Genomic DNA, 57671 nt, shown 5'->3' with positions numbered 1-57671 from the left:
CCCGCGGCATGGTGCGTTTGGTGATATCTTCGACTTCGAGATTCGCGGCTTTCAGGCTGTCGACATCGATTTTGAATCCGTGCTTGTTGCAAGAGAAGATAATCTCTCCGCCAGTCGATAAGATTTTCCCGAGTTTGATGAGAAGATCCGCATGATCGCGTACCACATCCCATGTGTCATCCATACGCTTCGAGTTGGAAAAAGTCGGGGGGTCGCAAAAAATCATATCGAACGTTCGCCCGGTATCGATCGCCTCATCGACCCACGTCGTCACATCCGCCTGTTCGAACGCTTCGTTGTCCGTCAGTAGATTATTGCGCTGCATGTTGCGTCGCGCGGCATCGAGATAGGTTTTCGACATGTCGACCGTCGTAGTGTTGTGTGCACCGCCGGCCGCGGCGAACACCGAGACCACGCCCGTATAGGCGAACAAGTTGAGAAATGTCTTGCCCTTCACCGAGGCGCGAATCATCGCCCGGACATCTCTGTGATCGAGGAAAATTCCCGTATCGAGATACTCGGTCAAATTCACTTCGAAGGTCAGCCCGCCTTCCTCGACGAACCCGACGATTTGACCTTGCTCGGTACGCTCGTACTGACTCGAACCCCTTTGGCGCTTGCGCTGCTTTACAATGAGATCGCCTTGCGCGGCATCGAACACCTCGGAGCAGACCTCTCGAACTATTTCCATGCGAGCCGCCGCAAGGCGCGGATCGACGTCTGCCGGTGGGGCATACTCGGCCACATGGACCCACGCGCGCCCTTCACTGATACCAACACCGCGATAGATGTCGATGGCACAGTTGAAATCGGGCAGGTCGGCATCGTATATGCGATAGCACGAAATGCCGGCTTTGCGCGCCCACTTCTCATAATGCTTCTTCATTTTTTCGAGGCGGTTTTTGAAAGGTTCGGGATCTATATCGAATTTCGGCGCGATGGTCTTTTCGCCCTTGCCTCCGAATGCGAGCGGATGCTTGAGATCCTCCTGGAACCCGTGCGACTCCGGGGCTGCGACCTCTTGCGCCTCACCGATGCGGTACACGCTCACCGGAGACAAAATCCTTCCGTTGTAGAATTCTTTGACGCGCGTGGGGTTTAACGCAAGCGTTGCGGAAAGTCGACTGTCCGGTGAGATGATCGCCAAAGTCCACCCGTCGAAACGAAGACGGGCGATTTCTGCGATATTGAGATAGATTTCGACCACTTCATCGGTGGAGGCCAAACGCTCTCCGTACGGCGGGTTGAGCGTCACGAGACCGGGATGGGCGAATCCGAGCGGTGGTTGAGCCGCGCGCAAGTCCATGCGGGCGAGAGAAATTTTCGTGTCGAGTCGTGCGCGGCGAATGACGCGCCGTGCGATCTCGATCGAACGTGCATCGTAATCGCTTCCTACAATCGGCGGAATTTTGTCCGCACCTTGTGCGCGACGATTGTTCGCCTCATCGAGCAGGACATCCCACGCCTCCTCGTCATGTTTCAGCCATTTGGAAAAACCCCAGCGGCGGCGCAACAGCCCCGGTGCGATATCGCCGGCAATCATCGCTCCTTCGACGAGAAGCGTTCCCGAGCCGCACATGAAGTCGACGAGAGGACCGCCTTCTGCGGCGATTTCAGGCCAGCCGGCAGTGAGAAGCATCGCGGCGGCAAGCGTTTCCTTCATGGGGGCGACGACCTGGACTCCGTCTTGACGATAGCCTCTTTTGTGCAGCGGCTCGCCCGCCAAGTCGATTGAAATCTTGGCGCGGTTCTGCATGATGAGCACGTTGATGGTCAGTTCAGGAGTGAGCGGATCGACGTTGGGACGCACGTTGAACATTTCGCGGAATCTATCGGCGACGGCGTCTTTCACTTTCACATTGGTGAACTGTGTATTGCGCAAACTTTCGTTGACACCGGTCGATTGCACCACGAGCGTACCGGTGGCGCGCATGTGCTCCTCCCACGGCATCGCTTTAACTCCCGCGTAAAGCGTTTCGGCGGAAGTCGCATCCACCTCGCCCAAAGAAAGCAGCACGCGCGAGGCAAGCCGCGACCACAGACAGATGCGATAGGCGTCTTTGATGGTTCCGGTGAAAAGGACACCGCCGTGTTGCGGACGTACACTGTGAGTCCGCATGGCGCGCATTTCGTCGGCGAGCAACGGCTCGAGGCCGGTCGCACACGTGACGAAGAACGGATAACTGGTAAAAGGTGCGGGCATTAGTTTTCGCCTAAGTACATCAGCATTATCGCCTGCGTGCCGAGAATCTTGCCGTCGTGGTCTTCCGCGAGTTTGACGTAGAGCTCTTTCGCAAGCCGAGTCGCGGGCAGATCGACTCCCATTTCGCTCGCTTGTTCGAGTGCGATTTTCAAATCTTTGATGAAATGCTTCACGTAAAATCCGGCCGCGTAGTCGCCTTTGAGCACACGCGGTCCGTAATTGGAAAGCGACCACGTCTGCGACGACCCGCCGGAAAGCGTCTCGATGACACGCATCGGATCAAGACCGGCCGCCTTGGCGTAGGCAAGTGATTCGGCCATCCCGAGCATGGTGGCGGCGATATTGATTTGGTTCGCCATCTTGCAGTGTTGCCCGCTGCCGGGACCGCCGTGAAGCGCGAAAGACGTTCCCATGACTCTGAAAAGAGGAAGCGCACGGTCGAAGTTTTCTTGCGTTCCGCCGACCATGATGGTCAACGTCGCATTCTTCGCACCCGTATCGCCGCCCGAAACCGGCGCATCGAGCATACCGAGATTGCGCGCCGCAGCCCTATCGGCCAATTTTTCGGCGAGCGACGGAGAGGATGTCGTCATGTCGATAAGGAGTGTACCCTCTCGCGCACTTTCGATAATCCCGTCTTTTCCCGTATAGATTTCCTCGACATCACTCGGATAACCGACCATGGAAATCACCACGTCGGCCTCGGCACTTGCGGAAGCGGGAGAACTCGCCCACGTGGCCCCTCGGGCGATGAGATTATCCGTGCGAGATTTCGTGCGATTGTACACGACAACCTCGTAGCCTGCATCAAGCAGATGCCCTGCCATCGCATTTCCCATGACACCGCATCCGATGAATCCTATTCTTTCCATAACGTCACACACGCCCTAACTTCTCAAGGAGCCATGCCGTATTCTCTCCGAGCTTGCGCATGGTTTCCATGCCCTCCTCGTCGTTTTCTTTCACAGCGCCGATCGGTGCACCGAGACCGACGTTCCAATAGGAGGAACCGACGGTGACCATCTCGCTGATAGTAAAAAGATGATTGATGGTGTCGAACGTGTGAATCGCACCGCCGCGTCGTGCGGTGACCACGGCCGCTCCGACTTTGCGGCGGAGAAGCCCTCCGTTCGCCATCGCGACATATCCGATGCGATCGATGAATGCTTTCATCTCAGTGGACACATCGCCGAAATAGGTCGGCGATCCGAGAAACAAAACATCCGCCTCCCAGACTTTCCCCATGATTTCAGCGATGAAATCCTTGCGCCCGTGGCAGGCACGGTCCCTCTTCTCCTTGCATTTGCCGCAGGCCGTACAACCGCGCACATCCTCGGCTGCAAGTGACACCATCTCACACTCGTGCCCGACCGCCTCCAGCGGAGCGAGAGCGGCGACAAGCATATCGTGGGTGTTGCCCTTTTTCCGAGCCGAACCGTTGATCGCCAGTATTTTCATCTTTTTACCTCACTGCTCTTTATCGTTTTTGCTCCCGCGGCACGCATCTGTGCGATGGCACGTTTGCCATCGCCCTCCTCCGCATTCACCGCACGGGTTGCATCCTCTATCAGCGTAACATCGAAACCGAGGTGCAGAGCGTCGAGCACGCTGAACTTCACACAATAATCGAGAGCCAAACCACACACGAAAATCTTCGAAATGCCGCAGTCACGCAAATATTCAGCCAGTCCGGTGTCGTTTTGCCCGTTGTTATCGAAAAATGCGGAATACGAATCGACGAGTGGGTCCATCCCTTTGCATACGAATTTCGTGAGGGGGCCGTTGCGCAATTCCTCGGCCAACTCGGCGCCGACCGAATTCTGCACGCAATGATCGGGCCACAACATTTGGGCGACACCGTCGACTTCGACGACATCCCCGAGAGCACGTCCTTCATGCGAAGAAGCGAATGAGACATGCCCTTTCGGGTGGTAATCGATGGTGGCGATGACCGAATCGAATTCATCCATGAGACCGTTGATCACCGGGAGCACCTCATCCCCTCGCGGAACGGCGAGCGCGCCTCCGGCTAGAAAATCATTTTGGACATCGACTACCAAAAGCGCCTCATCACTCATATGAGCCTCCGTTTCCTCTGCTGCGTGCTTCTTCGAGGAGACGGTTGCGCACATCATACAGCGATTGTTCGAGCCCGACTGGATAGGTGTGCGGATTCAGAAAACGTAGCTGCGTCTCATGCAGATGACGTATGCCTTCATGAGCTCGCGCCTGGACTTGGCGAATGGTCGGCAACTCATACACGAGCCTTCCGGACTCAAACATCGGAATCAACAGTTCCCAGTAGACCGCTTCGGTCTCGAAGCGCTTTCTCCTCATTGAGTCGAAGGGGTCCACCATAACCGCAGCCGCGGATTTCGGAGCATTCTGCAGATCGTACACCATATCTCCGGCATAGCTTCCGTCTTCTCGCACATACCGACGAACTCCGTGAATTCCCGGAGTCGTGATTTTGTTCGCTTGTGAGGATACTTTGATGCGCGGCGACCATGTTTCATCGCCCTGTTTACGGATGGCCGTCAATTTATAAACTCCCCCGAGTGCAGGCTGGTCGAATGCGGTGGCCATCTTCGTGCCGACTCCCCACACGTCTATGGGCGCGCCCTGATCTTTCAGCGAGGAGATCGTGTATTCGTCAAGTTCATTGGAGGCGAAAATCTTCGCATGCGTTAGCCCCGCATCATCAAGCATTTTCCGCGCCTCTTTCGAGAGCCATGCAAGGTCGCCCGAGTCGATACGGATTCCCACAAAATGCTCCCCGCGCGCCTCCATCGCACGTCCCGACTCGATGGCGTACTTCACCCCGCGCAGCGTGTCATAGGTGTCGACGAGGAGCACCACGTTATTCGGCGATGTTTCGACATAGGCGTCAAACGACTCTTTCTCAGAATCAAACGCCATAATCCACGAGTGGGCGTGCGTACCGGCGACCGGTATATCGTAGACTTGCCCGGCGAGAGTGTTCGAAGTGGCGGCACAACCTCCGATGAACGAGGCACGACTCGCCATGAGACCGCCGTCGGGACCTTGCGCACGCCGCAACCCGAATTCCAAAATCGCGTCCCCTTTCGCGGCGATATTGCACCTTGCGGCCTTCGTCGCGACAAGCGTTGAAAAGTTGATTATGTTCAAGAGCGTCGTTTCGACGATTTGGCACTGTTCAATGGGACCCGATACTTTGAAAATCGGCTCGCGCGCAAAAATAACCGTTCCTTCTTCGACGGCTTCGACGTTGCACGCGAATTTCATCTCTTTGAGATGCTTGAGGAAGACATCGACGAAAAGGTGTGTTCCGTCGCCGGCTTCGAGCGTCGCGAGATAAGCGATATCGTCATCCGTAAAACCGAAGTTATCCAAGAATTCGATTGCGGGCTCGATTCCCCCCGCAATGGCGAAGCCACCCGAAAAGGGATTTTCACGGAAAAATATCGTGAAGTTCGCCTCGAGATACTCTTTTCCTGAAAGAAAATAACCTTGCGCCATCGTCAGTTGATAAAGATCAGTGAGCATGGGGTCGACAATCGGTTTTTGTTTCATCATTTGCTCCGAATACTGTTCTCTTATGAAGAATTACTGCGAATAACCTGCGAACGCCTACCCCTGTAGCTTGCGCCTCAATACCTCGTTGATGACTTTCGGGTTGCCTTGTCCCTGCATTTCGCGCATGACTTGGCCGACGAAAAAGCCGATGAGTCCTTGCTTTCCCCCACGATATTCCTCCACCTTGTCGAGATTGGCGGCCATGATCTTATCGACGACATCTTCGATGGCACCTGAATCCGATACCTGTTTCATACCTTTTTCTTCAACGATGAGCGCAGGCATTTTGCCGGACTCGACCATGGCGAGAAAGACATCCTTCGCCTGTTTGGAAGAAATCGTTCCGTCATCCACCAACGTGACGAGTTGACCGATGTGAGCCGGCGTGACCTTGTTCTCGAGAACACCGAGCCCACTCGCATTCAAGTAAGCCGAATAGTCGTTGAGCACCAGATTGCTGACTGCTTTGGCGAGTTTCGGTGAACAGGCGGCGACCGCCTGTTCGTAGAACGTGGCCATATCGAGATCGGACGTCAAAACGAAGGCATCGAAATTCGGCAGACCGTACTCTTTGATGAAGCGGGCTTTGCGCGCATCGGGCAGTTCGGGGAGGCGTGTCTTGACGGTCTCGACGAATTCTTCAGAAAACTCGAACGGAACCATATCCGGCTCGGGAAAATAGCGATAATCGTGCGCTTCTTCTTTACTGCGCAAAGTGCTCGTGACCTTCGCCGCGTTATCATAGTGGCGCGTTTCTTGAATGATGGTTCCTCCGGCGTCGAGAATATCGGCCTGACGAACTATCTCATAGGCGAGCCCGTCATGCAGCGTTTTGAATGAATTTATATTTTTGAGTTCCGCCTTTGTTCCGAGTTCGGTTTCTCCGCGCTTACGAACGGAAATGTTGGCATCGACGCGAAGGGAACCTTCTTCCATGCTGCAGTCGCTGACACCCAGCGAAAGCCAAGTGAGGCGGAGCTTTTGGGCAAAACGGCGCGCCTCCTCCGGTGTACGCAAATCGGGTTCGGAGACAAGTTCCATGAGTGGCGTTCCCGCACGGTTGAAGTCCACCAGCGACTTGGTCGCACCAGCGATTCTCCCTTCGGAGCCGCCGACATGGATCATTTTCGCCGTATCCTCTTCGAGATGGATACGCGTGATGCCTATTTTGGCCGTGTAGCCGTCCGAAGTGACCTCGACATTTTCTGCCGTGTCCCTATCGAGACGCTCCGCGACACCCTCTTCATCCACATCGATGAACACTTGTCCATCGACACAGAAAGGAAGGTCGTATTGCGAAATCTGATAGTCCTTCGGCATATCGGGATAAAAATAGTTTTTACGATGGAACATGCTGCGCCGTGCAATCGAACAATTCGTCGCAAGACCGGCCAGCACCGTCCACTCGACTGCCGCTTTGTTCGGAACCGGGAGTGCTCCGGGAAGTCCGAGGCAAACGGGGCAGACCCGTGAGTTCGGTCCTCCTCCGAAAGCTACCTCGCATCCGCAAAACATCTTCGTTTTAGTCGCAGTGATCTCGGTATGGATCTCAAGCCCGATAACCGCCTCGTAACGCTCGAGTACTTCGAATAAACGATCCTTTGCCATAACGACTACTTTCCTTTCACAGGGTACTTATCGTGCACCGTTCACGGGTGCATAAAGCAAAACGGACATGCCTAATCTATATGAGCTTCGACCGGCGGGAAACTGTTGCACCACCGTATTATTGCCGTTGTTCGAACTGTCGGCCGCCACCACGACAGGTACGAGACCGATGCTCGTGAGTTCTTGCTGTGCTTGGGACACGGATTCTCTCAAGACATCGGGGACTATGACCGTCGAAGAAGGCCCGACCGACATGAGGAGCCCCACCGAATCGCCTTTTTGAAGGATTGTATTTTTAGAAATCGGCATCTGCGCGATAACGTTTCCCGCAGGCACGTCACGGTCGGTCGCATAGACGGTCTGAACGCTCAAACCCGCCGAAATTATTATTTTTTGCGCATCGGCGGACGTAAGACCGACAACATCGGGCACGCTCGTTTGTGCAACCGAGCTCGGTTTTGACACGAGCAGTTGGACGACGGTGCGGGGAGACACCGCACTTTGAGACGAAGGCGTTTGCACGACGACTTCATTCGCATTGCCGAAACTCGTGGAGGCGTAATATATCGTCGGGTTCAGACCCTTGCTCCGCAAAACACTCCCGGCCTCGTCGGCGCCCAGTCCGAGAACGCGTGGCACCGCTATCGTATCCGAATATCGACCGGAGGAAATCAATACCGTGACGCTCGTTGTGGCAGCGACCGCCGTCTCCGATACCGGCAACTGTCCGACGACGTGCCCTTTCGAAATCGTATCGCTGTAAGTACTCACATTCACCATTGAAAGTCGGCTGTCGGTGAGCGCCGTCTGAGCCTCTTTCTCGGTCATACCGGTGAGGCTGGGAACGCTTGTCATATCGCCGGCTTTGGCGATGACGAGCGAGACTTTCGTACCCTTTACCACCCGGATATCGACTCGTGGATCCTGATTCACCACCGTACCCTCTTCGACGCCGGTCACCTCCCGTTCGGTCATATCACCGAGTGCAAGACCTTGTGCATTCAGCGTGTGGATGGCTTCAACGGACGATTTGCCCACAAGATCGGGCACGGAAACGGACGGAGCTATGACGAACTTATAGAGCAGAATACCGGCGACAATCAAAACGATGAGCCCGCCGACGACGAATCCGCGATAAAGACCGGTCCGATCGGGCTGATTGTCCGGATCGTAATCCACCCCTTTGCCGAAAATTCCACCGGGGAGTTTGAAAAGATGGGAATCAAGATCGGGCATCGGATTGGGGTCGGCATCAAGTATCTCTTCTTGCACGGGAAGAACGACATCGATCTCATGGCGGAGTCCGACGAGAGCGCCTTCGATGACCCTGTCGTCGTCTTGCGAGATCGAGACGACGGGAAAAGTGCCATTCGTCGATTCCTCATCGGGGACCTCCCCGAGCACGGTCGACGTGGTCAAAGGTTGCGGCAACGGGTCTACGACCTCTTCGAGAAGTTCGGCGGAACGTTCGTTCCTCGGCTCTATGACGCTCTGTATTTTTTCCCAAAACTTCACTGTCGTTATTCCCTTTTAGCCGAGCCGAGCAGGAACTGAGTCGAACTTGAATAGTTCTTCAAGCGTGCTCGCAACCGTGAGCACCTTCGACTCCTCGAAGTAGTTTCCGATGAGTTGAAGTCCCATGGGCATGCCGTCTTTTTTCGAACATCCCATGGGTATCGAAAGCCCCACATTGCCCGCGAGATTGACGGGAATGGTGAAGACATCCGAGAGATACATGGAGAGCGGATCGGCTGTTTTCTCGCCGAGCTTAAAAGCGGTGGTCGGAGTGGTCGGCATCAAAATGACATCATAATCGGCGAATGCCTTGTCGAAATCCTGTTTAATGACGGTGCGTGCTTTTTGAGCTTGACCGTAGTAGGCATCGTAGTAGCCTGCTGAAAGAGCATAGGTGCCGATCATGATGCGGCGGATGGTTTCGGGTCCGAAGCCCAGAGAGCGCGAGCGCATATACAAATCGAGCACATCGGTCGCATCATCAACGCGAAGACCGTAGCGAATACCATCGAGGCGGGCGAGGTTGCTCGAAGCTTCGGCAGGTCCCACGATATAGTACGCGCTGAGCCCGTATTCGGCGTTCGGCAAGGTGACTTCGCCGACATGGGCGCCGGCTGCCGCGAGTTGCTCGGCGGCGTTAAGGACACCTTCTTTTATCTCGGGGTCGAGCCCGGCGATATCAAGCATATCGGTTGCAACGGCGATTTTCATACCTTTGACATCTTTTTTCAGAGCCCGCGTGAAATCCTCGGGTTCGCGAACGACGCTCGTCGCATCGAAACTGTCTTTTCCTGAAATCGCATTGAGCACAAGCGCACAATCTTCAACCGTTTTGGAAAACGGACCGATTTGGTCCAGCGATGAGGCAAAGGCGACACATCCGTAGCGAGAAACGCGACCGTAGGTCGGCTTGAGCGCAACGGTTCCGGTGAATGCACCCGGTTGCCGAATCGATCCGCCCGTATCGGAACCAAGCGTGGCAGAAACCATGCCTGAGGCGACCGCGGCCGCCGATCCGCCGGAAGACCCGCCCGGAACCCTGTCTGTGTCCCACGGATTCTTGGTGGGACCGAAGGCGGAGTTTTCCGTGGATGAGCCGAAAGCGAATTCATCCATATTGAGTTTTCCGAGAGGAAGCGTATTCACGTCGAGAAGCTTGCGAACCGCGGTGCAATCATACATCGACTCATACTTCTCCAGCATGCGGGAAGAACAGGTCGTACGCGTACCGAGTAGGTTCATGTTGTCTTTAAAGGCAACCGGCGCGCCCGCCAAAGGTCCGAGCTCATCGACGGTTGCCCCTGTAGCGATTTTCGCATCGAGCTCATCGGCAGCTTTATAAGCAAGCTCAGGCGTCACCTGGTTGAATGCATGCAGACTCTCATCGAGTTGCTCTATGCGGTCGAGAGCGCTTTGCGCGACCTCTCGGGCCGAAACCGTTTTCGAAGTGACGAGTGCGGAAATTTGGGCCGCGCTCAAGGCGGCTATATCGACGCGCGACATTACTCGCCACCTCCCGGACCGACGATACGGGGTATGAGGAAAGCGTCTCCCTCGCGAGCCGGGGCGTTCATCAGCGCAGTCTCGACGGAGAAACCGGGGACGATTTCATCTTCTCGCATGGAGTTGACCATGGGCACCGGATGGGTCATCAGTTCAACCCCTTCGAGGTCGAGCTTCGAAATCTGCTCGATATGCCCGAGAATCGAATTCAATTCGCCCTCGAGCTTCTCAATCTGGTCGTCACTTAACCCGAGACGCGCCAGTAATGCAACATGGCGCACCTCTTCATTCGAAAGCGACATCCGGCAAACACCTTCCTTAAAAAATTATGTCAGTGGCACGGTAATTTTTATGAGCATAGTAATTTTCCATGATACCGTACCTCAAACTCAGTGGGGCGATTTCGCACTGAATTCGCACTATAAAATATCTGATTGTGGAGAGACTCGAGCCGGCTGATCACAGATGTGTTTTCGAAGCGACATAAAAGGCCGCGGCTACCAGTGTCGCGTTATAAAACGCATGGAGCACGATTGCGGGCCAAAGCGTAGTACACTTGCGAGCCAAATATCCGGTTGCCATTCCGAGAACGAGGTTGAGCGAAAAAGCCCACCATGACAGGTGATACAGCGAAAACGCGAGACTGCTCAAAAGTACGGCCGCCCACCCGGGCATGGCAGATGAAAACCATTCAAGCAAAACACCCCTGAAAATCAGTTCTTCAACGAAAGGCGCGAGCAAAACGATGCTGACGACCGCAAGAATCAGGCCGAATCCCGAGTTTCCGAACAATTCGACCAAGCCGTTTGTTTGAGGAGGATGCCATCCGATATTTTGCGTGAGAAGAGCCCACCCTATACCGAGCGCACGAAGAGCGATGAGAAAACCGGCTATCAATGCCGCACTTGAAGCGATACCGGCGATTTTCGATGAATCGGCATCGGACGCGTCCACGTCGGGCTCGTGCCTCAAACGGTATTTGACGGTGAACTTGGCCCTGTGGCGATACGCGATATAAGAAAGCGCGATGATCTCGACACCGTAAAACAGCACTGTCAAGCCCGTGCGAATACCTGTCTGCCCCGCACGCGGCATGAGGGTGACCAATTGATTTCGCAAGAGACCCGCCGAAATAAGCATGGAGAACATGAGGAGCACGCCCAACAGCAGCGCATCACTTCCGCTACGGGCGGACTTCTCAGGCGGAGCAACCACGCGAGAGCGCTGTACCGGCGAAGAGCGGTCGAGATTTTGCTTACTCATCGGCAACACCGGGTTCTTGTTCGTCAACAGCTTTTCCGAGGAGTTCCTCGAGACCGTCTTCATCAAGCACCGTCACACCCAATGCAAGCGCTTTATCGTATTTCGAGCCGGGTGCCTCGCCGGCAACCACATACGACGTTTTCGCCGAAACGCTCCCCGATACCTTGCCCCCCCGTGCCTTCAGCTCTTCGCCGGCTTGCGTTCGAGAAAACTTGGTCAGCGTACCGGTGAGGACGAATGTTTTACCCGCGAGGGTTTGCGGGAGTTTTTCCGCCGGCACGCCGGACAGATCGACACCGACACGGATGAGATCGGCGAGTACTTTTCGATTGGAATCCAGCGAAAAAAAGTCGCAAACCGCTTCGGCGATTTTAGGACCGATGCTCGGAATGGCGCTTAACTCTTCGGGTGTCGCCGCCGATATTTCCGAAATGCCGCCCAGTTCCTCGACGAGCAATTCGGCCACCGTCGCCCCGACGTGACGTACACCGAGGCCGAAAAGCAACTTTGACACAGCCCTGTGCTTTGAGCCTTCGATGTTGTCGAGAACCTTCTGCGCCATAACCGTTCCGAACGCAGCCGGAGTCCCGTCCTGTTTGATGCGACCGAGATCGAGATCGGCCAGCTGATCGAGCGTGAGCGCATAAAAGTCGCTCACCTTGCACACAAGCCCCGACTCGATGAGTTTTGCAATCGTCTCGGTACCGAGTCCCTCGATGTCGGAGGCCCCTCTGCTCACCCAATGGCTGAGACGTTCCTGGAGCTGCGCCGGACACGCACTGTTTTCACAACGGAGCGCGGCTTCGTCTTTATCTCGGTGAACGGGAGAACCGCAACTGGGACACACGGTCGGCATCACGAACGGGTACTCCTCGCCGGTGCGCAGACCCTCGATCGGACTCTCGACTTCGGGAATCACATCGCCGGCCTTATGAACGACGATGGTATCGCCTATTAAAATACCCTTACGGACGATTTCATCCTCATTGTGCAACGTCGCACGGGAAATCGTCGAACCGGCAACCGACACCGGGTCGAATTCGGCAACGGGGGTGAGCACACCGGTACGCCCCACCTGAATGCGTATTTCTCGAAGAACCGTCGTTTTTTCCTCGGGAGGAAACTTATAGGCAATCGCCCACCGCGGCGCGCGAGCGGTGAACCCGAGCTCCTCTTGAATGGCGAACGAGTCGACCTTCACGACGACTCCGTCAATCTCATAAGGTAGATCGAAGCGAGTCTCCAGAGCTTTTTTACAAAACTCGCGTACCTCCGCGGCGCTCCGGCAGACTTTGACATCGGGATTGACGTGAAAATGCGAATCGGAAAGAAGTTGCAAGAACTCCGACTGCGTCGCCGTGAGAAGACCTTCGTCGCCGCGCGCATACATGAACGTCGCCAAATCCCGCGAGGCCGAAATACGCGGATCCTTTTGGCGCAACGAACCTGCCGCCGCATTGCGCGGATTAGCAAATGTCTGATGGCCTTTTTCTTCCTGCGCCTTATTGATGGCGTCGAAGCTCTTCTTGGGGAGGTACACCTCGCCACGCAATTCCACCGATGCCAAATCCGCAAGCTTGCCCTCGGCGAGTCGCAGAGGGATATCTTTTATGGTGCGCACGTTGGCGGTGACATCTTCGCCCCGGGTACCGTCTCCGCGTGTCGCCGCGCGAACCAGTATCCCGTTTTCATAGGTCAAAGCGATGGAGGAACCATCAATTTTCAGCTCGGCTATGAACTCGACGCCTTCCTTGGAGCCGTCGAGGGCCTCAAGTGTTCGAGTGAGCCAAGCGTCGAGCTCGTCGAAGTCCATCGCGTTGCCCAGCGAATACATCCTGGTCGCATGATGCACGGATGCAAACGACTCGACAGGTGCGGCGCCGATGCGCTGCGTCGGTGAATCGGGCGTGATGAGATGGGGATATTTCGCCTCGAGTTCGGTCAACTCACGAAGCAGTGAATCATACGTCGCATCCGAAATCGAGGGCGCATCTTTCGCATAGTAGAGATAGGAATGTCGATCGAGTTCACGGCGCAACTCTTCGATGCGAAGTTCGACATTCGAAGGAGGATTCGCACCCTGCTGCGCGCTTATTGATGAATCATTATGTAGGGAGAACAAATCGCTCATGAGAGTTTGGACGCCGTTACAAGTGCAGCGGCTTTCACGACCTCGCTTAACGTGGGATGGGCGAACACATTGGATCCGAGCTGCCCGACGGTCACGCCCGCACACATTGCGTTCGACACCTCGGTGATGAGCTCCACGGCCTCAGCTCCGACGATTTGAGCGCCAAGTATTCGTCCACTCGACTTTTCAGCAACGATTTGTGCGAAGCCGTCTTTTTCTCCGGCGGAAAGCGCCTTGCCGTTGCCGGCGTACTTGGCGACTCCGGTCACGGCTTCGACGCCTTGCGCTTTCGCCTTATCGGCGGTCATTCCGACGACGCCGACTTCGGGGAACGTATACACACAGCCCGGGACCACATTGAGATCGACGAGTTCTTCGGGCGCCCGATTCTCGAGTGCATTCAAAGCGTTGCGTGCGGCAGCGATTCCTTCGGCCTCTGCAACGTGAGCGAGCATCATGCCGGCGATCGCGTCGCCGACAGCGTATATATTGGGCTTGTTCGTCTGAAAAAATTCGTTCACTTTCACGGCACGACGATCGAATTCGATACCGACCTCCGCGAAACCGAAACCTTGTGTGTTCGGGATGCGGCCGACGGCGCTCATCAAGACATTTGCATCAAGCGTTTCGCCGTTTGACAACGTCGCACGAACACGATCGGGAGCGATTTCTTCGACCTTATCGACCGAGGTTTTCAAATACAAGTCGATTCCCTGCTCTTTGAGGGCACCGGCCAGCGTGCGCGTGACGCGCTTATCATTGCCGGGAAGCAAGGACTCGGAAAGCTCGACGACGCTGACTTTGCAACCGAACGATGCATACGCGCAGGCGAATTCGACACCGATGACGCCGCCGCCGATGATGATGATTTCTGCGGGAATCTCTTTAAGTGCCACCGCATCGTCGCTCGTCCACACATTTTTGAGCGTATGGTCGATTCCGGGAAGTCTGAGAGGAACCGATCCGGTTGCAAGGATAATCGCATCGGCGACAAACGTTTTCGTCGACGAGCCATCTTCGGCGGGTTGTTCGAGCTTCACTTCAATAGTGGTCTCTGTGACAAGCGTTCCCTCTCCGTAGACGACCTCGACTTTGAGGCGTTTGGCGTTTTGGACGATTTGACCGACCAACTCGTCGACGACCCCCTCTTTGCGAACGCGCAGACGATCGACATCGACACGCGCAGGCTCGATGTCGATGAGTCCGAGCCTGCCGGCTTGGACGGTTTCATTGATGACGGCCGCGGTGCGAAGAATCGTCTTGGTCGGAATACAACCGACATTCAAACATGTTCCGCCGAGACGACGGCGTTCGACCAAAGTCACCTCTGCTCCTCGCTCAGCCGCTTCGAATGCAGCCGCGTAACCACCGGGTCCTCCACCGAGAATTACCATCTTCTTCGCCACGCTGCAACACCCTTCCCATCGAAATCATACCTACCGTTTAAAATTCTCGAACATCTGTCCGTTTCGAGAAATCATACCTCACTTCATTTTGAAACGACACCGGCTTCGCGCAAAATCCCGACACCCGTTTCGATATCACCGAGCGGCATCATGTGGATACCGTCGGCGACTTCAAAAAGAACCTTCGCCTGCTCGATTGCAATACGCACCGAGGTTTCATAGGGATCCTTCGCCGAAATTATTTCACGGGCAACCGAGTCGGAAACCATCAGACCGGCCAACCGGTTGTTGATGAAGTTGATCGTTCGTTCGCTTTTCAGCAAAAGAACACCGGCTATGACGTGCGCACCCATATCTTTGATCTCAAGCACACGCCGCGCGAACACCTCGATATCCATGCACGCTTGCGTTTGAAAAAAGCGCGCACCCGCATCGATTTTGCCGGCAATGCGTCGTTTCTGGATATCCCACGGCTCGGCTTCGGGAAAAGCGGCCGCCCCGACATAAAAGTCCGTCGCCCCGTCAATCGGGTTACCGTTCATGTCGTGGCCCTCGTTGAGGTCGCACGCGACCCTGATGAGTTGCGTCGAATCGATGTCGAACACTCCCTTAGCCTGCGGATGATCGCCTGCGTGGGGGTTGTCGCCGGTAACGGCGAGGAAATTCTCGAGCCCATACGTCGATGCCGCGAGCAAGTCGGATTCGAGCGCGAGACGATTCCTGTCACGACACGTTTGCTGGAACACCGGTTCGACGAGACCGGTATCGAGCGTGAGGCGAGAGGCAGCCAACGCGCTGAGATGGAGCGTCGCCCCCTGATTGTCGGTTATGTTGACGGCGTCGGCCACCGATGCATATGCTTTGACCTCTGCCAGCATCCTGTCGCAGTTATTTCCGCGCGGAGGAGCGACTTCGCCGGTTATGACAAACTCTCCCACCTCGAGCTTTTCTCGAAATCTTCCCATTATCGCTCCCCTTGTGTTCGGGCGGTATTTTTCTCCCCGGATTCGGATCTATCCGACAAGCTTTTACGAACACGCGGCTTCCGAATATTCACATGTCCCGGTTTCAGGCTCACCCCGTAGTTCTTCGGCGGCAGAGAAATGGGCTGCAAACGATGCTGTTTTTCAAGCCTCCGCTGGATACGCACATGGGCACACTCATGGTCGGGTATCACTTCACACATACCGTCCCACATACCGCCGCACGGACCGTTGAGCAATCCTTTGGGACACTGGGTCAGCGGGCAGATGCCCGCAGTCTTATCCAATATGCAATCCCCGCACATCCGGCACCGCTCCGAAAACTCACCTTGGCGTACGATGGCGCCCAAAAAAACACTGTCGAGCGCGGGAAAGACCGGCACATCGACGAACTCGGCGACGGTTTGGACTCCCGATCCGCATGCGAAGACGATGACTGCATCGGCCTCACGTATCACCTCGGCGTTCTTGCGAATGGTGGAACGAGTGCCCCCGACGTTACAGGTGATTTCCGTACCGACCGTATGGCCGAGCACCGTATAGCCCGCCTCTTGAAGTTTTGCGGCCGCCGCGAGCAGTTCGGGCTCACCGCCGGTTTTGGCCACGGTCGCGCAGGAGCCGCAGCCCACCAGAAAGACGCTCTCGGCATCTACATCGCGTAAGTTGGAAAGGATATGGTCGAACTCTTTGGGCGTGGTGATAATCACTGATGCACCTTTAGGCTTTCTTAATCGTGGCGCCGACCATTTCAACACATTCGGGCGCATTCGCCGAATAATAAGCTCCGATCTGTGCAGCCCACTCGGGGGTGACGACCGCACCTCCGACTAACACAGGAATATTCGGAAAGCGCGAAACGACGAGCTTTTTCGTCGCTTCCATGGAGGGTAGCGTCGTGGTCATAAGTGCCGAAAGACACACGGCATCGGCAGTTGTGGCGGCTTCTAAAATCGTTTCGGGAGCGACATCGACACCGAGGTCGTGCACCTCGAAACCCTGTGATTCGAGCAACGATATGCAGATGTCTTTGCCGATCGAGTGGATGTCGCCTTTCACCGTCGCGAAAACGACACGCCCTTTCGTCGAAGCGGCCGCATCGGTCGAGTTCAAATACGATTTCGCACGAGCGACACCGGCTTTCATCGCATCGGCGGCGGCCATCAACTGAGGGAGGAACACCTCTCCTCGTCCGAAGCCGTCCCCGAGATGCTTGATCGCCGGAGTCAAAACATCACCGATGATTTCAGCCGGCGTAAGCCCTTGTTCGATGAGTACGTCGACATGCGCCGGGGCACCTTGCGCGTCTCCTTGAGAGATGGCACGGCGCAACTCGACCTCCGGGTCATATGCGGCGTCGGTAGGCCGGCGAGCCTCTTCGGCAGACGTCGAACCTTTCCCCCTCTCGAGTGCGCGTTCGAGCAGCAGGCTGAATTCACGACGTGCGGTCGTAGCATGCGAAACTCCGTTTTCGCGCCCCGAATTGATAGTCCTCACGGCTTCTGAAATGAGCGAATCGTTGGGATTCACAATCGCACAATCAAGCCCGAGAGAGGCGGCCGCGGTCAAAAATGCGGCATTGAGCACTCCGCGCATAGGTAGCCCGTGGCTGACGTTGGATACACCGAGCATCACATTGAGCCCGGCCTTTTTCACAAGCGCCGTCGCGTCAAGCGTGACTTCCGGAGCATCGGGGTCGGCCGCGGCGGCCATGACCAAAGAGTCCACCAGCAAATCTTTGTCGGGAATCCCGAGGCCGTTTGCAATGACGCGCACATGCTCGACCACGGCGAGGCGCCCTTCGGCAGTTTTGGGTATACCGTTTTCATCGAGCGCGAGCACCACAAGCGCCGCTCCGTATTTTTTAGCCAACGGCAATACCGCCTCATAGGACTCCGGCTCGCCGTTGACGCTGTTGATGAGTGCTTTGCCCGGGTAGATGCGAAGTGCCGCCTCGAGCGCCGCATAGTCGGTGGTATCGAGGACCAGCGGAGTATCAATGACGCCGGTCAGCGCAGCGACTGCTTTGGGGAGCATCTCACACGCGTTCACGCCTGCGGCACCGACATTCACGTCGAGCAAATCCGCATGTGCCTCGCTTTGCTGCGCACCGTAACGGCGCACGATGCTCATCGAACCGGCGAGCAAACTCTCTTTCAGTTCGGGCTTCCCCGTCGGGTTGATGCGCTCGCCGATTACCCGCAGGGGACCGGCACCGATTTCAACGTAAGCACGAGACGAAGCGACGACCGTCGTTGAAAACCCGCGCGGAACCTCGACACAATATTTTCCACTGATCTCAATCGCAATCGCTCCCGTGAATTTCGGGGTAGTACCACAACATGAACCGACACCGGCAAGACCGGCCTCGCGAGCCAAAATCGCAAAACGCGCCATTTCATCGGGCGTTCCGGGAAACACCGTTTTTCCCCTGAAGTCGAGAGTCGGAATCCCTGCATTCGGCTGCGCGAATACGGGCAACGTGGTGGCCTTGACCATGGCGCGCGCGTTATCAATCATATGCTCGGGTCCGACGCCGCAGTTCATGCCGACGGCATCGGCTCCGGCCGCCTCCAAAATAATGGCGGCTGTAGCGGAGTCGGTTCCCGAAAGGTCCATGCGGCCGTTTTGTCCGAACGTGCCGCAAGCGATCACGGGAAGGTTCGAAACCGATTTGCAGGCAAGAACCGCCGCACGCAATTCGGCGATATCGGTGAATGTCTCAAGCAGAAACGCATCGGGATTCTCAGATGCGAGGGCACGCGCCTGCTCGGCGAAAAGGGCGAATACCTCCTCGAAGGGAACGGTACCCAAAGGCTCCATCACCAAGCCGGTCGGCCCCATGTCAGCCAGAATGTGCGGTGCACCGCCCGACCGGGCGAGGCGGACGCCCGCGCGGTTTATCTCCTCGAGTTGATTTTCGAGATTAAACTCCGCAAGCTTGGTTCGCGAACCCCCGAATGTGTTCGACGTGGCACAGTCGGACCCGGCCATATGGTAAGAAGTGTGGATTTGCTGAATCATGTCGGGCTCGACGATATTCAAGAACTCGGGACAGGTCCCCGGCTCCATGCCGGCTCGCTGAAGCATGGTTCCCATGGCTCCTTCGAGAACCAGTATGTCTTTCCCAAAACGCACTTGGATATCAGGCATCGGTATCCTCCTCATTTTCTCGCGCGTCGAGCTCCAAGCGATTCTGAACGTAAGAACCCGTCAAAAACCACATGAACGCCACCCACCCGAATCCGAACGCCAATAGCTCGAGCAGCGTGCCGAACCCGTTGACGGATATATACGTTTTCATCTGACTGGAGAATAACCCATAAGCGGCGATACCGAGCGTCACGACCCAAAACGCAAGGCCGAGATTCCGGTGATAGCTATGGGCTGCTTTCCCGCGCATTTTCGCACCGATGATAAACGTGGCACAATAGGCGATTCCCACAAACAGAAACCAAACGAATCCCATTTGGATAAAGCGCATGAAACTGTCGGTGGTACCGGGAAGACTCATCGTGTTGCCCCTTTTTATGTCCAATGATGGAAGTGTCCTCTATTTTAACATTGCGCACCTCAAACTTCGCTAATTACGCACGTTTATCGAAAGGATCGGAAAAGCCAAAGTTTATCCACCAACTCTCCACGTTCGTTTCATGCTCACTACAAAGCTTCCTGCCATACTGATGGTGCGGGACGAATTCCATTTGCACCCCCCTTTGCAAATTACCCGCGCACATACAGGCACCGATGGTGCCACCATATCCCCCTCCCTTGTTTGGATCGACCCCTTCAAAAAAGGGGTCGATCTGCGTTTTATAAAACCTATCAATCACTAGGTGAAACGGCCTTTTTGTACTAGAATAAAAGGAGACGTTTCGGGTTGATTAATGCTTGTATATCCATGAGGAGTACTAAGTGAAAATCGTAGCCATCGACGCCGGCCGAGGACACTGCAACGTAAGTCGCTCAGTCGAAGTCGCCGCACAAGCGGCGGAGCAAGCGGGAGCATACGTTCAACGATTCAATTTGCGCGATCTGCGCATTCGTCCCTGCACCAACTGCCACCTGTGCATCACTGGCGACGGGTGCAAAGTCCACGATGATCTCGAAATACTGAGTGCTGCGATTTCTCAATCCAACGGTATTATCTTCGGTATCCCCGATTCGAGAAAACGACGCGCACAAGAGTGCAACAGCATGCTCGATCGTCTCTCGAGTTATTTCGGTGACAAAGGACAACTCAAACTCCCGGGATTCACCGATACCTCGGTGCCTCAAGTCCCCCTCGCACAAGCGACGAAACGCGCGGTTATAATCACCGCAACACGATCCGAAACTCCGATTGCAACGTTCTTCAGCGCATCACGCGGGACCATCCGTGAACTTCGCTCGACACTCGCCGCGACGAGCATCTCGCCCATCGGGTCTCTCGAAGTCAGCGATCGGCTGCAAAACGGTCGCCTCACGGCCGATGACATGAACAGAGCCACCTCGTTGGGACGCATCTTGGCAGGCAGATTCTAGGTCCCGCCTTAGCCCCCCGCTATCGCTACTTTCAAACCTCGACTTTCGCAAAGACTACCGCCCGAGCAGCATATCCATCACCTGTTTGCCCGGATCGAGCACCAGCCCCGTCGCTTGGGCCGCGCGCTCGCTATAGGCGAATGCGCCGTTGGAATCGATACCGGCGCCCCACACGATGAAAGGCACCGGTTCGTTGACGTGAGTTTTCAACTCGACCGGCGTCGGGTGATCCGGCATCGCAAGCACGCGAACGTCTCCGCTGTTTATCGCATATCCCAAGATTCGCGACATCACTTTTCGATCGATATTCTCAAGCGCCTTCACTTTCCCTGCGGCATCTCCGGCATGGCCCATCTCGTCGGGCGCTTCGATATGAATGACCACAAGATCATGCTCGTCGAGAGCGGAAAGACTTTTGTAGGCCTGTTTCGCATAATCGTTATCCGGCCCGTCGGTCACGCCTTCTATCAAAAGTCTGTCGAGACCGAAAATCTCGGCGAGTCCGAAAAGAAGATCGACACCGCTCGAAAGCGCAACGCTGACACCGAACTTTTCTTCGAACTGAAGCATTTTGCGAGGCGCCGCACCCGGCCAAAACGGCCAAATATCGGTGCAGGGAAATTTGCCCGCCGCAATTCGTTCCTCATTTGTCGAATCGATTGCAAGTATCTCGTGGGCTCGCTCCATCAAGTCGAGAAGCAATTCTGCTCCGTTTCCGCGCGGCAGATGTCCTTCTATCGACTTATCGGAGATGTCATGCGGAGGAGTGTACTCGAGTTCGAGAAGTTCGGGGTGACTCTTGATCACCAGGATATGGCGATAGCCGACTCCGGGATAAAACGTGAAAGTGTCGTCGTTGAGCTCGGCGGCGAGACGGTGCACCATGGCCGCCGATTCCGCCGTGGTGACATGTCCGCAGGCATAACTTTTCATCATGGAATTTTCGAGTGTGACCGTATTGATGCGCATGGCTATCTCGTCATCGGAAAGCGTAATGCCGGCTGCGGCTGCCTCGATTGCGGCGCGCCCGATGTAATCTTCAAGCGGATCATAGCCCAGAATCGACGTACATGCTGCAGAGGAACTCGGCTCACAGCTGTCGGGAACGGTTTTGGCCAAACCGACGATTCCTTCACGTGCCATGGAGTCGAGTATCGGTATTCCCGCCGACTCAAGGGATGTCTGCTCTCCGAGTTCTGCCAAGGCATGACCTGCGGCGCCATCCAAAATCACAATCACATATTTCATGCGAACTCCTCAACGTCTCGTCATCAGTAAACTCGTACGCCACCGGCCCGCAAGCAAAATCCATCTGAAAAATCTTGAACCCGAGCACAAATTCATACGTCCAACCTTTATTATAAAGTAGAATGAAACGCATACCCGGTACAACCGGTGAACGCTCGGCGATAAGGTTTACCGACGCAATCGCGAAGGACGCCGACAACTCTTGAGGAGAGCTAAACGTGGTTCGATTTATCGATACGAGGACGGGCGTTGGTACCGGCCTGACTTTCAGCGATGTCATCATCAAAGGAATCGCTGAAAGCGGTGGTTTGTTCGTCCCCGACCGTCTGCCCGTCGTTTCCCCGGCAGAAGTCATCGCGCTCACCCCGATGAGCTATGCGAAGCGAGCAGCTTTCATTTATAAAAAGCTCAAACTCGACATTGATGACGAGACAATCGATGAAATCTCTTCGGCCTCCTACGGCTCTCAATTCGACGATAAGCGCATTGCTTGCGTCGAAACCATCGACGAACACACACATGTGCTCGAACTTTGGCACGGGCCGACGAGTGCCTTCAAAGACATGGCGCTACAATGCATGCCTCGCTTCTTCTCGGCAGCTCTTGAAAAGAAACGTGCCGCAGGGGAACAAACCGACGACATGCTCATTTTGGTTGCCACGAGCGGAGACACCGGCAAAGCCGCTCTCCAAGGATTCGCAGACCGTGAACGATGCAAAATCGCCGTTCTCTACCCCGAAAACGGTGTGTCGCAAATCCAACGTATGCAGATGGTCACTCAGAAGGGCGACAACGTCGCAGTCTACGGGGTGCGCGGTAACTTCGACGATTGCCAAAATACCGTGAAAGCAGTCTTCAACGACAAAGTGTTCAACGAATGGCTTCATGAACATAAAGCGCTCCGACTTTCGAGTGCGAACTCGATTAACTTCGGGCGTCTCATGCCGCAAATCGTCTATTATTTCAGCGCCGTCGCCGATCTTCTCGCCTCGGGCGGATTGAAAGAGGGCGAGCTGCTCGATATCTGCGTGCCGACCGGTAACTTCGGCAATATACTGGGCGCTTTCTACGCGAAGCGCATGGGGGCGCCGATCGGACGCCTCATTTGCGCCTCGAACGAAAACAAGATTTTGACCGACTTCATCTCGACGGGAACCTACGACATTTCCCATCGCTCATTCATCAAAACGCCTTCGCCGAGCATGGATATCCTCATATCCAGCAACTTGGAGCGCCTCTTGTTCCATCTGGCCGACGGAGAGCGCGTCGCCCGGTGGATGGATGAACTCAACGAGAAAAAGAAGTTCACCGTCGATAAGGAAACATTTGCCGAAATTCGCGCGCTTCTGAGCGCCGACTACGTTACCAACGAGGAGTCGCTTGAAACGCTCTCTCGCATTTGGAAAGATCACGGCTATCTGTGCGATCCGCACACCGCAGTCGCGTGGGAAGTCGGTGAACGTCTGCGCACCCCCGGCGCTCCGCTCCTCATCGTATCGACCGCGCATTGGGCTAAATTCGCGACCGACGTTCTCCGTGCGCTCAGCGATATACCGGCCGGACAGCCGTTGACCGGGTCTTGTGCGACGCACAGCGAGTTCGAACAACTCGACGACATCGTAGCGCTCGCCCGAAACGCCGGCCCCGTGCCTTTGGGCTTGGCAAATCTCGTCCACGCTCATGAACGTTTTTCATGCTCCATCGATGCGGGAGCGTCATCCTTGGAAAACGCCTTGGAGGCGCTGTGAGCGACGAAAGAAGCGCACTTCAAAACCTTGTAACCACACTCTTCCTGCATGAATCGGCCGTCACACGTCTCGATGTGATTTTGCGCGCCGAGAGTTCCGATTTCGACGAGGGACTGCAAGAAATCGTCGAACTGTTACCACCGGGTGTCTACCAGCGTCAACGGCTCTGCGACCAGCTCAATTCATCGCTCAAGGGGCACGGCTGGACGAGAAAATACGGTACGGTGGACTGATTGCTCCGTCTGTAGTTTATGGCTTGCTACGCGGCCTCGGAACGCGCCTCTGACTTTTTGCAGGCGAATTTCAACCAACAGAATCCGATTATCCCCGAAATGACCGATGCGGCGAGAATGGCGATTTTCGCCTCCGCCATCATCTCAGTCGCATCCGCCCCGCGGAAAGCGATGTTCGAGACGAAAATCGACATGGTGAATCCGATACCGGCGAGAAGCGCACCTCCGAAAAGATGTTTGAAATTCATCCCCTTCGGCATGTTAAAAAGTCCCGTTTTGATTCCGAGCCAACTGACTCCGAAGACGCCCAACGGCTTGCCGAGCACAAGGCCGAGCACGACACCGAGTCCGACTTTCCCCAGTGAAAACCCACCGTTGCCCACTATACGAATTTCGGCATTCGCCAAAGCGAAAAGTGGCAAAATGAAAAAGTTCGACATCGGCAAAATCGCATGTTCGAGGCGCTGCAGAGGAGATGCAACACGCATGGCGGCCTGCGAGATACCGTAAGCGAGAACCTGTTGATCGTCATTTTCGAGAATATGACTTTCCGGGCTGTGCACTTCCTCGATTTTCCGTGAACGCAACCGCAAGAACCGGGTGAACACAAGCGGGTCGATTTTGGCAGTCGCCGGAATGGTGAATGCGGCGATTACTCCGGCAAGTGTCGCGTGTATTCCCGAATTTAAGAAAGCAAACCAAAGGATGACGGCAAAAATTATATAAGGAATCGAACTATCGACTTTCATTCTATTTAAAAGAATCATGACTCCGAGGGGAATTAAGGCAAAAGCCAGCCACCCCCACACCACATTTGAAGAATAAAATACTCCGATGACGATGATGGCGCCGATGTCGTCTGCTACGGCCAGTGTCGACAGAAACACTTTAAGTGAACGAGGGATGCTACTACCGAGGAGCGCAAGCGCTCCGAGAGCAAACGCGATATCGGTCGCCATCGGAATACCCCAGCCGCTGGCGCCTTCTCCCCCGTGATTCACGAACGTATATATAAGCGCCGGAGCGAGTATACCGCCGAGCGCAGCCATGACCGGCAGAGCGGCCCCTTTTAAAGTTGACAACTCTCCGACGAGAATTTCGCGTTTGATTTCAAGCCCGACGACGAAGAAGAATATCGCCATAAGAGCATCGTCAATCCATTCAATGTAGGAGTGTCCGAATGCAAACGAACCCGAAAATATTCCGGCCTCCATGCTCCACAAGTGATTGAGCGAGCCGAATAAACTCGTATTTGCCATGATAAGCGCGGCAATCGTCGCTATGAGCATAACTACTGCGCCAGCGGCTTCATATTGAAAGAAATCTTGGAAACCAGTAATGATAGTTTGCCTCAGATTTGTTTTTTTCTGCATCGCATAATCCTTATAAAAAGCTGTTCTCAATCCGACAATGTGTAGCGCGCGAGAATATCAGATACGTATTCTTAAAAAGTGACTATTCTTGGGTATCATGTTAACGCATTCGGATGTCGTCGCCTAACCTCCCCCCTTAAGTCGGCGAATCAGCAAAGCAAAAGGTGCGCATATGCGCACCTTTTTTCATACCCGGAAAGTGATCCACCCTTCAATTGTACAGGGTCACCCCTGCACGAAAAGAAACGGATTTGTTAACCGAATCTCCCCGTGATATATGATTCGGTACGCGGATCGATCGGTTTCGAGAACAGCTGTACCGTCGGCGCGATCTCGACAAGTCCAGCAGGACGCTCCATCGATTCTCGGAGCATGAACGCCGTTCTGTCACTCACACGAGCCGCTTGATGCATGCTGTGGGTAACGATCACGATAGTGATATCCTTCTTCAACTCGAGAATCGTACTCTCGATCATTTCGGTGGAAATGGGGTCGAGTGCCGAACACGGCTCGTCCATCAACAGCACTTCGGGGCTCGTGGCAAGCGCCCGCGCTATGCAAAGTCGTTGTTGTTGACCCCCGGAGAGCTGAAGCGCGTTCTTTTTCAAGCTCGTCTTGACTTCATCCCAAAGCGCCGCTCTCCTCAAGGAATCCTCGACGATCGAATCGAGTTCCTCTTTTTTTCTCACGCCTTGCGTCCGCGGACCGTAGGCGATATTTTCATATATCGACAAAGGAAACGGATTGGCCTTCTGGAAAACTTGGCCGACGCGCATTCTCAGTTCGACCGGGCTGTAGCCGTTCTCATAGATGTCTTGTCCATCGAGAAGAATCTTACCGGTCACACGAGCGTTTCCGAATTCATCGTTCATGCGATTCAGACAGCGCAGCAGCGTCGACTTACCGCACCCGCTCGGTCCGATGAGTGCGAGCACCGAACGCGGCTCTATCATCATATCGATGTGCTCAACCACGATTTCCTTACCGTATGCCACGGAAACATCTTCGAGTTCGAATGCTCCGGAAAGTTCTTCTACCATGTGAGTTTTCTCCGCCTTCTGCTACGCCACGTCGCCGCAAGCGCACTGATTATACTGAGCATTCCGACGAGCACCAACGCTGTTCCCCATACGATTTTGGGAGCGGGAACCGTCGGCTGTGTCGCCATGATGTAGAGATGATAGGGCAAGGCCATCGAAGGCTGCGTCACGCTTGTCGGAGTGGCCGCGAAGAACGCGACACCCGTGAACAATATCGGAGCAGTCTCCCCCGCTGCGCGCGAAAGACCCAAAATCGCCCCGGTGATTATACCTGGAAGCGCCGTCGGCACCACGATGCGATACGTCGTCCGCCACTTCGTCGCGCCGAGCGCGAGCGAGGCACGCCGAAGTTCCATCGGAAGTTGCTTGAGCGCCTCCTCCGTAGAAGTGATGACGACGGGCAACGTCACACATGCCAAGGTGAGCCCCATCGCCAGAATGGACTTCTGAAAACCGAGCGCGATTGAAAACGCCGCATAACCGAACAGTCCGTAAATCACCGAAGGGATACCGGCCATGTTGGCAATGGCCACGTGGAGGAACCGCGCAAAGGGCGAACCGTTGGAAAATTCGGAGAGATATATACCCGTCGCGATACCGACCGGAAGCGAGAAGAGAGCCGTCAAACCGACGAGCCACAACGTTCCGGCAATCGCCGGCCAGATGCCGCCCTGAGTCATCCGGTCTTTTGGCGATCCGAAGATGAACTCCCACGAAATGCTGCCGGCACCTCGATATATGATGTAACCGAAAATCGCAAAGACGACTGCCACGACGAGTGCGAGCGCCGCCCCCGTGATGATGCGCGCAACAGCCTCTCTACGCAAAAGCGAGCGTACACGCGGCGAGGTCGCTTTGCTCATTCTCCTCGGCACCGTCTCGTTTGAAGATCCCATTCCCATGGCTCAGCTCCATTTTTTCTTTTGTCGATCGAGAATCACATCGGCGAAAAGGTTGATGACGAACGTCCAAGCGAAGAGCACGAGGCCCATGGTGAACAGCGCAGAATAGTGCAGGCCACCATGCATGACTTCGCCTGTTTCTTGAGCGATGGTACCTGTCAGTGTTCGCGCCGCCATAAAGGGCGAAGACGGTAAAATGCCCGCATTGCCGGCCAGCATGAGCACGACCATGGTCTCCCCGATGGCACGTCCGAGCCCGAGCATCACCGCAGCGAATATTCCCGACGATGCCGCAGGCAAAATAATCTTCACGGCGGTTTGCCACCGTGTGCTTCCCAGCGCAAGCGAACCGCGTCTCAAATCATCGGGCACCGAACGCAGGGCATCTTCGGATATCGAAATGATCGTCGGTAAACAGACGATGCCGACGATAAGCCCCGCGCTCAGTCCGGTCAGTCCCGAATCGAGATGAAACGATGTTTTGATCAGAGGCACGACTATATATAAACCGATGAGACCGAACACCACCGAGGGAACGGCAGCCATGAATTCGATAATCGTCTTGCCGAACTCTTTGACGACGGGACGCGCGAATTCTGAAAGATAAACCGCGGCGGCCACGCCGAGTGGGACGCTGAGCAGCAGCGCGACGAGCGTTACCCAAAACGATCCGAGTTCGGAGGGAAGGAACCCGAATTCGGCCGGGTCCGACGTCGGATACCAGCTGGTCCCCTTCAACATGGAGAGGAGACCGACCTCGCCCATCGACTTCATCGCACTTTGCACGAGGAAGACGCAAATCGAGGCAAGTATGGCGATGGCCGTGAAAGCCAGCAACGTGATGAGCGCGCGCGCCGTCACGTCAGCCGCCCGAGACATTCTCAGGCGGCTTTTCAGTGAGCGTTGTTTACCGAGTTTAATCAACGTATACCACATTCTTCAACGGAAAGGTTACTTACCGAGGGCGACGAATCCCTCTTGTTGGACTATCTTTTGTCCGGCGTCACTCAGTATCCAGTCGAGATACTTCTTCGCTGCTCCGGTCGGTGCCCCGTTCGAATACATGTACAGGTCGCGGGAAAGCGTATAGCTGCCATCCTTGACGGCCGCGACGGTCGCCGCCTTGCCGTCTACTTCGAGAACGGAGATTGCCGGATTTTCGTAACCCATACCGACATAGCCGATTGCGTTTGCGTTACCTTTGACCTCATCGACGATTGATTGGTTCGACTGCATGCTGCGCATGGATTTCGCGTACTTTGCGTTTGCGCCGACCACCGCCGTGCTGAAGAACTCATAGGTTCCCGAAGAGGTATCGCGACCGAGGAGAACGATGGGGGCGTCTTTGCCGCCGACTTCTTTCCAGTTGGTTGTCTCGCCGCGATAGATCTTTCCAAGTTGATCGGTGCTCAGCCCCTTGACACTATTCGCGCTGTTGACGATGACGGCGATACCGTCACGCGCCACGGCGGTTTCTTTCGGCGTACGACCCGCGCTTTTATCCGCGGCGATCTCTTCTGCCTTCATTTTGCGACTGGCATCGGCGAAATCGACGGTTCCGTTTACCAAAGAAACGATACCGACTCCCGAACCACCGCCCTTGACAGTTATTGCCACGCCGGAATTCGATCCCATATAGCTCTCGGCCCACGCTTGGGCGAGATTGATCAGCGTATCGGATCCTTCGATGGTAATTGTCCCGCTCTGCGCCTGAGACGTATCGCCTCCGGAGCTCTTGGTACCTCCACAACCGACGAGCACAAACACCAATGCCGCAGTCGCTGCGACCGTTCCAAGCATCTTGATCCAGTTTCTAACCTTCACAGATGTCTCCTTCCGAAAGTTTTCCCTGCGCCTCATCGACGCATCGCCTACATGAGTAAAGATACCCGTGCACAATCTTTGAGTGGTTAGGGGAATGTAAAAAGGAAACGGCAAATGTAAAGTCTTCGTTAAGCAGAGTTTTCCTCCCTGTTTTCACGTGTAGAATAGACGCATGGAAAAGATACTTATCATCGAAGATGATTTCGCCATCCGGCAAAGCGTGGAGTTCGCCTTACGCAGGCTCGACTATGAAGTCAAGTCACTTGCGGAGGGAACGAACGCTTTGAGCACCATTGAAAAATTCGCGCCCGACCTCATCATTCTCGATATCATGCTTCCGGGCATGGACGGCTTCGAAATCACCGAACGCGTCCGTGAAACCGATCCCCATACCGTCATATTGATAGTGAGCGCACTGGGAGAGAGCACCGACAAAGTCGCCGGCCTCACGTTGGGCGCCGACGACTACATCCCCAAACCGTTTTCGCTCGAAGAGCTCGTCGCGCGCGTGAAGGCAAACCTACGACGCGCCGGTTCGGAATCGATTCCGGTCGACAAACTGTTCGAAGTCGGCGATGTCGCCATAAACACCGGCACACGTTCGGTGAGTGTCGGTGGTACCGCCGTCGAGCTGCGCCCGAAAGAGTTCGACCTGCTCGCCCTCATCGTCGCGGCGGCCGGAGACGTGTGTACGCGTCAAGAAATCGCCGAGAAAGTCTGGGGGTATGAGCATCTCACTTCGTCGCGCACCATCGACGTTCACGTGAGACGCCTCCGTTTGCTCGTCGAAGACCCGTCGCGCTACACCTTTCTCAAAACCGTGCATGGAGTCGGATATCAGCTTTCCGTCGAGGAAAAACCGAAAGGAAACCTCCGATGAGCGCCTACGGAGATAAAATACCCCGCTTGGTGAAAAAAGAGACCATCGACAATGTCGCGCACACCATCGAGCGCGTTTCCGCGGGCAATTTCAGCGGCTCGACGCTTCCACCCTCCGGAACGCTTGCCCCCATCATTCGTGAAATCAATGCACTGAAGAAGAACATCGGACGAGAAATCGTGCTCCTCGACGAAGAGCGCAATCGACTCAGCCACATCGTCGATGTGCTCCCCGATGCGATTCTGCTGTTCGAAGAAGACCAACTCATTCTGTTCAACGCCGCGGCGACGAGACTGTTCGGAATCGTGCAGACGCACGTCCACAAGACGATGGCGGACATTCCCCTACCGCAGTCTATAAAACTCGAGCTGAAAAAAACAGCAGCACGCGTCGAAGGACGAGCCGCCGCTCGAGAAGCCGGCACGTCGGCCGCAGAGGCAAAGGGGCAGACGCTCTCGATCATCGTCGATTTCGACCGCTTCCAAAATACGTATAAGGTGACTTCAACGCAGTTTCCCGCTCAAAATGCGAATCGTGCGATGGAACTCCTCAGCATCACCGATACCACGAAGCAGTCGAAAAACGATCTCATGCGAAAGGACTTCGTGATCGCGGCGAGCCACGAGCTCAAAACACCGGTCGCGGGCATCAATCTCATTGGTGAGACCGCGCTTCTGGCGCTCGAAGACGGCGATGTCGCCACCGTTCACTCGTTTCTCGAACAGATCCAAACCGAAGCCCGCGGATTGCAACATCTCGTGTCCGACCTCCTCGACCTTTCACGCTATGAGCGCGAAACATCTGAAATACACGCAATCATAGACATGATTCCCGTCGTGAAAACCATCACTTCGACGCGTCGAAAACTCGCAGCCGATGAGAATGTATCCCTCGAAACGATCTTCAAGACGGATGACACCGAAGAGTTGCTCGTGCGCGCAAATGAGACCGATCTCACCATCATTCTCGACAATCTCATCGACAATGCGCTCACCTACACGGATCGAGGCACCGTCACAGTGACGGTCGGGTGCGAGAAATCCAGCGGAGTCATCAGCGTGTGCGACACCGGAATCGGAATTGCGCCCGAAGACATATCGCGAATATTCGAAAGATTTTATCGTGTGGATAAAAGCAGGTCACGCAGAAGCGGAGGTACCGGCCTCGGTTTGGCGCTGGTAAAACACGCCGTGAGGGAGATAGGTGGCGAAATTTCGGTATCGTCCGATTTCGGTAAGGGTACCTGTTTCACGGTCACCTTACCTCTCGCACGCTGAGAGCATGCGAACTACGCGCAATCACCTCAGAGAATGACGTCCGATGTGCCCGATGCGATTGAGCGCAGTCGCGCCCGAGATCACCGCCACCGCCAAAAGCCAAGCCGCCGCCACATCACTGGGATAATGAACGCCGAGGTAGACGCGAGACACACCGACGAGCACCGCATAGATGAGGCACCCCGCGCATGCCAACGCCTTCACGAAAAGCGAAGGCGTTGGAGCGACGAGTATCACCTCCATGGCGGCCAGTGCGAAGCACATACTTGCCATGGAGTGTCCGGAGGGTAAACTCGAGGACGAGGGAAGCGTGATGAGTGCGAGCGCCGCCTCGGGACGCACGCGTTTAAGCACCAGCTTGAGCACATTCGCCAAGCCGGCGCCCAGCATGACGAGTGCGAGAGTGAAGTTCGCATCGTCGACGCGACCGATATGTCTCAGATAGAGAAAAAGTGTGAGCGTCAAAAGAGTGACACCGATGAAGCCGCCGGCATAGGTCATGAACTTCATGAATACATCGAAACTCGGCGTTCGCAATGATTGAATTTTTTCGGTGACCATATTATCGAAGCGCAGGATTGCATCGGATGTGTTGATGTCATCGGTGATCTCATAGAATCCATAGAGGGACAGGCCGGTCATAATGAACGCGACCGCCACCGAGGTCCATTTCACGATGCATCCATAAAACGAGAAGCGACCTGCTTTTTGCGAGAGAGAATCCCGTCCATCCAGGCGCTTCCGTCTTTCAAAGTGATGCCGAGCGCGCGTTCCGCCCTGCGTTCTTTGCCGGCGACGAACATCTCGGATCCTTCGCGAATGATATCGGTAGCCATCAATACGACGATGTCATAACCCTTCGCTTCGAGAAGATCGCCCATTTCTTTCTTAACGGCCTCCCGATTATCGAGTACTTCGGAAATATCTATTGTTTCGTATTGTCCGATGGCGATAACGAGGTCTCCGACCCGGTACTCCTTGATGTCGGCATTGAGCGCATCCTTCGCACTGAATTTTGCGCCGTTACTTTTCGATTTGAAGAGCTCCATACCGTACGCCCTATAATCGATGTCGAGCATCGCTGCGAGTTTTGCAACGATTTCATGATCGACTTTTGTGGTGGTCGGCGACTTCAACACCACCGTGTCGGTGAGAAGAGCCGAAATGAGAATACCGGCGATTTCGCGCGGCATATCGACATTTTGCTCGAAGAATCGCAAAGCGACGATGGTCGCCGTCGATCCGACGGGCATATTGAGGAAGAGGATCGGCCCAGCCGACTGAATGTCTCCGACTCGATGATGGTCGACGATTTCAACCACAGCGGCATCTTCGATGCCGACCGCGGACTGTAGGTGCTCATTATGATCGACGAGCACGACGCGACGCTTGCCGCCACGCGCGACATCGGTACGCGTCAAGATACCGACACACCGACGATCTCCGTCGACCACGACCAGCTCACGCTGAGCGCTCGAAAACAGATCGCTCGAAGCCTCGCTCAAGAGACTCTCGGAAGTCGTCAGGGTAAGCTCGGTGTCCATGATATCGCCCACCGATTGAGCGAGTGAAACCTTGCGCGCGACTTCGTATGAACCGAACTCCGTCAAGATGATGACCGTGCCTTTTTCACGAGCAAGGTCGAGAACTTCTCGTGCCGGCATTTTCCCCATCGTGACGATCAGCACTCCGGCACCGGCCTCGATAGCAATCGGTTGTGTTCGTATACGGTTGCCGACGATTACCGCATCTCCGGGCGTAATCACGCTCGCGACCGTCTCGGGTTCGTCTGCGGCGATATGCACACGTCCCGCTATTATCTGCTCCGCGTCTCCTGCGATGATTTCGCCGGAAACCGCACGCGCGAGAAGGCTCACCGTAACGGATCGCTCAGCGAATCCGACAATCTCTGTTTCCTCGAGATATTGAGTCGCCAAGCTATGCTGGCTGAGAAGTCCGATGACTCGGCCTTCATCATCGACGACGGGTAATGCGCGCGGGCCGTGTCCACGCATGATATCGCCGGCATCGATCATGGGTTGATTTGCAGTGATGGTGACGACCTCGGAAGACATAACGTCACCGACACGAGTGTGGATGTGGCTGATGTATTCGGGAAGCGTGGCACCCCAACGCTCGAACACCCACTGCGTTTCGCGCGGAACATCGCCCAGTCGCGCCGGTATATAGGTATTTTCAGAATCGACGATGTTCTTCAAATGCGCGTAGGCAACCGCCGAACATATGGAATCGTTGTCGGGATGACGATGTCCGAATACATAAATTGGTTTCACAGGTTGGTCCTTTGTCATGAGTAGTTATATAACCCTACTGTATTTTAACGATTGGAGCGTAACCTACCAACAACTTTTTAGTTCCCGCAGTTCCGTCGAAGGCGATTTCCACCGAATCTCCCGATGCTCCGACAACCGTACCGCGCCCGAACGTCTTGTGATCGATACGATCGTCGACGGCGAACTGGACTTTTTCATGCGCTTTTTTACGAGAAGGGGAGTTCGCCGAACCGAACGAGGCCACACGGCTCTTGCCGGTGGCGACGGCCGCGTCGTCGAACACGTAGCTCCCGCCGAGATAACGCGATGTCCCGGCGCCGTGCGATGATGTCGCTCGGCGGTCGCCTCGTTTGTCGTGGCCGAATCCGCCGTAATCTCTCGAACCTATCCCGGCGATTTCGAGAAGCTCGTTAGGAATCTCATCAATGAAACGACTCGCAGGATTGCATGAAGTCGAGCCGAACGTCATACGCGTCGCCGCGCGGGATAAGAAGAGCTGTTTGCGCGCTCTGGTTATGGCGACATAGGCAAGGCGGCGCTCCTCCTCGACTCCGGATTCGGAAAAAATCGAGTTCTGATGGGGGAATATCCCCTCTTCGAGCCCGGACACGAATACGACGGGGAACTCGAGGCCTTTGGCGGTGTGGATCGTCATGAGCGTGACGGCGTCGTCATCGGCGGACACGCTGTCAAGGTCGGTTCTCAATGCGAGGAATTCCATGAAACCGGCAAGCGTGTTCTCCTCATCGTCGTGCTCTTGCGCGTAGTCGGCGACCACGCTGACGAACTCTTTGATGTTCTCGGCGCGCGCGAGGGATTCATCGGTGCGCTCTATTTCAAGCGAGCGCAAATACCCCGACTTGTCGACGATCATTTCGACGATATCGACCAAGCCGCCCTCCATGCCGCGCATAGCATCGAGCATATGGGCGAAATCATCGAGTGAGGTAATCGCATTCGACCGAAGGGCGCCTTCTTCCACGGCGAGTTTTATGCCCGCCTCGAACGTGACTCCCTTGTCATATGCCAAACCGGACACGTGATCGATGGTTGTTTTTCCGAGCGCGCGGCGCGGAACGTTGATAATGCGTTTCACCGATATGTCATCATCAGAGTTGAGCACGACTTTGAGATAGGCCATGACGTTTCGAATCTCGACGCGCGCGAAAAACTTCGTGCCGCCCACCAAGCGATACGGAATACCCGCGCGCAAGAATGCATCCTCGAAATTTCGACTTTGGGCGTTCGTGCGGTAAAAGACCGCACAATCGCCGTAAAGATGCGTACCGTCGGCGGTGAGACGATCGATTTCACCGGCGATGTAATTCGCCTCGTCTTTTTCCGTGGTCGCCAGATAGAGTTTTATTTTCTCCCCGCGCGCGGAGTCGGTGAACAGCTTCTTGTCTTTACGACCGGTGTTATTGGACACGACGGCATTGGCCGCATCGAGTATATTTTGCGTCGAGCGATAATTTTGCTCGAGTTTCACCACGTGCGCCTCGGGATAATCCTTTTCGAATTCGAGAATGTTGGTGATATCGGCGCCGCGCCACGAGTAGATCGACTGATCGTCGTCCCCGACCACCATGAGGTTATGGTGCTTTTCAGCGAGCAGATTCGTGATTTTATACTGGGCATGGTTGGTGTCTTGGTACTCGTCGACGTGAATATAGCGGAAGCGGTTCTGATACGCCTCAAGTACATCGCGATGTTTCTCGAAAAGCACGACCGTGTTGAGGAGCAGGTCGTCGAAATCCATGGCGTTCGCCATTTTCAGGCGGCGCTCGTATTCCGCATAGATTTGAGCCGTCACCTTTTCGGGCGGCGTCGAGGCGCGGGCGGCGTATTCGTTTGCGGACATGAGACTGCTTTTCGCCGTGGATATACGACCGCGAATCGAATTGATCGTCCAATTTTTATCATCGACGCTCAACGTTTGCATGATTTCTTTTACCAGCCGTTTTTGATCATCGTCGTCGTAAATGGTGAAGTTGCGCGTGAAGCCGATGCGCTCTCCGTCCGCGCGCAAAATACGCACACACATCGCGTGAAACGTCGCCACCCACATAGAAGCGACATCGCCCCCGATTTGTTTGTGGAGGCGACTGCGCATCTCCGCCGCGGCTTTGTTGGTGAAGGTGATGGCCAGAATCTGACTGGGATAGATGCCAAGGTCGTTGATGAGGCGCGCGATGCGACTGGTCAAGACGCGCGTCTTGCCGGAACCGGCACCGGCCAACACCAACAACGGCCCCTCGATGGTCAGAACGGCTTCTTTCTGGCGAGGGTTGAGTGTATCGAGATCAAGCACTGTTACTCCGAGACAGGCACACTTCGTTCGCGCCGAATGATTGATTTCGCTTATCGGGGTTTCACCGACGATTGAGGTGAAAACCGCTTCTTCTATCCTATCATGGCACGCGTGCGGTGCATTGAATCGACATGAGCACACATGCCTCATCCGTCCGACTCGAAAAGTTGCTATTTGCCCGTGGAACTCTTTGCGGATTTTTCCAATGCCGCCTCGTAAACGGCATTCACGACCATGCGGATATCACCGAGCATCGTACGAATGTACTCGGCATCGATGTCATTTTGTTTGCGACTCGCATGCGCACGGTCGGTCTGGTGCGCAATCTGGTTGCGGCGGCTGCTGGCCTGATCGACTATGGTGCGTAACGTGCGCGCGTCCAGCTTGCCCTGCGACAACCCCTCGAGTGCTTCCAAGGATATCCCGATCATCTTGAGTGCTTCTGTGAACCGGATATAGCTGATGAGCGGCTGTTTTTCATAGGCGCGCATAACGGTTTTGGCAAACCACGCGTCATCATCGAGGCTTTTGATACCTGCGCGATAATCCTTCATCGTTATGGGGTAGGCGCGAAACTCTCGCGTATCGTCCCACTCGCCGAGGAATATCTTCGTCATTCCGAACACCGTGAACTCATGCATGAAAAAATCGAACGCCGATTCGATCTGCACGACCTGCGCGCGGAGAAGATCGTCGGCCACATCTTTATCATCGGCGAGCATCTGCTCGGCCACATGCGTCAGACGCTTGACGCTTTTGATGTTGGTGTGAAAGCGGGTGTAGATGGTACCGAGCTTGACATCGGTGACCGGCTCGAGCCTTACGGATTCCGTTGACACGGGAGCCGACTTCGGCTGAGCTTTGGGCGCAGACTTCGGCTGTTGTTTGGGAGCCTGCTTTTGTTGGGCCCTGGGTTGCTGCTTCGGCTGTTGCTGTTGCTTGGCTTGCGGCTGTTGTTTCGGTTGTTGCTGCGGCTTCGGCGTCTGCTTGACTTGCGGCTTCGGCGCGGGCGTACCCGAATCGGACGGCACAGCACGTCTGCGCGGCACTCTCTCCTGCGGAGCGCGCGAACCTTCGGGAGCCTCCCCGTTTTCAATCGCTTCTAGTTTTTTTCGTATCTGTGGGAACTGCATATATTCACCGTTGTCTCGTATGACATAAGAAAACCGCGCCTTTCCTTTTATTTTACCCTATTGCAAGAACGAGGAGAGACGCGGTCAAAAACCCCTTACAGACCGAGCAAACGGTCGAGGGCGTAGATTCCCGGCCCGGTGAGTGCCACGCAAACCGCGGCAGCCATAATCGCCACGTTATACTCATATCCGCCCTGCACCGCCCAGTAGCCGTTTTTGCGCAAAGCGGTGAAGATGCAGACTATCATCACGGCAACGATGCCGAACGCCGCAAGAGGCGTGAGCAGTCCGAAAGCGAAGAACAATCCGCTACCGAGTTCGCCGAGGCCAGCCAACACCGCATAGCGCTTGCCCGGCTTCATGCCGAGCGATTCGAACCAAACCACGGTGCCGGCGATGCCGCCTCCTCCGAATAGTCCGAACAATTTTTGCGAACCTTGCGCCGCAAGCGTAAGACCGATAACGAGTCTTAATATCAATAGTCCCAAAGATGCCAAGTAGCCTGTCATGAGTTCCTCCTATTTTATATTAGCATCTGTGGCATAAAACCACGTCGCTGAAACGAAACCGTCGATGCGATATATTTATATATATTCGAGCGGACACGCCGAATCTTAAAAAACCGCACAAACATAAGGAGCCCCCCGGTGATAACCCATCTCACAGATTTACAATCGGCCTCGACCGAGCACGCTCGCGGAGGAAACGGCGCCATGATCGGATACGAGCTCGCCGATGCAGCCCAGCTGAAAGGCAAAGCGAAAATGTTCAAGCTGCTCGAACTCGAACCGGGTTCTTCGATCGGGCCGCATTCGCATATCGATGACTTCGAGATCTACTTTATTTTGGACGGTGAAGGTTTCGTCGATGAGGGAAACGGGCCGGTCTCCGTGTCTTGTGGCGACACCATCTACACCGCCGACGGCCAGACGCACTCCATAGCGTGCGCCGGCAGCGAGACACTCCGCTTCATCGCGTGCGTCATCGCCGCGTAGTTTTCGCCTTGACCAATCGAGAGATACCGTAGACTGCCGCCGCCACAACGAGAATGAGCACGACGAGTCCACCGGCCGCAACCCAAGCAAATGCCGAAGGTTTCTCAAACAACGTCACGAGCGTCGTCTTGACGAGCGTGCGCTGTTTTCGTGCGGTATAGTACTTTGACGGAATCGGCTTTGTGCCTCCGGCGCTCACTTTATCCAGATAGTTGACGAACGCTTTCCATTCTTTTATTTCGGCACCGTTTTTATCATGAAGGACCGTACCGTCCAGGTTCTTGACGACGTTGCCGTTTTTATCGCGCGGTGTGAGCCGGATGACGCCCTTGCTTGTATCGTTGACCATCCCCGCCATTTTGATGAGGTAAAGACTGCTCACCACGTTATAGAGTCGGTCGGGTTCGACTCTCGACCAGGTGCCGTCGGCATTTTGCGCCTGCAGATCGATGACGCGATTCATGAGAAGCCGGTTGTCATTGTAGGTATAGCGCAAACCCGAGAAGAACAGTTGCGCCTCGGGCATGATGGTAAACATCGAAACGTCGACATCACAAAACTGGCGCAACTCCGTGCCCGTGAGGTAGACGCTCGTGAGCGGATAGCCCAAGCTTTTGTCGGGGCCGATACCGAGCGAGAGGACATCATAGGCATCGGACACGGTGACGTTTCCTTTATACAGGCTGTCGCGAATCATTCCCGCACCGACCACGCTTATCGCTCCCGGTGCGACCAGTCCCTTCGTTTCGTTGAGGTAGGAATCCGTAATCAGGTTCGCGAGACCGTATTCGCCGAACTTCGTCTGTATGTCGTCGGCATTGTCGAGATTTCTCGGTGCGTAGGCAATCACTTTGTCGCCGGAAAACCCGAGCGTCTTTTCACTCGCCGCGCTCACTCCCGCCTGAAATGGCTTGATCGCCGCGCTCATCGCAGCAGAACCTTGTCCCGACACAGGAACCAACCGATAACTTTTGAGTTTCACCGAGCCGGAGCTTTCCGAAACCGTGAGATCTCCCAGGTAGCGGCCCCGGCTTCCACATGAAACGATGAGGGTGTTGCCCACCTTTATCGGAGCGTTCAAGACCGTATGGGAGTGCCCGCTGATAATCACATCGATTCCGGGGACCGCTTTCGCCAATTCCTCGTCGGGTGAGTTTTTATGATTCACCGTGGTGCCGTTGTGCGAGAGCGCGATGATGACGTCTGCGCCCTGAGCCTTCAGCTTGGCAACCGCCGCTTTCGATGCCTTCGTGATGTCGGAACACGTGGTTCCGCCCATCGTGGCCGAAAAACTGACCGCGCGTTGGCCGATGACGCCGAACACCCCTATCTTCACCCCGTTGCGCGTGATGATTGCCGTCGGTGTCGAACCGTAGTCTTTCATCTCCTGCTTGAGCTGCCGGCTCGCCGAATCGTTGCCGTACACGAGATTCGCCGCCAAAATACGGGGCCCGCGCCCCTTGCTCGCTTTGAGAATACGCGCCAGTCCGTCGGGATAATAGTCGAAATCATGGTTCCCGAACGTCGTGGCGTCATAGCCCATGTCGCCCATGAGCGTGAGATCGGGGCTCATGTCTTGCAGCACGAGATTGTAAAGCGAACCCACCGAAAAATCGCCCGCATCGACCAGCACCGATGTCCCGGTGCGCGTCTTATCGATGGCTGATTCCAGCTGCGCATACCCGCCGACCGTTTTGACGGTGTTTTGCGGAGTCAGTACCTTGTACGGTTGCACCGAGCTATGGAGGTCATGCGTGAACAAAATCTGAACATCGGCGGCAAAGGCCGCACTCGGAATGCAAAGGCAAGAAAGAAGTATTGTCACAAATATCGTGCGTTTACTATGCATCGGTTTTCCTTCATCGACAACGCTCATCGGGTTTGTCCGTTAGGTTGACTTCATTATACGGAAATCTCGAGACTCCGAAATCGCAAAACGAGTAAAATGGGCATAGATGCATCACGCACCGACTGAATTGAAGGTGAGGTCTCCCATGGAATTCCAGAAATCAGCTCAAGAACTCATACGAAAGAGGAAATCTTCTCGTACGTATGAAACGGTTGTCATCGATACAGACACGTGGGCGAAGCTCGAAGACTACGTGAAACTCTCGAACGCTCAGTCATCCGACAAAGCGAGGTTCGTTCTCGTCGACATCGAAGAAATGGCCGAGGGACCGGGCAAGAAGCTCGGCACGTACGGCATGATAGCGGGTGCCCGTTCGTTTATCGTCGGGGTGGTCTCGAAAGAGAACAAGGACGAGCTCGCATTCGGCTACCTTTTTGAGAAAATCATTCTTTTCGCCACCGATTTGGGATTGCAGACATGCTGGCTCGGGGGGAGCTTCAACAGAAAAGACTTCGGCGAGAGCGTGGATTTGCGCGATGACGAGTTGTTGGCGATCGTCTCGCCCGTCGGGATTGCGAAGGAAAAGCTGCGCCTGCCCGAATCGCTCATGCGTAAGGCGATCGGTGCCGATCACAGAAAGCCGTGGGGCGAGTTGTTTTTCGACGGGGACGAGTCGACGCCCCTTACCGAGAAGCGGGCCGGCGCGTATGCGGTTCCTCTCGAAATGGTGAGGCTCGGGCCGTCGGCTTCGAACAAGCAACCGTGGAGAGTCGTATACGAAGGACCCGACGATGCCGGCCACAATGACCGTAACGGCGCCGGTCATAATGATGCCCCCCGTGACGGCGTTTTCCATTTCTATTTGTGTGCAACAAAAGGCTACGGGGCGACCGGTTTCGATATGCAGCTGAACGATATAGGAATCGCAAAGTGCCATTTCGAACTGGCTGCCGAGGAATTGGGATTGCACGGGGCATGGGTCGATGCGACGGGCAAACTTTCTCCAGACGAGTGGCGCTACATCACGACATGGGTGCCGGCTGACGCGGCTGCTGAATAATTACTCTCATGGTTTCACGGAGACTCGGACATATTCCGTCGAGCGTGCCGCGCCTATCTTCTCAACTACGCCCTCGGCTTGTAACTGCTGCAAAATGCGTTCGATGGTTTTCTGGCTCATATCGGGATTATCGTCCATGATTTCTCGTTTTGTCACCGGACCGACCACGCCATCGAAATAAGTTCGAATTCTCTCTTGGTTTGATTGCTTGTCAGACATCGTCTCGACACGTTCGCTGAGCGTCTTGTAGCAAGAATTGACGACGCCCAATAAATAGGTTACAAACGGAACATAATCATTATCCCCACTCTGCCATCCCGCTGAGCTGGATTTGAGCGCTTCGTAATACGTCGCCTTCGTTTTTTCTATTTCATGCTCGATTGAAATATATCGTCCGACAAGATAATCGTTTTTATAAAGGAGTAACAGTGTCAGCAGTCGACTCAGCCTTCCGTTTCCATCGGTGAAAGGATGGATGCTCACAAAGTCGAAAGTGAATAGCGCTGTTATGAGAAGCGGATCATAGAGACCGTCCTTGATTGTCGCATTGTAAATATCGCAGAGCTGCCCGACAGCCTCCGGCGTAATCGCCGCGCTCGTCGGAACGAATCGGGCGACCAGCTCTCCTGTTCCCGACATTTCGGCGATGACGTTATCGCTATCCTTCCAACGACCGGCATAGGCAACATTCAGATATCGGTACAGATCACGATGAAGTTGCAAGATTATCCCGGGGGTTACATCGATATGGAGGAAGTTTTCGTGAACCGTATCGAGTACGAAACGATACCCTGATATCTCACGTTCGTCGCGATTTCTTGGCTCGATTTTCTGCGACATAAGTTCGCGCAGCCTCTTGTCAGACGTGCCGATGCCTTCGATTAGGTTCGACGCCTTGGTACTTTGAATCTTGGCAATCTCACAGAGTTTATCCATGGATTCAGGCACATTCGATAAGTACAGATCTTGTTTTCCCCGATATTCATGTATTCCCGAAATGGCATTCATAATCTCAGGAGTCATAAGAGTGGGGAGTATCTTAGCGTAGTCGAATCTGTTCATAGGGGTATCCTAGTCACTATAGAAATATCTTGGTCGAATTATAGCACTTTGGGTAGATTATGAAATGAATGGCTACGATAAGAAAGGAAAAAACAGTCCCCATCCAAAACGAAAATCATCTACTGGTAGATGTCACTTCGATGGCCGATTTCAAGGACGAGGATGATAAGTTTTTCTTCTCGGATCTCGGTTATGAGACGATAGCCACCAATGCGATAACGCCATTGTCCCGAGCGGTTGGCGCTCAAACCTTTTCCGTGAACTCGTGGATCTTTGCACCCTTCGAGATTCTTCCCGGTCCAAGCGTAGAGCAAACGGGCCGTATCTTTGTCCAGTTTTCGCAACGCCTTTTGAGCTCTCAGCGAGTATTCGACCTTATACATTAAACGAGACCGAGCTCTCGTCCCATCTCTTCATGAGAAATTGTGACGGGATTTTTATCAAATTCCGTCTTGGCTTCGTCGTAAACGGCCAAGTCGTACTCGTCCTCGATTTGCTCGATTACCGCGTTTCTGAGCACTTCCGATATAGTTTGCTTTTTTAATTTCGAATAACTCCTGACGAGATTCATCTCGTCGTCAGACATTCGCACGGTGGTAGTCGCCATGACCGCTCCTCTCTATTGAATACATTGTATTCTAACAAATATGAGCTCGCTTGGCTAGAACTTAAAATGTCCGGAAAGGCCATCGAAAACCCTCAGAGTAGTTGTATCCATCGCACTTTGCTACTGCAAGGCGTTCAGAAACACAACTTTTTACTTTAACTGTTGTCAATAGAGTGTACAATTGCAGTATGAAAACGTCATCTAACATATCGGAGCTACAACTGCTCGCTGCGTCGCAATGGGGTCTGTTCTCATCTGCCCAAGCGCAGAATGCCGGCGTCGGGCGAACGCAACTGTCCCGCATGGTTGCAGATGGAAGAGCAGAGAACCTCACCTCCGGCATCTATCGCTTCACCGCCGGAGAAACCGCTTCTCTTGCAGACATAAAGGCGGCATGGATGTCCATCTTCCCGAAGGAGACCGCCTTCGACCGCTTTAAGAAAGAAACTCCAGATGCGATAGTTGCCGGCAGGACGGCTGCCTATGTTCAACGCATAGGCGATCTATATGCATCCCCTTATACATTCATCATGCAGAAGCGAAAGCAAACTACACGCAACGATATCAAATATCAGCAATGGGAAATCGACGCACAGGACATCAAGATTATAGAGGGACTGCCGGTTACGACCGTGGAGAGAACGATTGCCGACCTCATCCGCCTCAAGGAAGATCCCAGTCTAGTCGATGATATTGTAAGCGATGCGGTGCGTAGGGGTGTGCCCATAGACGCCGAGCGTCTCGCTGAGCTTCTTGCGCCACTTGCTGCGCGCAACGGTTACCCTCGTCACGACGGAGAAACCTTCACGCGTGACCTCATAGAACGGAATGCTGACTATAGTACCGTTGTCGCCAAAGCGCTTGAGTCGGTGAGTGCTCTTTTTGCAACCAACGAGGTTCTGCGGAAATCTATCAGGAAGCTATCGGAAATCGCGACTTCGTCTGTCATCTCTGACGGTCGACGTATCTCGCCTGATACCCGAACCTCAGATTTCAAACGTCCCTGCCCCGATGTATTCAACTGCGCTTGCACGGATAATACCCAACGGTGAACGCCGATATCTATTGATTGATTATGACGCAAGCGTCAAAAATGCGCATTGCGCGATTACGCACCGTCTCGGTAACCGAACCACATTCAACAGATGAAAAACCTCCCCGGTGGAAATGCTTCGGAGAGGTTTTTGCGTAAAAGCTATTCCCACTCTACGTTTACTCTTGAATGAGTGATTAGTTCTATTAAGCCATAGTTTGTTTTGCTTTGTTCTAGTTGATTGCCATTGCCAGTTATTGGTCCTCAAACGGTACTCGTTGAGCCCGACGTGGGGAAGCTCTACGCCAAAAAGTTCATCACGAGCGAGACCATGGTCTCCTTTTCCTCTGGACGCGACTCGGCGATCATGATGGTGACCGCCACGAGAGTGTAGTCATCGAACATCTTTTGCCCATCGCTATAGAGCAGCCCGTTCTTATCAAGGAAGTAGAGAAACAACGCGGCGGCAATGCGTTTGTTGCCATCGCTGAACGAATGGTTCTTCACCACGAAGTAAAGCAGGTTAGCCGCCTTCTCCTGAGCAGAAGGGTAAAGATCCTGCCCGTCGAAGCTCTGGTAAATTGCGCTGATGCTGCTCTCAAAAGAGTCATCTTTTTCATTCCCGAACAATTCGCTTTCTGAAGAGAAGCGCATGCTCTCGATAAGGTTGCGGCATTCCTCGTAAGAAAGGACATACGTCGCCTTGCTGCCCTCCGGACGACCCAGCGACTGATGGTCGTAGTCGTCAAGCAAGTCAAGCGCACCTGTGTAACTTCTGACGATATCAAGGATCTGGCCGGACTCGAGACTACCCGGCAAGCGTTCGATGATCCGAGTAATTTCCGCAAGCTGGGCGAGTCGCTTTTCGTTTTCAGCGTGGCCCTGCATGATGTAGCGGCGCAGCACGTCGGTAGCCCAACGACGAAATTCGATGCCTCGCTTGGACTTCACACGATAGCCGACAGAGATGACGACATCGAGGTTATAATGCTCAACTTGATACGTTTTTCCGTCGGATGCAGTTGTCGCAAATTTTGCGACAACTGCATCCGCACTCCCCGCTAGCTCCTCATTAAGAACGTTATTGACGTGCTTACCGATTGTCTTAATATCACGACCGTATAACTTGGAAATTTGGTCACGGTTGAGCCAGATGTCATCTTTATCAATATCCACGCTTACAGGAAGCGATACTTCGCCATCCTGGGATTGAAACAGAACTAGTTCATTTTTCGACTTCATAAGTCCCGCCTCTCCATGTCGGGTCCACTGAACATTTCCGCTGATGCACAGAATACTCCTTGTGTGGCAGTCACTTCGAAGGGTATTCGCTTTTCACGCAGCGCTTGTTTGAAGAAGATATTCACGGCAGTGATAAAATTCGTGCCCATCTCGTCGAAAAGCGCGTCAGCTTGCTTTTTGAGCGCCTCGTCCATACGAATAGCGATATTTGCGTTAGCCATGAGAATCACTTTCAGCAGCTTTACCCTTGGAGGCGATTCTACACTAAATTCCTTGGTATAGAACCGTATTGCAATGCCGATATCAAACGGGTTTTATTTACTTTAACGTCATATTATGTACTTTCTATTCTTACTCAAAGAATTACAGTCTCGCATCGACGTTCTAATTTCGAATCCGAATTTATGCAACACGAAACCACCGTCAAGTATTTCATCAGGGATAAATTTCATCCCAGATATTTATGCCGGCATCGTCAAAGCGCGGGCCGAAACGCGAGAGGCGCTCAGAGACCTTTCTGCTGGTACATGCCATAGTCGACAAAGCCGAGTCCACGGTAATATTCGCGCGTCCCGACCGCGCTGATCACGTTGATGCGCGCGAAGCCGTCGTTCTTTGCGAGAGAACACGCGCGCTCGATAAGACGCCTTCCCAATCCAAGATGCTGCGCTCCGCCGCCCGTCTTGTGAAGTCCGGCCACTTTACCGTAGACATGCACCTCACGAATCATCGCCTCTCCGGCATGAACCGGCACCTCGCCTTCGTGAACTGCCAGATATTCTCGATCGGGCAGTGAAAGACGTAAGAATCCTGCGATTTTATTCTCAGGCGTCATCCATTGCAGAAAAATCTCGCGGGTATTGCTCGTGGCGTAGGACACTTCGTCGAGAACGAGGTTTTGCACATCGACCTCGCCGAGGCTCACCTCGCGGTAACGGATCTCAGAGATCTCCGCGCCTGACGCTTCGATTCTGGCTTCGACCATCTGACGCATGTTTGCTTTCTTGTTCCCCACCACGATATCGTGCGCCGAGATGTCGCGAATCATCCGTGAGATGCGCATATAGGAAGGCGTGTTGAGCGTGTCGGTAACGAGTACATCGAGCAGCTCGTCTTCGGTATAGGGGCGCCAGGTTCTGTCGTCATAGCGCGCGCAGAGGCCGGTTCCCGCCACGAGCGAGCAGGGGTAGATTTTGATCTCATCGGGGAGGAAGGAGGCCTCGCTCACGAATCGCAGGAAATCGCGTTTGTCTTTCTCGGGGGTGGAGCCGTAGAGATTCACCATGAAGTGTGCGTGTATCTTGAAGCCGAACACGCGGAGGAGCTCGAAAGCCTCCGTGATTCTCTCGACGCTGATGTCGCGGTGGTTCGCGCGAAGGATCGCCTCATCGAGGCTTTGAATCCCCATCTGCACCTTCGTGCAGCCGAAGCGCCGCAGCAGCGTGAGGTTTCGCGCGGTTATGGTGTCCGGTCGCGTTTCGACGACAAGCCCGACGACGCGATGAGGCGCGTTTTCGTTCACGCGTTGCGCCGCCTCGAGTTCAGCGAAATCAGCGGACTGCGTAGCGGATGCGCGCTGCCATGCCTCGTCCTCCATATAGAGCTTTTCGATCGCCTGGTTAAAAGTCGTCTCGCCGTCTCGGATAAGGCCCTGCTGCGCGCAGACACGCGCATCGACCTCCTCGCGCAAACTCGTGAGCCCCATCTTTTGGTATCCGGCCCGCTTGGCCTTGACGTTTTCCTCCCCCTGCGCGCCATCATTCAACGCCCGAAAGAGCTCTGTGATGAACCACGTCTGATACGTGACCGGATAGTCGCTCCACGTACCTCCCAGCACGATAAGCTCGACCTTGCCGGTGAGATGGCCCATCTGTGTGAGCGCACGCAGACGCGACGTCACCTGCAGATACGGGTCGAAATAGTTGCGCTCGGCCCGCTGGCATGCCGGCTCGTCGCAAAGATAGCTCTTCGGCATACGCACATCGTTGGGGCAATAGATGCAGTCGCTTGTGCACTTCCAGGGCTTGGTCATGACCGTGAGGGTCGCAACTCCCGACGCGGTGCGTCGAGGTTTCATCTGGAGCAGCGCGAACAGGCGCCGCTCGGTTGCCGGATCGACCGACCACCTCTCCCAGCGCTCAGGTTCGGTCTCCTTCACCTTGAGATAATACGGCAGCAACCTCTTTTTGGCGTAGTTTTTCTCCTCGGGTGCGCGGAGTTTGTTGTGTCTGTTGATAGTGTATGCGATGGACTGCTCATCAAACGAGCCGCCCGCCTTAAGTTCTTTGATGATTTCGAGTAGAATCAGTTCCATAGGTATTGGATTATATAGCAGAACGGTACACCCTGTCTTGAACTCTGAACTCGCGAAAAAGCTATGCGACATCAACAATCGATTTTACCGGGACAACTGTCAGTCGTTTTCGGCGACACGCGTAAGCCCTTGGACGGGCTGGAAAATCAGCCTCGAAACACTTGAACGGACGGGCTTGCTCGATGCCGAGAAACTCACCGTCTTCGATATGGCGTGCGGCAACCTGCGTTTCGCGTCGTTTCTTGGCGAGGAACTCCCCGACAAGGAACTCACGGTTTTCGCGGTGGACGATTGCGCCACGTTGGTTCCGCAGCGCGCGGACGTATGTTTTCAAAACATCGATGTCGTGGATCTACTCCTTGCCGGCACTGCGGTCAGAGAGCGAATCGACGCGCCGGCGTGCGATCTGTCGGTATGTTTCGGATTCATGCATCATATTCCCGGACAGGACAACCGCAAAAGGTTACTCGAAAGCCTCCTGCAACAAACCCGGAGCGGCGGATACGTGGTCGTCTCGTTCTGGAAATTTTTCGACAACGTGGCGTTGGCGAAAAAAGCCCGGCTCACCCACGCAAAGGCGCTTGATGAGTTGGACTTGGACGACGCGGAGATTTCTGAACTCGATGCCGGGGATTGTTTCTTGGGATGGAAGGACACCGTCGGCTCATATCGCTATTGTCACAGTTTCGCGCCCGCAGAAATCGACGAGCTGCTCGCCTCCGTCGCGGACCGGGCCTCGGTGGTCGACCGCTTCATCGCCGACGGCCGGACGAACGATCTCAACGAGTATGTGATTCTGAAGGCGGATTAAGGGCTGGAGGAGGACGCGGCATCTGACTTACAGGTACCGTATATTTGCTGCTCGCACTTGGCTACTCACATACCCCGTTGCTCGTCTCGCGCCAACTTTTTTGATCGTTGCTTGCAGATGCGCGCTAGGCACCAATGAACGCCCACGTGCACACTATGCATGCCATAAGTTCGCTTGCAATCACATCGATTCCCGTGGTTTAGCATCTCTGAGAACCAATACATTCATAGACTAGCTTATCCCGATCCAGATAAGCATTTTTCTCATGCTTGAAATTTCATACATCGCGCCCCTTGCCAGTAGCGAGCAGGTTCTATGCAAGGCTATTAGAAAAAGGTGTGTTTGAAAAATTGGTAATAAATAACCGAAATCTTGGTAGACATGAACCAAACTTGTGCTATTATATATTCATACAGTTTGGTAATGTTCTACCAAGGAGGTAGTTTTGGAAAATACACAGGGTGCGTATCTTTGGAAGACATTCGATGTTCTCCGAGGAAGCATGGAGCAAAATCAGTACTATATGGCATTTATCGCAGCATGTTACTCAAAGCGTGTCCTAGGTGAAGATATTCGCTCGGGAAATGCCATGTCGCTTCTTGAGAAGCGGATAGCGGACAAGCGAATCCTTCTCTTCATTGTGCGCCACCTATTTGTTTCAATAGATGGCGCGGAACTGGTCGATATCGTAACCTTGCTCAACCTGCTTCCTGACGATGTCTCTGAATTGGACAGCTTGATCCTTGACACGAAACTTGAATCCGAGATGAGCAATTCAAAAACAGGGTTCTGGAGTACGCCGCATTCCCTCACAGACCTAGCAATCAAAATCCTTGATATCAAGCCCAATGATACTGTTGCCGACTTCGGAACTGGAACAGGATCATTTTTGGTAAGAGTCGCCTTTGAAAGGTTAGGCAAGCAGCTATACGGATGCGACATAAATACTGACATGAGCACGATTGCGATGATCAGAGCTGAAGTGCTTGGCGATACTGTCGCGGTGGAGCAGGCTGACATGTTCCATGTCGATGGCGAGTTCGACAAATGTTTTTCGAACTATCCGTTCGCCCTAAGTGGCGCGCGCTTTAAAGAAGAGAAGGCCCTTGAGCTCGAACAGGCCGGGATAGCTAAGATACCTCGGTTTCATTCGGCCGACTGGCTATTCAACATGCAGATTCTCAATAAGATCAAACCCAACGGTAAAGCTATCGGGATTATGACAAGCGGCAGTTCCTTCAATTCAGCAGACGCAAAGATTCGCGAGTATTTCATTGCAAATGGCTGGGTTGAAGCCGTTGTTGCTCTTCCCGCCGGACTGTTCTCTCCAAATACGGGGATATCAACAAATATGATTGTCCTAAGCCGGGGCAACGAGACCATTCGCATGGTGGATGCTACAGAGATTTGTCAGAGGGGACGCAGGGTTTGCTATTTCAGTTCTGCTGACATCGAAAGAATCATCGGTCTTCTCGCCTGCAATAAGAAATCATCTAGTCATCTGGTCTCTTATAAAGAGCTTGCTGCTGAAGGGTTCAACCTGGATCCCACACGCTATACAGCTGAAAGAGTCAAGGTGAAAAATGGAATACCGCTTCTGAGCGTGGCACTGGATGTTACGCGTGGTTCAGGTATAACGAAAAATCAGTTGGAAAAGCTGAATTCAAAGGTGCCTACCGATTACAGGTACCTCATGCTTCAAAACATCGTCGACGGATGCATCGAGCCCGATTTGCCCTACCTAACCAAGATTGATTCGTCTTTGGAGAAATACTGCATCAAAACTGGTGATTTGGTGTTGTCAAAAATTGGCCCGAACTTCAAGGTTGCCGTTGCCAATGTCCTCGATTGCGAGAGCGTGCTTGCGACGGGCAATCTATACATTCTCCGCTTAAATAAAGATAAGATCGATCCTCTTTTTATAAAAGCATATTTGGAGACAGAGGAGGGCATGGCTCAATTGCAAAGGGAGTGCGTCGGCACAACGATGCAGAGCCTCCCCATCAAAGCTCTCTCCGAAATTGAGATTCCTCTTATTGCCATGGAAGAGCAGCGCATGGTTGCTTCTCGCTATAGGTTATTGCAACAGGAAATCGGTGCGCACAAACTTGCAATTGAAAAGGCTAGGTACAAGATGGCCTCGATTTTGGATGAAAGGTAGGAGGATGGCATTGGAACGATTATCTATGGAGGAAATCGAAGAGCTCCGTGAAGCCATGATGGAGCATATGAATGAAAAGTTAGCATCGGCCCTTGTCATTCTAAACCAATCCGGCCAGCTTGATGAGCTTTTGAGGCTTCTTGATATGGGTAATCTTACCGACGCTGAAGAGCCGCTTCGAACCTACGCTAAAGGGCGAATCGTGGTTATTGGTGATACGGCAACAAAGCCGAAGGATTTGATTGGCATTGCCAAGGATCTCGGCATCGACAAGCGCCGTATTGAGTTTATTGGCTTTGACGAGTCTCACCGATTTGACTACCGCTCCCTCGAGTACAACCCGCTTGTCTGTGCAGTCTTGTTTGGTGCGGTCCCCCACAAAACGAAGGGCACAAACGAGTCCTCTAGTGTAATTGCCTATATGGAGGCTCGCAGAGATCGGTATCCAATGGTGCTTCGCTTGACGGCCGGGGAATGCTTGAAGATTACAAAGACGAATTTCAAGCATGCGATTGAAAATTTGATTGAAACCGGCCTCTTGGCGGCGTATCAGCAGGCCTAGGAAAATGTCCGATGTGTCAGGTATCATTCGTATCGCAGAATTAATGCACATAATGCCGGGCATATGTCAAAACAAAGTTTGCTGATCTTGCCGCAAGCAGTGCGACCAGATGTTTTAAGGAAGTGAAAGGTGTGTAGGATTATATGAGCAATAAGAGACAAATATCGAAATCAGTTGAATGCATGTTATGGGGGCAAGCCGCCGGTCGTTGTGAGGTTTGTGGGCGGGAGCTATACAAAGATTCCGCTTATGGATTAAGTGGAAACTATGCTGAAAAAGCGCACATCATTGCCGTCTCTGACAACGGTCCACGACGCCTTGCAGACTTACGAGATGAAGAGATAAACGACGCAAACAACCTCATGCTTTTATGTGCTGAACACCATAAAATGATTGATGACAAAGAAGATCATTACCTGGTAGACCATCTCCTTGGGGTTAAGGCGGATCATGAAGAGCGTGTTCGCTACCTGATGAGCATCCCGCGCGAAAACGAAACGCAGATGGTTACATATTTTTCAAATATTGACATGGAAATTTCACATCATGATGCAAATCTATATAAACAAGCAGTAGTGAATGATTCAAAACTGCCAAAATTTAATGAGCCGATTAGCCTTGGAGCAACGGGCCCCCAGCAAAATATGGATGCAGCATATATCAACCAACAGGTAGTGAGCCTGGAATTGGCTTTCAAGCAAAAGGCGCAGCCAGTCCTGGAGCGAGGCGTAGGAGTTTCCCTCTTTGCTCTGGCCCCACAACCTCTCTTAATCAAACTCGGCACGCTACTAAGTGACCAATATGATTCCCATCCTTATCAGTGCCATAGGACAGGTGAGAAGTGGGCATGGAAAAGAACTAGCCGTGAAGTTGATTATCGAATAAACCGACCGCATCAACCCAATACGACATCAAAGAACATTGCATTAATTCTCTCATTAAGCGCAAGCATTAGCCACGAGAGAGTAACTGCAATACTACCAAAAACTGAAACTCCTATATACGAAATAAGCATCGCGGAGCCTAACTTCGATTTTGTCGAATCAGAAGCTATTGCCGATGCATTTATAAAAACAACCCGTAGCATAATGGATGAAATTCGCAACATGTTTCCGCTTTGTGAAGCCATCCTTCTTTTTCCTGCAATGCCCAATTCATTGGCCGTACGTTTTGGGATGAATTACATGTTTACGAGTGATTTGCCAGTTGTGATATTTAATGAACATAACGGAGTGTTTGAAGAGACGATTTCAATTGGAGAAAATAATGGGGAATAAGGAAGCTCAGCTCAGTCTGATATTTAATGCTATTGCCGATGAGATTAATATCTCTGACACTATGACCACAAAGGCGATAGAGAGCTACAAAGCCGTTGGCACGTTTTTGGGAAACAATATTTTCGATAGCAATGTAAGGATAATACCCCAGGGATCGTTTAATCTAGGGACGGTTATTCGCCCATTGAGCGATGAAGATAGCGATTATGACATCGACTTGGTCTGTCTATTGGGAGACGCAACCGCATGGGATGAGGGCAGAATAAAAAATACAATTGGAACTCCTTTGGAGAACAGCGATCGCTACGGTCCAAGCATGGAGTCTGAAGGTAAGCGATGCTGGACCCTGAACTATAGTGGCTTCCATATAGATATTCTCCCCTGCTCACCAAGATATGATCGGTACACAAATGACAAGACCAGCATCCGTTTGACGCACAGACGGGCACCAGGCATTTATGAATCAAGGTATAGCAACCCCCATCTCTATGGGTTATGGTTCGAAAAACGCATGACGATTAGCCTTATGGAAGCTCGTCAAAAATATGCAGCAAGAAATGCTGTGGAGATTGAGACCGTACAAACGTATAACGTGCGTACGCCTTTGCAAAAAGCAGTTCAGTTACTGAAGCGTCATAGGGATATTATGTTTGCTGAGGATGGTTCTGACGCACCAATATCAATAATTATTACGACATTGGCGGGGATGGGCTATAACGGGAACGGTAATCTTTATGAGACCCTGAAGGAAATCCTTTCCACTATGGATTCAGCTGTAAGGATTGATTCAAGCGGGCTTTATCATATTGAAAACCCCGTCGAGAAAAGTGAAAACTTCGCTGATAAATGGAACGAAGAGCGAAGCAAAGCAGAGGGCTTTTATCGATGGTTGCGAAAAGCCCAAAAGGACATTATTAATAACCCTGAAAGCACATTCGGTCTTGATCTGATTGCCGAAGGAATGAAGCCTGCGTTCGGCGAGACGGTGGTAATCAGAGCTTATAATGCTGTTGGCGACAAGATGCATACGCTTAGCGAATCAGGAAAACTCGGTGTTCTTGGTTCTGCTGGTGGGCTTCTCGAGGCCAGTCGCGCCGCAATTGCAAAGCCAGTGAAGAAGCATACTTTTTATGGGGAGTAGGAGCTTTCAATATCAAGCGCCAATACCTTTGGCTAAGCAGCTAGCCGCCTTAAAAGCAAGCTATCCTGAAGCCAAAGGTGTTATCAAAAAACGAAACCTTTTTTGGGACGGAAAACTAAGCCCTACACCACTATCACGCGAGTATTGCGTTCATATTAAATACTCGCTTGAGCAAGGTTTGGAGACGTGGGTCATTGGGGATAGTCTACAACGACTCGATGATCCTGATTTTCCGCATCATTATGAAATTTGCGAGAAAGAGAAGATGGTCAAAATATGTCTATATCTGCCCGGCACCGGTGAATGGAGCAGAAACAAGGTCATCGCCAATACGATAGTCCCTTGGGCAATCGAGTGGCTATTCTTCTATGAGATTTGGCTGTCTACAGGAGAATGGCGGGGCGGTGGACAACACCCGGCGCCCGGCAAGCGTAAGGAAATTGAGCAAAACAGGGAACCTAGGGCATTTGGCTATTAGCTTGATGGCTCCATCCGAAAGTTTTCGTACCCTTGCACTGGCAAAGACTCACGATGAGTATTCAGAGTCCACAAGATAGCATGAAGCCGTCATCTAGTGGAGGTTCTGTAGAAGCCAGAACAATATTCAAACAAAATTATACAGATGAAAAACCTCCCCGATTAGAATGCTTCGGAGAGGTTTTTTAGCATAAATTTATTCCCACTCAATCCAGTTAAACTATGCAGACATTTTTCAGGTTGTCTTTCGTGCTGAACAGTATCGATATTATCATTATTTTCAGAGCGAAACTTCACCCGCCAATCCGCGTAGTACGTTTTTAGTACACAAAACTGCAACCGTTCGTCTTAGGTGGGTGCTATGCACACGTCTCAATTCTTATGCTGGTCCTCCGGTCGCAGAAGTCAATATTTTTTTGATGACGATAAAGCGGATCTTTAAGCAGAATGCGAAGTGTCTAAAAGCAAAAGCAGGAACGCACTTCGCCTATAATTGAACTATCCAATGCAGAATAATCGACCCGAAGGGGCCCTCGTGACATTACTCCTAAATTCAAAAGATGTGCATGTTGAGTTTCCTACGCGCCTGGTACTTAATCAGGTTACGCTCGGCATAAATTCTGGCGACCGCATCGGGATCGTTGGCAAAAACGGTGACGGTAAATCCACTCTATTGTCTGTACTTGCAGGAAATTTGACTCCCACTCAAGGTGAAGTAGCACGCCAAAGTAAGGTCACCGTTGGAGTTCTCGGGCAAAGCGATGAGCTCGACGAAAGCGCGACTGTAGCGTATGCACTCGTTGGTGACGCCCCTGAATACACCTGGGCAAGTAATCGAACTACCCGCGAGATTGTTGAAGCGCTGATTGGCGACATCGACATGAGTACGCGAATTGCTGAACTCTCTGGCGGTCAGCGCCGTCGTCTTGGCCTCGCTCAACTTCTCATTGGATACTGGGATGTGCTGATGCTCGATGAGCCCACGAACCATCTCGATGTGCATACTATTGCCTGGCTTGCCAAGCATTTACGGGAGCGCTGGTCAAAAAATACGGGAGCACTTTTGGTTATCTCTCATGATCGCTGGTTTTTAGATGAGGTTTGCGATTCAATGTGGGAAGTCCACGACGGCCAAGTTGATGCATTTGAAGGTGGGTATTCGGCCTACATCTTACAGCGCGTTGAGCGTGACCGAGTTGCCGTCGTGACTGAGCAGAGACGGCGAAATTTGGCACGTAAAGAGTTAGCGTGGCTCTCACGTGGACCGCAAGCACGCTCAACTAAACCAAAATTTAGAGTTGCTTCAGCTTGGGAACTCATCGAAAATGAACCACTTGCACGCAATAAGCTTGTACTCAAACGCATGGCAATGAAGCGCCTTGGCAAAAAAATTATTGATATTACTGATGTGAGCGCAGGATATGGCAATGAAGCGCTGATTGAGGATTTGACTTGGCTCATTGGTCCGGGCGATAGATTTGGAATCTTAGGTGTAAACGGGTCGGGTAAGACTTCACTCCTTAAGCTGCTTGAAGGAACACTCGCACCACTATCAGGTGAAATTAAGATTGGCAAAACAGCAAAAATGGCAACCCTCTCTCAGCAACTCGATGAACTTGTTGAGTTTGAGGACATGCGCATTCACGAAATTCTTGCGACCTTCAAGTCGAGCTACATGGTTGAAGGTAAGAGCCTCTCACCTGCACAATTATTGGAGCGCCTTGGCTTTGAAAGCACCCATCTTAACGCCCGGGCTTCGGATTTGTCTGGAGGGCAAAAACGACAACTTAGCCTTTTAATGGCGCTCATGAAAGAGCCCAATGTTTTGATTTTGGATGAGCCAGGCAATGACCTGGATACTGATACGCTCGCAGCTCTTGAGGACTTGCTTGACTCATGGCCGGGAACTCTCATTATCGTTAGCCACGATCGGTACTTGATGGAGAGAGTAACCGACCAGCAGTTTGCTTTAATTGGCGGACAGTTGCGACATGTCCCGGGTGGTGTTGATGAGTACCTAAAGCTGATTGCTAAGAGTGAGGCAACAAGCGAGGGAGAATCAATCGAAAGGAAGCGGAACACATCCTCGGACGTCGTTGCTAAAGAAGCAGCCAAATCATCGGGCTCGCCAAAGCATCTTTCAGGGGGACAATTCTATGAAATGCGTAAACAACTTGCTTCGGTTGAGCGCAAACTCGAAACGCTCAATAGACAACTAGAGGAACATAAGGCGAAAGCATCAGAGGTGAACTCCACAGATTACCAAGCGCTCATTGACCATCAGGATGCACAAACAGAACTCGAGTCACAAATATCCGAGCTCGAGATTCAATGGATAGAGTTGAGCGAGGCACTGGGCTAGTCGCTCCAACTTGGATGCTCAGATGCATTGAGTGTCATTTTCACAAAAAGGAGTGAGTTTTCTTTCTGAAGCGTTCGCAGACGTCTCTCCAAATTAGTGCTATGTTATTCTCACTCAATATCACAAAATGAGTCCCTGTTGAGCATAAGCGAGTGCATTTGCTCTTTCGTTGATGCAGCAAGTGCAAATTCATGCTGAAGTGGTCCCCATTTGGTACTCATCCCTATTCTTCGCAATCTTGGATACGTGATCCCTGTTCAGTATGAACTCGAAAATGGCATGTAGAGCTAAACTTTGTGTCAACCGTGGGTTGACCTCTCCATCTATCAATTAGATTAGGCGCCAACAAAAGTCTGACCATTCCACTATGCAGCAGGCGCTCCAAAAGATACATCTGCGTCATAGAAGCACCTCCGTATATCTGTGAAGTTCATCACCTACACCAAGCACCTTGGCGTAGGTGCTCAGCTTGCCGATGTCTTTGTTCTTACGTCTGAAATACCCATCCATCGCTCCGGCAAACAACTGGATATCGATGCCGTCTTTTCGTCGTGCGATCAGAAGGTCGCAGATGCAGCGCTCTGCATCGTAGGCTTTCACCATGATGCCGGACATGCTGCGTACCTCGGTGATACCCAAAGGGTAGGCGGTCTTGTTTGCGCGATAGATGATAAGGTCGGGGTTATTGGTTGCCAAACTCGTAGTGTTGTATTCACGCGGGACCGTAACTTCCAAGTGGAAGGGCAGGCGATCGGAGAGCCCTTGCAGATACAGGGCGCTTCCATGGGAGAACACGCATCGGTTCCATCGAAGATGAACGCGCGCGAAGTCATCGAGAATGGTTCCGGCGGTTACGTACACACCGCGGGTTTCTCGCTCGATGGTGCCGTTATTCTCAAGAGCGGCAATGAGCCCGGCGCTGAACCCGGCATCAAGCAGATCTGTCGAGCGCGTAACACCGCCACGCCCTTCCATGAACAGCAATAGTTCCTGAGTCTTGGTCATGAACACCTCCAACATAGAAAAATACGCTGCAATAATACCATAAATGCAGCATACATTTCTATATACACCGTTAAACTCGCTACATCCACCGAAATATCGCGCGGGACAACTAGGCGAAGAGGGCTAGGGTTCGCTGCCACGAAACCCCATGAACTCGGGTGCCAGCAGCTCGACCAAAGCCGCAGAATGCCGGTCTGCGGGACATCCGGTGGCTGATGCGGTGTCACACCGATGCTCTTTGCTTCGGCGGTAGTTATGAGGCCGAAGTTGTCAGCGGCAATTTCGTATATGTCATCGTACTTTGTCATGGCAAAAATATAACGAAAACGTCATTCTTTTGCCATGACAAAGTACTAAGAAGGGACAAAACCGCGATGGGCCGAGCATATGTGCGCTCGTCGCCCATGACTCCCACTGACCGGATGTCGGGCAGCACCGCGAAGTACTGCCACACGCTGCGACCACCGAACTGTCCACGCCGCAGGTTCCAGCGCGAGCTCGGCGTTGAGTTCCAGACAGATCTCATTTCTGTATTTGCATTAATAACATGTTGTTTATATACTGTTTGTAACAGCAATTGTAACTGAGAGGAATGAAATGACACGAAGCATACCGTTCGGAATGAGTGGAATTCTTTCCGAACTTGAGCTTAATCGGCCCGAGCTCATAACAATTGGTGACCTCGAAGAGCTAGTTGCAAGTGAGGGTATAGCCTCGCCTACTCGCATTGTTGCTGCCCGGTTGCGCGAACATGGATGG

General features: G+C 53.4%; 51 protein-coding genes and 1 pseudogene (1 of these 52 running past the window's edge). 15 read left to right on the top strand and 37 right to left on the bottom strand.

Annotated features, from left to right (window positions below; translation table 11 throughout):
* The 17 genes from rlmKL to JJE36_03025 form a co-directional block, all read right to left on the bottom strand.
* Positions 1-2203, bottom strand: the 5' portion of a protein-coding gene (rlmKL, locus tag JJE36_03105; GenBank protein ID MBK5211290.1) for a bifunctional 23S rRNA (guanine(2069)-N(7))-methyltransferase RlmK/23S rRNA (guanine(2445)-N(2))-methyltransferase RlmL. The gene continues 56 nt to the left of window position 1, outside the view; only the first 2203 of its 2259 coding nucleotides appear in the window; it begins with the start codon at positions 2201-2203; the stop codon falls past the left edge of the window.
* Positions 2203-3075, bottom strand: coding sequence for an NAD(P)-dependent oxidoreductase (locus JJE36_03100; protein MBK5211289.1), 873 nt, complete (start codon positions 3073-3075; stop codon positions 2203-2205). The genes rlmKL and JJE36_03100 overlap by 1 nt, the downstream gene beginning before the upstream one ends.
* Positions 3076-3079: 4 nt before the next feature.
* Positions 3080-3661, bottom strand: a complete 582-nt coding sequence (locus tag JJE36_03095; protein MBK5211288.1) for a flavodoxin family protein — start codon at positions 3659-3661, stop codon at positions 3080-3082.
* On the bottom strand, positions 3658-4281 hold the full coding sequence (gene pncA / locus JJE36_03090) for a bifunctional nicotinamidase/pyrazinamidase (protein MBK5211287.1): 624 nt from the start codon (positions 4279-4281) through the stop codon (positions 3658-3660). The genes JJE36_03095 and pncA overlap by 4 nt, the downstream gene beginning before the upstream one ends.
* The gene (locus JJE36_03085) at positions 4274-5761 is read right to left on the bottom strand and encodes a nicotinate phosphoribosyltransferase (GenBank protein MBK5211286.1); all 1488 of its coding nucleotides are present in this window, start codon (positions 5759-5761) and stop codon (positions 4274-4276) included. Before JJE36_03085 ends, pncA begins: the two co-directional genes overlap by 8 nt.
* A 54-nt stretch (positions 5762-5815) precedes the next feature.
* Positions 5816-7369, bottom strand: coding sequence for an Asp-tRNA(Asn)/Glu-tRNA(Gln) amidotransferase subunit GatB (gene gatB, locus JJE36_03080; protein MBK5211285.1), 1554 nt, complete (start codon positions 7367-7369; stop codon positions 5816-5818).
* Between the two features lie 27 nt (positions 7370-7396).
* The gene (locus JJE36_03075; GenBank protein MBK5211284.1) at positions 7397-8884 is read right to left on the bottom strand and encodes a PASTA domain-containing protein; all 1488 of its coding nucleotides are present in this window, start codon (positions 8882-8884) and stop codon (positions 7397-7399) included.
* Between the two features lie 15 nt (positions 8885-8899).
* A complete protein-coding gene (gene gatA, locus JJE36_03070) occupies positions 8900-10387 on the bottom strand; it encodes an Asp-tRNA(Asn)/Glu-tRNA(Gln) amidotransferase subunit GatA (protein ID MBK5211283.1) in 1488 nt (495 codons plus the stop codon).
* The gene (gatC, locus tag JJE36_03065) at positions 10387-10689 is read right to left on the bottom strand and encodes an Asp-tRNA(Asn)/Glu-tRNA(Gln) amidotransferase subunit GatC (GenBank protein ID MBK5211282.1); all 303 of its coding nucleotides are present in this window, start codon (positions 10687-10689) and stop codon (positions 10387-10389) included. The genes gatA and gatC overlap by 1 nt, the downstream gene beginning before the upstream one ends.
* Before the next feature lie 157 nt (positions 10690-10846).
* A complete protein-coding gene (locus JJE36_03060; GenBank protein MBK5211281.1) occupies positions 10847-11650 on the bottom strand; it encodes a CPBP family intramembrane metalloprotease in 804 nt (267 codons plus the stop codon).
* Complete coding sequence (gene ligA, locus JJE36_03055) at positions 11643-13781, bottom strand: NAD-dependent DNA ligase LigA (protein ID MBK5211280.1); 2139 nt, start codon at positions 13779-13781, stop codon at positions 11643-11645. The genes JJE36_03060 and ligA overlap by 8 nt, the downstream gene beginning before the upstream one ends.
* Entirely contained in the window at positions 13778-15187 is a 1410-nt protein-coding gene (gene lpdA / locus JJE36_03050; protein MBK5211279.1) for a dihydrolipoyl dehydrogenase, read from the bottom strand. Before lpdA ends, ligA begins: the two co-directional genes overlap by 4 nt.
* 83 nt (positions 15188-15270) lie before the next feature.
* A complete protein-coding gene (locus JJE36_03045) occupies positions 15271-16152 on the bottom strand; it encodes a methylenetetrahydrofolate reductase (GenBank protein MBK5211278.1) in 882 nt (293 codons plus the stop codon).
* Complete coding sequence (locus JJE36_03040) at positions 16152-16877, bottom strand: methylenetetrahydrofolate reductase C-terminal domain-containing protein (protein ID MBK5211277.1); 726 nt, start codon at positions 16875-16877, stop codon at positions 16152-16154. Before JJE36_03040 ends, JJE36_03045 begins: the two co-directional genes overlap by 1 nt.
* Before the next feature lie 10 nt (positions 16878-16887).
* Positions 16888-19320 carry a homocysteine S-methyltransferase family protein gene (locus JJE36_03035; GenBank protein ID MBK5211276.1) on the bottom strand — a complete coding sequence of 811 codons (2433 nt, stop codon included), beginning with the start codon at positions 19318-19320 and terminating at the stop codon, positions 16888-16890.
* Positions 19313-19681 carry a hypothetical protein gene (locus tag JJE36_03030; protein ID MBK5211275.1) on the bottom strand — a complete coding sequence of 123 codons (369 nt, stop codon included), beginning with the start codon at positions 19679-19681 and terminating at the stop codon, positions 19313-19315. The genes JJE36_03035 and JJE36_03030 overlap by 8 nt, the downstream gene beginning before the upstream one ends.
* A gap of 73 nt (positions 19682-19754) precedes the next feature.
* Complete coding sequence (locus JJE36_03025; protein ID MBK5211274.1) at positions 19755-20000, bottom strand: hypothetical protein; 246 nt, start codon at positions 19998-20000, stop codon at positions 19755-19757.
* 82 nt (positions 20001-20082) lie between these two features.
* On the opposite strand from JJE36_03025, the gene JJE36_03020 reads away from it, so the two are divergent.
* A complete protein-coding gene (locus JJE36_03020; GenBank protein ID MBK5211273.1) occupies positions 20083-20691 on the top strand; it encodes an NAD(P)H-dependent oxidoreductase in 609 nt (202 codons plus the stop codon).
* A gap of 54 nt (positions 20692-20745) precedes the next feature.
* Here JJE36_03020 and JJE36_03015 read toward each other — a convergent pair whose 3' ends face one another.
* The gene (locus JJE36_03015; GenBank protein MBK5211272.1) at positions 20746-21939 is read right to left on the bottom strand and encodes a cofactor-independent phosphoglycerate mutase; all 1194 of its coding nucleotides are present in this window, start codon (positions 21937-21939) and stop codon (positions 20746-20748) included.
* Positions 21940-22157: 218 nt separating this feature from the next.
* Between JJE36_03015 and JJE36_03010 the strand changes: the two genes are divergently transcribed.
* Positions 22158-23687 (top strand): threonine synthase, encoded by a 1530-nt coding sequence (locus tag JJE36_03010; protein ID MBK5211271.1) that lies wholly within the window; start codon positions 22158-22160, stop codon positions 23685-23687.
* Positions 23684-23920, top strand: coding sequence for a hypothetical protein (locus JJE36_03005; protein MBK5211270.1), 237 nt, complete (start codon positions 23684-23686; stop codon positions 23918-23920). The genes JJE36_03010 and JJE36_03005 overlap by 4 nt, the downstream gene beginning before the upstream one ends.
* Before the next feature lie 26 nt (positions 23921-23946).
* Here JJE36_03005 and nhaA read toward each other — a convergent pair whose 3' ends face one another.
* The 5 genes from nhaA to JJE36_02980 all read right to left on the bottom strand — a co-directional run bounded on the left by nhaA (position 23947) and on the right by JJE36_02980 (position 29059).
* Positions 23947-25293: a Na+/H+ antiporter NhaA gene (gene nhaA, locus JJE36_03000; protein MBK5211269.1), complete on the bottom strand. Its 1347-nt coding sequence runs from the start codon at positions 25291-25293 to the stop codon at positions 23947-23949.
* A 254-nt stretch (positions 25294-25547) separates the two neighbouring features.
* Positions 25548-26333, bottom strand: a complete 786-nt coding sequence (gene pstB / locus JJE36_02995) for a phosphate ABC transporter ATP-binding protein (protein MBK5211268.1) — start codon at positions 26331-26333, stop codon at positions 25548-25550.
* Positions 26327-27196, bottom strand: coding sequence for a phosphate ABC transporter permease PstA (gene pstA / locus JJE36_02990; protein MBK5211267.1), 870 nt, complete (start codon positions 27194-27196; stop codon positions 26327-26329). The genes pstB and pstA overlap by 7 nt, the downstream gene beginning before the upstream one ends.
* 42 nt (positions 27197-27238) lie before the next feature.
* Positions 27239-28114, bottom strand: coding sequence for a phosphate ABC transporter permease subunit PstC (pstC, locus tag JJE36_02985; GenBank protein MBK5211266.1), 876 nt, complete (start codon positions 28112-28114; stop codon positions 27239-27241).
* A gap of 72 nt (positions 28115-28186) precedes the next feature.
* Positions 28187-29059 carry a PstS family phosphate ABC transporter substrate-binding protein gene (locus tag JJE36_02980; protein MBK5211265.1) on the bottom strand — a complete coding sequence of 291 codons (873 nt, stop codon included), beginning with the start codon at positions 29057-29059 and terminating at the stop codon, positions 28187-28189.
* A 172-nt stretch (positions 29060-29231) separates the two neighbouring features.
* On the opposite strand from JJE36_02980, the gene JJE36_02975 reads away from it, so the two are divergent.
* Both JJE36_02975 and JJE36_02970 read left to right on the top strand, forming a co-directional pair.
* Positions 29232-29939 (top strand): response regulator transcription factor, encoded by a 708-nt coding sequence (locus JJE36_02975; protein MBK5211264.1) that lies wholly within the window; start codon positions 29232-29234, stop codon positions 29937-29939.
* Positions 29936-31216, top strand: a complete 1281-nt coding sequence (locus JJE36_02970) for an ATP-binding protein (protein MBK5211263.1) — start codon at positions 29936-29938, stop codon at positions 31214-31216. Before JJE36_02975 ends, JJE36_02970 begins: the two co-directional genes overlap by 4 nt.
* A 21-nt stretch (positions 31217-31237) precedes the next feature.
* Here JJE36_02970 and JJE36_02965 read toward each other — a convergent pair whose 3' ends face one another.
* The 5 genes from JJE36_02965 to JJE36_02945 form a co-directional block, all read right to left on the bottom strand.
* The gene (locus JJE36_02965; GenBank protein MBK5211262.1) at positions 31238-31891 is read right to left on the bottom strand and encodes a phosphatase PAP2 family protein; all 654 of its coding nucleotides are present in this window, start codon (positions 31889-31891) and stop codon (positions 31238-31240) included.
* Positions 31888-33510, bottom strand: coding sequence for a putative manganese-dependent inorganic diphosphatase (locus JJE36_02960; protein MBK5211261.1), 1623 nt, complete (start codon positions 33508-33510; stop codon positions 31888-31890). Before JJE36_02960 ends, JJE36_02965 begins: the two co-directional genes overlap by 4 nt.
* 34 nt (positions 33511-33544) lie before the next feature.
* Positions 33545-35821, bottom strand: a complete 2277-nt coding sequence (gene pcrA, locus JJE36_02955) for a DNA helicase PcrA (protein ID MBK5211260.1) — start codon at positions 35819-35821, stop codon at positions 33545-33547.
* A 170-nt stretch (positions 35822-35991) separates the two neighbouring features.
* The gene (locus JJE36_02950) at positions 35992-36954 is read right to left on the bottom strand and encodes a hypothetical protein (protein ID MBK5211259.1); all 963 of its coding nucleotides are present in this window, start codon (positions 36952-36954) and stop codon (positions 35992-35994) included.
* A 95-nt stretch (positions 36955-37049) separates the two neighbouring features.
* On the bottom strand, positions 37050-37451 hold the full coding sequence (locus JJE36_02945; GenBank protein MBK5211258.1) for a DoxX family protein: 402 nt from the start codon (positions 37449-37451) through the stop codon (positions 37050-37052).
* A gap of 150 nt (positions 37452-37601) precedes the next feature.
* Here JJE36_02945 and JJE36_02940 point away from each other — a divergent pair, with 150 nt between their 5' ends.
* A complete protein-coding gene (locus tag JJE36_02940; GenBank protein MBK5211257.1) occupies positions 37602-37949 on the top strand; it encodes a cupin domain-containing protein in 348 nt (115 codons plus the stop codon).
* On the opposite strand, the gene JJE36_02935 is transcribed toward JJE36_02940, so the two are convergent.
* Complete coding sequence (locus JJE36_02935) at positions 37936-39798, bottom strand: bifunctional metallophosphatase/5'-nucleotidase (GenBank protein ID MBK5211256.1); 1863 nt, start codon at positions 39796-39798, stop codon at positions 37936-37938. The genes JJE36_02940 and JJE36_02935 overlap by 14 nt on opposite strands.
* Before the next feature lie 145 nt (positions 39799-39943).
* Between JJE36_02935 and JJE36_02930 the strand changes: the two genes are divergently transcribed.
* Entirely contained in the window at positions 39944-40858 is a 915-nt protein-coding gene (locus JJE36_02930) for a nitroreductase (GenBank protein ID MBK5211255.1), read from the top strand.
* 6 nt (positions 40859-40864) lie between these two features.
* Here the strand turns inward: JJE36_02930 and JJE36_02925 are convergent, their stop codons facing one another.
* From JJE36_02925 to JJE36_02915, 3 genes are all read right to left on the bottom strand, one after another.
* On the bottom strand, positions 40865-41920 hold the full coding sequence (locus JJE36_02925; GenBank protein ID MBK5211254.1) for a Fic family protein: 1056 nt from the start codon (positions 41918-41920) through the stop codon (positions 40865-40867).
* A gap of 119 nt (positions 41921-42039) precedes the next feature.
* Positions 42040-42303, bottom strand: coding sequence for a type II toxin-antitoxin system RelE/ParE family toxin (locus JJE36_02920; GenBank protein ID MBK5211253.1), 264 nt, complete (start codon positions 42301-42303; stop codon positions 42040-42042).
* Entirely contained in the window at positions 42303-42527 is a 225-nt protein-coding gene (locus JJE36_02915; protein MBK5211252.1) for a CopG family transcriptional regulator, read from the bottom strand. Before JJE36_02915 ends, JJE36_02920 begins: the two co-directional genes overlap by 1 nt.
* 188 nt (positions 42528-42715) lie before the next feature.
* Here JJE36_02915 and JJE36_02910 point away from each other — a divergent pair, with 188 nt between their 5' ends.
* On the top strand, positions 42716-43579 hold the full coding sequence (locus JJE36_02910; protein ID MBK5211251.1) for a type IV toxin-antitoxin system AbiEi family antitoxin domain-containing protein: 864 nt from the start codon (positions 42716-42718) through the stop codon (positions 43577-43579).
* A gap of 281 nt (positions 43580-43860) precedes the next feature.
* On the opposite strand, the gene JJE36_02905 is transcribed toward JJE36_02910, so the two are convergent.
* From JJE36_02905 to JJE36_02895, 3 genes are all read right to left on the bottom strand, one after another.
* Positions 43861-44802, bottom strand: coding sequence for a virulence protein RhuM/Fic/DOC family protein (locus JJE36_02905; GenBank protein ID MBK5211250.1), 942 nt, complete (start codon positions 44800-44802; stop codon positions 43861-43863).
* Entirely contained in the window at positions 44799-45023 is a 225-nt protein-coding gene (locus JJE36_02900; GenBank protein MBK5211249.1) for a type II toxin-antitoxin system RelB/DinJ family antitoxin, read from the bottom strand. The genes JJE36_02905 and JJE36_02900 overlap by 4 nt, the downstream gene beginning before the upstream one ends.
* Before the next feature lie 284 nt (positions 45024-45307).
* Positions 45308-47116, bottom strand: coding sequence for a tRNA uridine(34) 5-carboxymethylaminomethyl modification radical SAM/GNAT enzyme Elp3 (locus tag JJE36_02895; GenBank protein MBK5211248.1), 1809 nt, complete (start codon positions 47114-47116; stop codon positions 45308-45310).
* Between the two features lie 37 nt (positions 47117-47153).
* Between JJE36_02895 and JJE36_02890 the strand changes: the two genes are divergently transcribed.
* The 7 genes from JJE36_02890 (at position 47154) to JJE36_02860 (ending at position 55907) form a co-directional block, all read left to right on the top strand.
* Positions 47154-47927, top strand: a complete 774-nt coding sequence (locus JJE36_02890) for a class I SAM-dependent methyltransferase (protein ID MBK5211247.1) — start codon at positions 47154-47156, stop codon at positions 47925-47927.
* A gap of 445 nt (positions 47928-48372) precedes the next feature.
* Positions 48373-50088 carry an N-6 DNA methylase gene (locus tag JJE36_02885; protein ID MBK5211246.1) on the top strand — a complete coding sequence of 572 codons (1716 nt, stop codon included), beginning with the start codon at positions 48373-48375 and terminating at the stop codon, positions 50086-50088.
* Between the two features lie 4 nt (positions 50089-50092).
* Positions 50093-50650, top strand: a complete 558-nt coding sequence (locus JJE36_02880) for a hypothetical protein (GenBank protein MBK5211245.1) — start codon at positions 50093-50095, stop codon at positions 50648-50650.
* A 143-nt stretch (positions 50651-50793) separates the two neighbouring features.
* On the top strand, positions 50794-51927 hold the full coding sequence (locus JJE36_02875; protein ID MBK5211244.1) for an SAVED domain-containing protein: 1134 nt from the start codon (positions 50794-50796) through the stop codon (positions 51925-51927).
* Positions 51917-53068, top strand: a complete 1152-nt coding sequence (locus JJE36_02870) for a nucleotidyltransferase (GenBank protein ID MBK5211243.1) — start codon at positions 51917-51919, stop codon at positions 53066-53068. The genes JJE36_02875 and JJE36_02870 overlap by 11 nt, the downstream gene beginning before the upstream one ends.
* A 28-nt stretch (positions 53069-53096) precedes the next feature.
* Positions 53097-53546, top strand: coding sequence for a hypothetical protein (locus tag JJE36_02865; protein ID MBK5211242.1), 450 nt, complete (start codon positions 53097-53099; stop codon positions 53544-53546).
* A gap of 534 nt (positions 53547-54080) precedes the next feature.
* Positions 54081-55907 (top strand): ABC-F family ATP-binding cassette domain-containing protein, encoded by a 1827-nt coding sequence (locus tag JJE36_02860; GenBank protein ID MBK5211241.1) that lies wholly within the window; start codon positions 54081-54083, stop codon positions 55905-55907.
* A gap of 399 nt (positions 55908-56306) precedes the next feature.
* Here JJE36_02860 and JJE36_02855 read toward each other — a convergent pair whose 3' ends face one another.
* Together JJE36_02855 and JJE36_02850 are read right to left on the bottom strand one after the other, a co-directional pair.
* Entirely contained in the window at positions 56307-56912 is a 606-nt protein-coding gene (locus JJE36_02855; GenBank protein MBK5211240.1) for a type IV toxin-antitoxin system AbiEi family antitoxin domain-containing protein, read from the bottom strand.
* A gap of 304 nt (positions 56913-57216) precedes the next feature.
* Positions 57217-57369, bottom strand: a pseudogene (locus tag JJE36_02850) (hypothetical protein).
* Positions 57370-57671 lie beyond the last annotated feature (302 nt).

This window comes from Coriobacteriia bacterium (assembly GCA_016649875.1).
In the GTDB taxonomy this organism is placed as follows: domain Bacteria; phylum Actinomycetota; class Coriobacteriia; order WRKU01; family JAENWW01; genus JAENWW01.
The sequence above is the reverse complement of the archived record's forward strand: the minus strand, read 5'-3'. Positions and strand labels throughout refer to the sequence as shown.

What these genes read in the sequence shown, in the direction of transcription:
- JJE36_03100 (MBK5211289.1), bottom strand. Translation starts at nt 3,075, where the DNA reads ATGGAAAGAATAGGATTCATCGGATGCGGTGTCATGGGAAATGCGATG.
- JJE36_03095 (MBK5211288.1), bottom strand. Translation starts at nt 3,661, where the DNA reads ATGAAAATACTGGCGATCAACGGTTCGGCTCGGAAAAAGGGCAACACC.
- pncA (MBK5211287.1), bottom strand. Translation starts at nt 4,281, where the DNA reads ATGAGTGATGAGGCGCTTTTGGTAGTCGATGTCCAAAATGATTTTCTA.
- JJE36_03085 (MBK5211286.1), bottom strand. Translation starts at nt 5,761, where the DNA reads ATGATGAAACAAAAACCGATTGTCGACCCCATGCTCACTGATCTTTAT.
- gatB (MBK5211285.1), bottom strand. Translation starts at nt 7,369, where the DNA reads ATGGCAAAGGATCGTTTATTCGAAGTACTCGAGCGTTACGAGGCGGTT.
- gatA (MBK5211283.1), bottom strand. Translation starts at nt 10,387, where the DNA reads ATGTCGCGCGTCGATATAGCCGCCTTGAGCGCGGCCCAAATTTCCGCA.
- gatC (MBK5211282.1), bottom strand. Translation starts at nt 10,689, where the DNA reads ATGTCGCTTTCGAATGAAGAGGTGCGCCATGTTGCATTACTGGCGCGT.
- JJE36_03060 (MBK5211281.1), bottom strand. Translation starts at nt 11,650, where the DNA reads ATGAGTAAGCAAAATCTCGACCGCTCTTCGCCGGTACAGCGCTCTCGC.
- ligA (MBK5211280.1), bottom strand. Translation starts at nt 13,781, where the DNA reads ATGAGCGATTTGTTCTCCCTACATAATGATTCATCAATAAGCGCGCAG.
- JJE36_03045 (MBK5211278.1), bottom strand. Translation starts at nt 16,152, where the DNA reads ATGGGAAGATTTCGAGAAAAGCTCGAGGTGGGAGAGTTTGTCATAACC.
- JJE36_03035 (MBK5211276.1), bottom strand. Translation starts at nt 19,320, where the DNA reads ATGCCTGATATCCAAGTGCGTTTTGGGAAAGACATACTGGTTCTCGAA.
- JJE36_03030 (MBK5211275.1), bottom strand. Translation starts at nt 19,681, where the DNA reads ATGAGTCTTCCCGGTACCACCGACAGTTTCATGCGCTTTATCCAAATG.
- JJE36_03015 (MBK5211272.1), bottom strand. Translation starts at nt 21,939, where the DNA reads ATGAAATATGTGATTGTGATTTTGGATGGCGCCGCAGGTCATGCCTTG.
- nhaA (MBK5211269.1), bottom strand. Translation starts at nt 25,293, where the DNA reads ATGCAGAAAAAAACAAATCTGAGGCAAACTATCATTACTGGTTTCCAA.
- pstB (MBK5211268.1), bottom strand. Translation starts at nt 26,333, where the DNA reads ATGGTAGAAGAACTTTCCGGAGCATTCGAACTCGAAGATGTTTCCGTG.
- pstA (MBK5211267.1), bottom strand. Translation starts at nt 27,196, where the DNA reads ATGAGCAAAGCGACCTCGCCGCGTGTACGCTCGCTTTTGCGTAGAGAG.
- pstC (MBK5211266.1), bottom strand. Translation starts at nt 28,114, where the DNA reads ATGTCTCGGGCGGCTGACGTGACGGCGCGCGCGCTCATCACGTTGCTG.
- JJE36_02975 (MBK5211264.1), top strand. Translation starts at nt 29,232, where the DNA reads ATGGAAAAGATACTTATCATCGAAGATGATTTCGCCATCCGGCAAAGC.
- JJE36_02970 (MBK5211263.1), top strand. Translation starts at nt 29,936, where the DNA reads ATGAGCGCCTACGGAGATAAAATACCCCGCTTGGTGAAAAAAGAGACC.
- JJE36_02950 (MBK5211259.1), bottom strand. Translation starts at nt 36,954, where the DNA reads ATGCAGTTCCCACAGATACGAAAAAAACTAGAAGCGATTGAAAACGGG.
- JJE36_02935 (MBK5211256.1), bottom strand. Translation starts at nt 39,798, where the DNA reads ATGCATAGTAAACGCACGATATTTGTGACAATACTTCTTTCTTGCCTT.
- JJE36_02930 (MBK5211255.1), top strand. Translation starts at nt 39,944, where the DNA reads ATGGAATTCCAGAAATCAGCTCAAGAACTCATACGAAAGAGGAAATCT.
- JJE36_02925 (MBK5211254.1), bottom strand. Translation starts at nt 41,920, where the DNA reads ATGAACAGATTCGACTACGCTAAGATACTCCCCACTCTTATGACTCCT.
- JJE36_02920 (MBK5211253.1), bottom strand. Translation starts at nt 42,303, where the DNA reads ATGTATAAGGTCGAATACTCGCTGAGAGCTCAAAAGGCGTTGCGAAAA.
- JJE36_02915 (MBK5211252.1), bottom strand. Translation starts at nt 42,527, where the DNA reads ATGGCGACTACCACCGTGCGAATGTCTGACGACGAGATGAATCTCGTC.
- JJE36_02910 (MBK5211251.1), top strand. Translation starts at nt 42,716, where the DNA reads ATGAAAACGTCATCTAACATATCGGAGCTACAACTGCTCGCTGCGTCG.
- JJE36_02905 (MBK5211250.1), bottom strand. Translation starts at nt 44,802, where the DNA reads ATGAAGTCGAAAAATGAACTAGTTCTGTTTCAATCCCAGGATGGCGAA.
- JJE36_02900 (MBK5211249.1), bottom strand. Translation starts at nt 45,023, where the DNA reads ATGGCTAACGCAAATATCGCTATTCGTATGGACGAGGCGCTCAAAAAG.
- JJE36_02895 (MBK5211248.1), bottom strand. Translation starts at nt 47,116, where the DNA reads ATGGAACTGATTCTACTCGAAATCATCAAAGAACTTAAGGCGGGCGGC.
- JJE36_02880 (MBK5211245.1), top strand. Translation starts at nt 50,093, where the DNA reads ATGGCATTGGAACGATTATCTATGGAGGAAATCGAAGAGCTCCGTGAA.
- JJE36_02875 (MBK5211244.1), top strand. Translation starts at nt 50,794, where the DNA reads ATGAGCAATAAGAGACAAATATCGAAATCAGTTGAATGCATGTTATGG.
- JJE36_02870 (MBK5211243.1), top strand. Translation starts at nt 51,917, where the DNA reads ATGGGGAATAAGGAAGCTCAGCTCAGTCTGATATTTAATGCTATTGCC.
- JJE36_02855 (MBK5211240.1), bottom strand. Translation starts at nt 56,912, where the DNA reads ATGACCAAGACTCAGGAACTATTGCTGTTCATGGAAGGGCGTGGCGGT.